The sequence below is a fragment of the Bradyrhizobium sp. 190 genome (assembly GCF_023073415.1).
In the GTDB taxonomy this organism is placed as follows: domain Bacteria; phylum Pseudomonadota; class Alphaproteobacteria; order Rhizobiales; family Xanthobacteraceae; genus Bradyrhizobium.
Genome location: NZ_JADPJL010000062.1, coordinates 114559 through 170995, shown reverse-complemented (window position 1 = coordinate 170995; position 56437 = coordinate 114559). Strand labels below are relative to the sequence as shown.

Annotated in this window: 54 protein-coding genes (1 of these 54 cut by a window edge); 34 read left to right on the top strand and 20 right to left on the bottom strand. The window is 62.9% G+C overall.

All coding sequences use genetic code 11. The annotated features are described in order from the left end of the window. Nucleotides 1-1426, bottom strand: partial view of a PAS domain S-box protein gene (locus tag IVB22_RS30040; RefSeq protein WP_247520772.1) — the 5' portion only. It extends 1358 nt beyond the left edge of the window; 1426 of the gene's 2784 nt are visible here — the first part of the coding sequence; its start codon is at nucleotides 1424-1426; its stop codon lies beyond the left edge, outside the window. Nucleotides 1427-1741: 315 nt separating this feature from the next. Between IVB22_RS30040 and IVB22_RS30035 the strand changes: the two genes are divergently transcribed. Continuing rightward, nucleotides 1742-2140 (top strand): response regulator, encoded by a 399-nt coding sequence (locus IVB22_RS30035; protein WP_247520771.1) that lies wholly within the window; start codon nucleotides 1742-1744, stop codon nucleotides 2138-2140. A gap of 40 nt (nucleotides 2141-2180) precedes the next feature. Here the strand turns inward: IVB22_RS30035 and IVB22_RS30030 are convergent, their stop codons facing one another. From IVB22_RS30030 to IVB22_RS30000, 7 genes are all read right to left on the bottom strand, one after another. Continuing rightward, nucleotides 2181-3677: an HWE histidine kinase domain-containing protein gene (locus tag IVB22_RS30030; protein ID WP_247520968.1), complete on the bottom strand. Its 1497-nt coding sequence runs from the start codon at nucleotides 3675-3677 to the stop codon at nucleotides 2181-2183. Between the two features lie 16 nt (nucleotides 3678-3693). Continuing rightward, complete coding sequence (locus tag IVB22_RS30025) at nucleotides 3694-9984, bottom strand: HAMP domain-containing protein (RefSeq protein WP_247520770.1); 6291 nt, start codon at nucleotides 9982-9984, stop codon at nucleotides 3694-3696. A 247-nt stretch (nucleotides 9985-10231) separates the two neighbouring features. Then, nucleotides 10232-11350, bottom strand: coding sequence for a branched-chain amino acid ABC transporter substrate-binding protein (locus IVB22_RS30020; protein WP_247520769.1), 1119 nt, complete (start codon nucleotides 11348-11350; stop codon nucleotides 10232-10234). A 313-nt stretch (nucleotides 11351-11663) separates the two neighbouring features. Continuing rightward, nucleotides 11664-12410, bottom strand: coding sequence for an ABC transporter ATP-binding protein (locus tag IVB22_RS30015; RefSeq protein WP_247520768.1), 747 nt, complete (start codon nucleotides 12408-12410; stop codon nucleotides 11664-11666). Beyond that, complete coding sequence (locus IVB22_RS30010; RefSeq protein ID WP_247520767.1) at nucleotides 12407-13240, bottom strand: ABC transporter ATP-binding protein; 834 nt, start codon at nucleotides 13238-13240, stop codon at nucleotides 12407-12409. The genes IVB22_RS30015 and IVB22_RS30010 overlap by 4 nt, the downstream gene beginning before the upstream one ends. Continuing rightward, complete coding sequence (gene livM, locus IVB22_RS30005) at nucleotides 13237-14556, bottom strand: high-affinity branched-chain amino acid ABC transporter permease LivM (protein WP_308200478.1); 1320 nt, start codon at nucleotides 14554-14556, stop codon at nucleotides 13237-13239. The genes IVB22_RS30010 and livM overlap by 4 nt, the downstream gene beginning before the upstream one ends. 11 nt (nucleotides 14557-14567) lie before the next feature. Continuing rightward, nucleotides 14568-15485 (bottom strand): branched-chain amino acid ABC transporter permease LivH, encoded by a 918-nt coding sequence (locus tag IVB22_RS30000; protein ID WP_247520766.1) that lies wholly within the window; start codon nucleotides 15483-15485, stop codon nucleotides 14568-14570. 276 nt (nucleotides 15486-15761) lie between these two features. Here IVB22_RS30000 and IVB22_RS29995 point away from each other — a divergent pair, with 276 nt between their 5' ends. Continuing rightward, nucleotides 15762-15929 (top strand): hypothetical protein, encoded by a 168-nt coding sequence (locus tag IVB22_RS29995; RefSeq protein ID WP_247520765.1) that lies wholly within the window; start codon nucleotides 15762-15764, stop codon nucleotides 15927-15929. Between the two features lie 236 nt (nucleotides 15930-16165). Here the strand turns inward: IVB22_RS29995 and IVB22_RS29990 are convergent, their stop codons facing one another. The 4 genes from IVB22_RS29990 to IVB22_RS29975 form a co-directional block, all read right to left on the bottom strand. Next, nucleotides 16166-17395: an MFS transporter gene (locus IVB22_RS29990; RefSeq protein ID WP_308200481.1), complete on the bottom strand. Its 1230-nt coding sequence runs from the start codon at nucleotides 17393-17395 to the stop codon at nucleotides 16166-16168. 56 nt (nucleotides 17396-17451) lie between these two features. After that, nucleotides 17452-17844 carry a carboxymuconolactone decarboxylase family protein gene (locus IVB22_RS29985; RefSeq protein WP_247520764.1) on the bottom strand — a complete coding sequence of 131 codons (393 nt, stop codon included), beginning with the start codon at nucleotides 17842-17844 and terminating at the stop codon, nucleotides 17452-17454. Between the two features lie 140 nt (nucleotides 17845-17984). Beyond that, complete coding sequence (gene pcaD, locus IVB22_RS29980) at nucleotides 17985-18767, bottom strand: 3-oxoadipate enol-lactonase (protein ID WP_247520763.1); 783 nt, start codon at nucleotides 18765-18767, stop codon at nucleotides 17985-17987. 18 nt (nucleotides 18768-18785) lie between these two features. Then, nucleotides 18786-20141, bottom strand: a complete 1356-nt coding sequence (locus IVB22_RS29975; RefSeq protein WP_247520762.1) for a 3-carboxy-cis,cis-muconate cycloisomerase — start codon at nucleotides 20139-20141, stop codon at nucleotides 18786-18788. A gap of 153 nt (nucleotides 20142-20294) precedes the next feature. Here IVB22_RS29975 and IVB22_RS29970 point away from each other — a divergent pair, with 153 nt between their 5' ends. From IVB22_RS29970 to IVB22_RS29915, 12 genes are all read left to right on the top strand, one after another. After that, nucleotides 20295-20741 carry a CoxG family protein gene (locus tag IVB22_RS29970; protein WP_247520761.1) on the top strand — a complete coding sequence of 149 codons (447 nt, stop codon included), beginning with the start codon at nucleotides 20295-20297 and terminating at the stop codon, nucleotides 20739-20741. Nucleotides 20742-20931: 190 nt separating this feature from the next. Continuing rightward, the gene (locus IVB22_RS29965; protein ID WP_247520760.1) at nucleotides 20932-21411 is read left to right on the top strand and encodes a (2Fe-2S)-binding protein; all 480 of its coding nucleotides are present in this window, start codon (nucleotides 20932-20934) and stop codon (nucleotides 21409-21411) included. Nucleotides 21412-21454: 43 nt separating this feature from the next. Next, the gene (locus tag IVB22_RS29960; RefSeq protein WP_247520759.1) at nucleotides 21455-22258 is read left to right on the top strand and encodes a xanthine dehydrogenase family protein subunit M; all 804 of its coding nucleotides are present in this window, start codon (nucleotides 21455-21457) and stop codon (nucleotides 22256-22258) included. 52 nt (nucleotides 22259-22310) lie between these two features. Further along, entirely contained in the window at nucleotides 22311-23219 is a 909-nt protein-coding gene (locus tag IVB22_RS29955) for a MoxR family ATPase (RefSeq protein WP_247520758.1), read from the top strand. A 37-nt stretch (nucleotides 23220-23256) separates the two neighbouring features. Beyond that, the gene (locus IVB22_RS29950; RefSeq protein WP_247520757.1) at nucleotides 23257-24462 is read left to right on the top strand and encodes a VWA domain-containing protein; all 1206 of its coding nucleotides are present in this window, start codon (nucleotides 23257-23259) and stop codon (nucleotides 24460-24462) included. 13 nt (nucleotides 24463-24475) lie between these two features. After that, nucleotides 24476-24805 (top strand): XdhC family protein, encoded by a 330-nt coding sequence (locus IVB22_RS29945; RefSeq protein WP_025589337.1) that lies wholly within the window; start codon nucleotides 24476-24478, stop codon nucleotides 24803-24805. Then, entirely contained in the window at nucleotides 24802-25518 is a 717-nt protein-coding gene (locus IVB22_RS29940) for an XdhC family protein (protein ID WP_247520756.1), read from the top strand. The genes IVB22_RS29945 and IVB22_RS29940 overlap by 4 nt, the downstream gene beginning before the upstream one ends. Beyond that, the gene (locus IVB22_RS29935; protein WP_247520755.1) at nucleotides 25515-27119 is read left to right on the top strand and encodes an NTP transferase domain-containing protein; all 1605 of its coding nucleotides are present in this window, start codon (nucleotides 25515-25517) and stop codon (nucleotides 27117-27119) included. The genes IVB22_RS29940 and IVB22_RS29935 overlap by 4 nt, the downstream gene beginning before the upstream one ends. A gap of 153 nt (nucleotides 27120-27272) precedes the next feature. After that, nucleotides 27273-27662: a DUF4189 domain-containing protein gene (locus IVB22_RS29930; protein WP_247520965.1), complete on the top strand. Its 390-nt coding sequence runs from the start codon at nucleotides 27273-27275 to the stop codon at nucleotides 27660-27662. Between the two features lie 92 nt (nucleotides 27663-27754). Beyond that, a complete protein-coding gene (locus IVB22_RS29925; protein WP_247520754.1) occupies nucleotides 27755-28165 on the top strand; it encodes a DUF2000 family protein in 411 nt (136 codons plus the stop codon). Nucleotides 28166-28430: 265 nt separating this feature from the next. Further along, nucleotides 28431-29096 carry a phytochelatin synthase family protein gene (locus tag IVB22_RS29920; RefSeq protein ID WP_247520753.1) on the top strand — a complete coding sequence of 222 codons (666 nt, stop codon included), beginning with the start codon at nucleotides 28431-28433 and terminating at the stop codon, nucleotides 29094-29096. Between the two features lie 329 nt (nucleotides 29097-29425). After that, nucleotides 29426-29944 (top strand): GNAT family N-acetyltransferase, encoded by a 519-nt coding sequence (locus IVB22_RS29915; protein WP_247520752.1) that lies wholly within the window; start codon nucleotides 29426-29428, stop codon nucleotides 29942-29944. A gap of 89 nt (nucleotides 29945-30033) precedes the next feature. Here the strand turns inward: IVB22_RS29915 and IVB22_RS29910 are convergent, their stop codons facing one another. Next, nucleotides 30034-30345, bottom strand: a complete 312-nt coding sequence (locus tag IVB22_RS29910; protein ID WP_247520751.1) for a hypothetical protein — start codon at nucleotides 30343-30345, stop codon at nucleotides 30034-30036. 297 nt (nucleotides 30346-30642) lie between these two features. On the opposite strand from IVB22_RS29910, the gene IVB22_RS29905 reads away from it, so the two are divergent. The 3 genes from IVB22_RS29905 (at nucleotide 30643) to IVB22_RS29895 (ending at nucleotide 32594) form a co-directional block, all read left to right on the top strand. Further along, on the top strand, nucleotides 30643-31944 hold the full coding sequence (locus tag IVB22_RS29905; RefSeq protein WP_247520750.1) for a sulfite oxidase: 1302 nt from the start codon (nucleotides 30643-30645) through the stop codon (nucleotides 31942-31944). After that, complete coding sequence (locus tag IVB22_RS29900) at nucleotides 31941-32291, top strand: hypothetical protein (protein ID WP_247520749.1); 351 nt, start codon at nucleotides 31941-31943, stop codon at nucleotides 32289-32291. Before IVB22_RS29905 ends, IVB22_RS29900 begins: the two co-directional genes overlap by 4 nt. A gap of 81 nt (nucleotides 32292-32372) precedes the next feature. Continuing rightward, on the top strand, nucleotides 32373-32594 hold the full coding sequence (locus tag IVB22_RS29895) for a hypothetical protein (RefSeq protein WP_247520748.1): 222 nt from the start codon (nucleotides 32373-32375) through the stop codon (nucleotides 32592-32594). Between the two features lie 50 nt (nucleotides 32595-32644). Here IVB22_RS29895 and IVB22_RS29890 read toward each other — a convergent pair whose 3' ends face one another. Together IVB22_RS29890 and IVB22_RS29885 are read right to left on the bottom strand one after the other, a co-directional pair. Then, nucleotides 32645-32854 (bottom strand): dodecin, encoded by a 210-nt coding sequence (locus IVB22_RS29890; protein WP_247520964.1) that lies wholly within the window; start codon nucleotides 32852-32854, stop codon nucleotides 32645-32647. A 279-nt stretch (nucleotides 32855-33133) separates the two neighbouring features. Further along, nucleotides 33134-34087 carry a cyclase family protein gene (locus tag IVB22_RS29885; protein WP_247520747.1) on the bottom strand — a complete coding sequence of 318 codons (954 nt, stop codon included), beginning with the start codon at nucleotides 34085-34087 and terminating at the stop codon, nucleotides 33134-33136. Between the two features lie 211 nt (nucleotides 34088-34298). Between IVB22_RS29885 and IVB22_RS29880 the strand changes: the two genes are divergently transcribed. Beyond that, complete coding sequence (locus IVB22_RS29880) at nucleotides 34299-35387, top strand: TRAP transporter substrate-binding protein (RefSeq protein WP_247520746.1); 1089 nt, start codon at nucleotides 34299-34301, stop codon at nucleotides 35385-35387. 88 nt (nucleotides 35388-35475) lie between these two features. Here the strand turns inward: IVB22_RS29880 and IVB22_RS29875 are convergent, their stop codons facing one another. After that, nucleotides 35476-35904: a hypothetical protein gene (locus tag IVB22_RS29875; protein ID WP_247520745.1), complete on the bottom strand. Its 429-nt coding sequence runs from the start codon at nucleotides 35902-35904 to the stop codon at nucleotides 35476-35478. A 107-nt stretch (nucleotides 35905-36011) separates the two neighbouring features. Next, complete coding sequence (locus IVB22_RS29870; protein ID WP_247520744.1) at nucleotides 36012-36383, bottom strand: nuclear transport factor 2 family protein; 372 nt, start codon at nucleotides 36381-36383, stop codon at nucleotides 36012-36014. Between the two features lie 1113 nt (nucleotides 36384-37496). On the opposite strand from IVB22_RS29870, the gene IVB22_RS29865 reads away from it, so the two are divergent. The 6 genes from IVB22_RS29865 (at nucleotide 37497) to IVB22_RS29840 (ending at nucleotide 43380) form a co-directional block, all read left to right on the top strand. Then, nucleotides 37497-38195, top strand: a complete 699-nt coding sequence (locus IVB22_RS29865; RefSeq protein ID WP_374207731.1) for a TetR/AcrR family transcriptional regulator — start codon at nucleotides 37497-37499, stop codon at nucleotides 38193-38195. Continuing rightward, complete coding sequence (locus IVB22_RS29860; RefSeq protein WP_247520743.1) at nucleotides 38192-38977, top strand: HlyD family secretion protein; 786 nt, start codon at nucleotides 38192-38194, stop codon at nucleotides 38975-38977. Before IVB22_RS29865 ends, IVB22_RS29860 begins: the two co-directional genes overlap by 4 nt. Beyond that, nucleotides 38974-39918 carry an ABC transporter ATP-binding protein gene (locus tag IVB22_RS29855; protein ID WP_247520742.1) on the top strand — a complete coding sequence of 315 codons (945 nt, stop codon included), beginning with the start codon at nucleotides 38974-38976 and terminating at the stop codon, nucleotides 39916-39918. Before IVB22_RS29860 ends, IVB22_RS29855 begins: the two co-directional genes overlap by 4 nt. Then, nucleotides 39915-41081 (top strand): ABC transporter permease, encoded by a 1167-nt coding sequence (locus IVB22_RS29850; RefSeq protein WP_247520741.1) that lies wholly within the window; start codon nucleotides 39915-39917, stop codon nucleotides 41079-41081. The genes IVB22_RS29855 and IVB22_RS29850 overlap by 4 nt, the downstream gene beginning before the upstream one ends. A 61-nt stretch (nucleotides 41082-41142) precedes the next feature. Beyond that, complete coding sequence (locus IVB22_RS29845) at nucleotides 41143-42453, top strand: adenylate/guanylate cyclase domain-containing protein (RefSeq protein WP_374207729.1); 1311 nt, start codon at nucleotides 41143-41145, stop codon at nucleotides 42451-42453. Between the two features lie 12 nt (nucleotides 42454-42465). After that, nucleotides 42466-43380: a PhzF family phenazine biosynthesis protein gene (locus tag IVB22_RS29840; RefSeq protein WP_247520739.1), complete on the top strand. Its 915-nt coding sequence runs from the start codon at nucleotides 42466-42468 to the stop codon at nucleotides 43378-43380. A 100-nt stretch (nucleotides 43381-43480) separates the two neighbouring features. Here IVB22_RS29840 and IVB22_RS29835 read toward each other — a convergent pair whose 3' ends face one another. After that, nucleotides 43481-43945 (bottom strand): DUF488 family protein, encoded by a 465-nt coding sequence (locus tag IVB22_RS29835; RefSeq protein ID WP_247520738.1) that lies wholly within the window; start codon nucleotides 43943-43945, stop codon nucleotides 43481-43483. Between the two features lie 114 nt (nucleotides 43946-44059). On the opposite strand from IVB22_RS29835, the gene IVB22_RS29830 reads away from it, so the two are divergent. Continuing rightward, nucleotides 44060-45052, top strand: coding sequence for a tripartite tricarboxylate transporter substrate binding protein (locus IVB22_RS29830; protein ID WP_247520737.1), 993 nt, complete (start codon nucleotides 44060-44062; stop codon nucleotides 45050-45052). Nucleotides 45053-45055: 3 nt separating this feature from the next. On the opposite strand, the gene IVB22_RS29825 is transcribed toward IVB22_RS29830, so the two are convergent. Continuing rightward, entirely contained in the window at nucleotides 45056-45880 is an 825-nt protein-coding gene (locus IVB22_RS29825) for a DUF72 domain-containing protein (protein ID WP_247520736.1), read from the bottom strand. A 303-nt stretch (nucleotides 45881-46183) separates the two neighbouring features. On the opposite strand from IVB22_RS29825, the gene IVB22_RS29820 reads away from it, so the two are divergent. From IVB22_RS29820 to IVB22_RS29785, 8 genes are all read left to right on the top strand, one after another. Continuing rightward, entirely contained in the window at nucleotides 46184-46987 is an 804-nt protein-coding gene (locus IVB22_RS29820; protein WP_247520735.1) for a Crp/Fnr family transcriptional regulator, read from the top strand. 533 nt (nucleotides 46988-47520) lie between these two features. Next, entirely contained in the window at nucleotides 47521-48957 is a 1437-nt protein-coding gene (locus tag IVB22_RS29815) for an ABC transporter substrate-binding protein (protein WP_247520734.1), read from the top strand. A gap of 17 nt (nucleotides 48958-48974) precedes the next feature. Next, nucleotides 48975-49982 (top strand): ABC transporter permease, encoded by a 1008-nt coding sequence (locus IVB22_RS29810; protein WP_247520733.1) that lies wholly within the window; start codon nucleotides 48975-48977, stop codon nucleotides 49980-49982. Between the two features lie 2 nt (nucleotides 49983-49984). Continuing rightward, nucleotides 49985-50857 (top strand): ABC transporter ATP-binding protein, encoded by an 873-nt coding sequence (locus tag IVB22_RS29805; protein ID WP_247520732.1) that lies wholly within the window; start codon nucleotides 49985-49987, stop codon nucleotides 50855-50857. Between the two features lie 125 nt (nucleotides 50858-50982). Beyond that, entirely contained in the window at nucleotides 50983-52350 is a 1368-nt protein-coding gene (locus tag IVB22_RS29800; protein ID WP_247520731.1) for an arylsulfatase, read from the top strand. A gap of 134 nt (nucleotides 52351-52484) precedes the next feature. After that, on the top strand, nucleotides 52485-53360 hold the full coding sequence (locus IVB22_RS29795; protein ID WP_247520730.1) for a formylglycine-generating enzyme family protein: 876 nt from the start codon (nucleotides 52485-52487) through the stop codon (nucleotides 53358-53360). Nucleotides 53361-53414: 54 nt separating this feature from the next. Further along, nucleotides 53415-54923, top strand: coding sequence for a SulP family inorganic anion transporter (locus tag IVB22_RS29790; protein WP_247520729.1), 1509 nt, complete (start codon nucleotides 53415-53417; stop codon nucleotides 54921-54923). Between the two features lie 31 nt (nucleotides 54924-54954). Further along, nucleotides 54955-55095: a hypothetical protein gene (locus tag IVB22_RS29785; protein ID WP_247520728.1), complete on the top strand. Its 141-nt coding sequence runs from the start codon at nucleotides 54955-54957 to the stop codon at nucleotides 55093-55095. A gap of 83 nt (nucleotides 55096-55178) precedes the next feature. On the opposite strand, the gene IVB22_RS42120 is transcribed toward IVB22_RS29785, so the two are convergent. Beyond that, nucleotides 55179-55487 carry a phasin family protein gene (locus IVB22_RS42120; RefSeq protein WP_374207745.1) on the bottom strand — a complete coding sequence of 103 codons (309 nt, stop codon included), beginning with the start codon at nucleotides 55485-55487 and terminating at the stop codon, nucleotides 55179-55181. 584 nt (nucleotides 55488-56071) lie between these two features. On the opposite strand from IVB22_RS42120, the gene IVB22_RS29775 reads away from it, so the two are divergent. Further along, nucleotides 56072-56269: a hypothetical protein gene (locus IVB22_RS29775; protein ID WP_247520726.1), complete on the top strand. Its 198-nt coding sequence runs from the start codon at nucleotides 56072-56074 to the stop codon at nucleotides 56267-56269. Nucleotides 56270-56437 lie beyond the last annotated feature (168 nt).

The window sequence follows — 56437 nt, the reverse complement described above, 5'->3', positions numbered from 1 at the left end:
GCCCGATCATGTCGGAGGGCTGATAGCCGAGGATCGCGGTGACGCTCGGGCTCACCTGGATGAAATTCCCCGCGGTGTCGGTCACCAGGATGAGGTCGTTCGAGGAATCGAATATACGCCGCCGCTCCTCGATTTCCTGGCTGAGCGCATGCTGCGTCCGCTTGCTTTCTGTGATGTCGCGCGCGGCTTTGGAGATGCCGACGATCTTGCCGGAGGCCAGGCGGATCGGGGAGATGCTCAGTGAAATGTCGACGGCGCTGCCATCCTTGCGCAGGCGTGAAGTTTCGTAATGTTCAATCGGCTCGCCTCGGCTGATCCGTTCGATGACATTGCGTATCTCGTCGCGCCGGTCCGGCGGGACGATGATGTTTATGTTCCTGCCGAGGGCTTCCGCTGCTGCGAAGCCGAACAGACGTTCGGCGGCTCCGTTCCAGCCGGTAATGGTGCCATCAAGCAATTTGGTGATGATGGCGTCGTTGGATGATTCCACGACCGCGCTGAATAGACTTTCGCGTTCGGTGCGGAGGTCCCTTTCCGAGGCGGCTTGCAGACGCAACGATCCGAGCAGGCGCGCCAGCTTCGCCTGCAGGCCGACATTTTCGACCAGGAGGATCCCCAGTACGAAACTGGCAGCGCAGAGCCCGTACAGACGGCCGGCGTAAAAGCCGAGATCGAACGTGGCCGCGTTGACAACTCCCGACAACGCGATGTCGAACAGCCAGGCGCACATCACGACCATGAGCCAGATGTCGAGCATCGAGTGTGGCCGCCGGAACCACAGGATCAGTAGCGCCATGAAGCTGAGAAACAGCTCGGTCGACAGGATTGTAATCAGAACGGAGTTGAAGTCCCCCTGTGCGCCGCTCAGAAGCGTGGGGAGGATGTCGTGCCCGGCGGTCACGATCCAGGTCGCGACCGACAGCGTAACACCGACGGCGATGACGCTGCCGAACAGTGCACGGCCGACTGACCCGCTGATTTTGGGGCCGCCATCCGTGTCCTTCAGCAATGCGTAGCCGATCGCCAGAAGCGGAAATCCAGTGTGCCAGATCTGGTAGAGCCAGACTGTTGTTTGCGGGCCCGAATTGAGAAGTCCGGTCGGAGAGAACACGCCCGGGAAGGACAGGGCGTGGACGATGGCTGCGGCCGCGGTGAACAGGTAACCGCTCGCAAGCAACAACAGAGCCCGCGACCGGAGCAGGGCAAATTGCGAAAACAACAGAACGGCCGTGATCAGATCGGCAATGGCGAGCGCGGATTGATAACTCGCAATGAACGCCGGAACGGGGGTAAGCGGCACCGTGGCAAACGGCACGGCGCATGCAAACAACACCGCCGAGATACCGACCACAACCAGCGCTGCGGCGCGATCGCGGCGGCTCGCCGGCATGGTCGAAAGAAAGATGATGTTGCGCTCGTCACCCATTGTCGTCTCCGGCAAACTGGCAGCGAACGCGCCATGGCAATAGCTTCAACGCGCGAAAACAATTCATCCGGCGCGGTCGGACATCCAGCCGATACTTGGCGCCACTGGACGCCGCTGGAATCGCAGCCCCGAGGCTACGCTAGCGTCGCCTCGGGGGGAATCAATTCAAGGCGACATATTACCGGACGATGCCGGAAGGAAAACTCGACAATAGGGTAACCGCCTCTTTACCGACCGGCTGAATAATCCCTGTGGAACCGCCGAAATCGACGAATTTCAACGTAAGCTGCTGCGCGACCGATCCGGGAGACTGCGATGCCTCGCGTGCTTGTTGTTGACGATCAAGCCGACGTTCGCACGATGATTTCCATCGTGCTGCGTATCCATCAGTTCGAAATCGTCGAGGCAGAAAGCGCCGCATCCGCATTGAAGCTGTTCGAGGAAGCAAGCTTCGATCTTGCGATCGTCGATATCTTTCTGGAGGGCACCAACGGCTCCGATCTGATTGCAGCGCTGCGCGGGCGCGTACCCGGTCTGCCTGTCATCGCGATTTCCGGAATGACCGCGTTGGACTTTCTGTCCGAAACGCCTGAGGTCTCCAATGTCGTCTGTCTGCAGAAGCCGTTTCGCCCGCCGGACTTGATGCGCGCGATCGAAGCGGCGCTGGGATCGCTCCGGCAATCGGCCGGTGCCGTCGTAACGGCGGCGCGATAGCTCGTCGGCTCTCATGGCTGGCCAACCGTCAAGCGCCCGGTTACCGCTCGGCGCGTCGCAAGCCGTTGCCGTCGACGGCGATCTCGCGAAGCGGGACCGGATCAGCGGCAAACTGCCGTTGCGGCAAGGGAACTGACAGGCAGCAAACGAGGCCTTCCGGGCGCCAATCGAATTCCGCCTGGCCGCCGAGCTGCGACTCGATGCTGGCGATCACGCTGCGCGTTCCGAATCCCCGCGACACCGGCTTCTCGACCGGCGGCCCGCCGGTCTCCACCCATATGATCTTGAGAACGCCTGCCTGGTCTTCTTCCCAGCCCACCGATAGCTGGCCCGACAGCGTCGAGAGGGCGCCGTACTTTGCCGAATTGGTGACGAGTTCGTGCAGCGCCAGCGCGACGGTCTGGGCCGTCGCCGGCTCGAGTTGGACCTCAGGACCGCGCAACGCGATCTGGTCGCCGGTGGAATAGGGCGCCAGCTCCTCCTCGATCAGCCTCCTTATTTCGGCGCCTTGCCAGCTCGACAGCGAAAGCACGGTGTGCACCCGCGCCAGCGCATTGATCCGTCCTTCGACCGAACGGACGTACATCTTCACGTTGTCGCCGCGCGTCAGGCGGACGATGGACTGCGCCAGCGCCAGCGCGTTCTTGGCGCGGTGATCGACCTCCCGCGCCAGCAGGCTTTGCCGTTCCTCGGCCTGCTTGCGCTCGGTGATATCGACGGTGACGCCGCTGACGCGGATGACACGGCCGCCCTTGTCGGTGCTTGCCGCCGCCGTTCCCGCGCACCAGCGCACCTCGCCGGTTGGCCGGATGATGCGGAATTCCGCTTCGTATGATTTCGTGCCTCGGGCGAAGCTCGCCCACGCCTCGTGCAATTCACGTACGTCGTCGGGGTGAAACAGCGCCTGGATATTGGCCGGCGTCAGTTCGAAGCTGCCGGGATCGATGCCGAGGATCTGATACTGGCCGTCGTCCCACATCCAGTCGCCATTGACCCAGTCCCAGTCCCACGATCCCATCTTCCCGGCGGCTATCGCGAGACTGCGGCGCTGCTCGCTTTCCAAAAGCCTCGCGTGCGATTCCTCCAGTTCGGCGGTGCGGGCGCGAACGCGATCTTCGAGCTCGACGTTGAGGCGCTCGAGCTGGCGCGTCTTGCGATAGAGCTCGGCGAACACCTTGATCTTGGCGCGCAATACCTCCGGCACGACGGGCACCGGAACATAGTCGACCGCCCCCATTTCGTAGCCGCGCAGCCGGTCGATGTCGCTGACTTGTATGGCGGATATGAATATCATCGCCGTCTTCTGGAAGCGGGGGTGTTCGCGGATCATGGCGGCCAGTTCGAAACCGTCCAGTTCCGGCATGCAGACGTCGACCAGGATGATGGCGACATCGTTCTTGAGCAGGAACTCGAGCGCTTCGCGCCCGGACGAAGCCTTGACCAGATTCTCGCCGAGTTCCTTCAGGATGACTTCATAGGCGAGCAGCTTCGCCGGCTGATCGTCAACCAGAAGAATATTTACCTTGTCTTGGTCCATCATCTACTTACGCCGGTCAACGGTGTAGCCACATTCGAATGGCGAGCAGCAACTGTTCGGTATTGACGGGTTTGGCGAGATAGTCCGAAGCGCCGGCTTCGAGGCATTTCTCGCGGTCGCCCTTCATCGCCTTGGCGGTCAGCGCGATGATCGGAAGGCGGCCGAACGACGGGTTCTGCCGGATAACGCCGATGGTCTGATATCCGTCCATCTGCGGCATCATGATATCCATCAGCACGATTGCGATATTCGGATTGGATTCGACAAGCGCGATGGCCTCATGGCCTGTCGTCGCGGTCAGCACCTTCATGCCGCGCCGTTCTAATACGCTCGACAGGGCAAAGATGTTCCGGGCGTCGTCGTCCACCAGAAGTGCGGTTTTGCCAACGAGATCCTCATCGGAGCTATTGAGCTTTTCGAGCATTCTCTGCTTTTCGACTGGCAATTCCGTGATCACACGGTGCAAAAACAGCGACGTTTCGTCGAGCAGGCGTTCCGGCGACTCGACGCCTTTCACCACGATGCTCCTCGCCATGGTGTGAAGTTCCGCATCTTCCTCTGCCGAAAGTTCCCGCCCGGTGAACACCACGACTGGCACGTTCGATAGCGTTTCGTCGCTGCGTAGCCGGTCGAGCACCTCAAAGCCACTCATATCAGGCAGCCGCAAATCCAATACGACGCAGTCGCACGGCTGGTTCCGCAGCGTCGACAACGCATCGGCGCCGGTATCGGCGGTGAGGATCTCGATGTCGTCGTGGCCGAGCAATTCGGTGATGCTCATCTGCTCGGCGGCATTGTCCTCCACGATCAGCAGGCGCTTGCGTCGGGGTTTTGCATATTCCTTGATCTGCGACAGCGCCGCGCTGACGCCTTCGGTCGTCGTCGGCTTGTTGACGAAGGAAAACGCGCCGCGCGCCAGCGCATGCTGACGGTCTTCGTCGAGCGTGATGATCTGCACCGGAATGTGCCGCGTCAGCGGGTTGTGCTTGAGCTGGCTCAGCACGGTCCAGCCCAGCATGTCCGGCAGGAATACGTCGAGCGAAACCGCGGCCGGCTGGAACTGCTTGGCGAGTTCGATCGCTTCGGCGCCACGGCTGGCGACCAGCACCTTGAAGCTCTTGTCGTGCGCCAGATCGATCAGCACCCGCGCATAATGCGGATCGTCCTCGACGATCAGGAGGATGGTATCTCCCGGCTCGAGGTTGAGGCGGTCGTCCGGCAACTGCTCGATGACCCGCTCCTGCGTCGCTGCGACCTGTAGCGCCGGCGTCGATGCGAAGGGCGACGGGGCAGGGGCCCGTGGCGCAACCGTCGGACCGGAATATTTCAGCGGCAGATAAAGCACGAAGGTAGAGCCCTTGCCGGGCGCGCTGCGCAGGTGAATTTCGCCGCCCAACAGGCCCGCGAGCTCGCGGCTGATGGCAAGGCCAAGGCCGGTGCCGCCGTATTTGCGGCTGGTGCCGGCATCCGCCTGCTGGAACGCCTCGAAGATCAGCTTCTGCTTTTCCAGGGGAATGCCGATGCCGGTGTCGGTCACCTCGAAGGCGACGACGGCCGCCGCATGGTTGAGGATCGGGTGCTCGGTGCTCCAGCCGCCGACGGCGGCCGATACGGTCAGCTCCACGCCGCCCTCGGCCGTGAACTTGAATGCGTTCGACAACAGATTTTTCAGGACCTGCTGCAGGCGCTTGGAGTCGGTCACCATGCTGCGGCTCAGATTCTCGTCGACCGAGATATTGAACGACAGACGGCGATTATCGGCCTCGTGCCTGAACGGCCGTCCGACGGTCTCCAAGAGGCTCGACGTCAGGATCTCCTCGGCATCGACCGTCACCGTGCCGGATTCGATCTTCGACAGGTCGAGGATGTCGCTGATCAGGTTGAGCAGGTCGGTGCCGGCGCCGTGGATGGTGCGGGCGAATTCGACCTGCTTCGCCGACAGATTGCCCTCCGGATTTTCGGTGAGCTGCTGGCCCAGGATCAGGATGCTGTTGAGCGGCGTGCGCAGCTCATGCGACATGTTGGCGAGGAATTCGGACTTGTACTTCGAGGTCAGCGAAAGCTCGGTCGCCTTTTCTTCGAGCGCGCGGCGGGCCTGTTCGATTTCCTGGTTCTTTCTTTCCACCTCGACGTTGCGTTCGGCAAGCTGCTGGGCCTTCTGTTCGAGCTGGTCGTTGGTCTGCTGCAATTCCTTTTGCTGCGTCTGCAATTCGCCGGCGAGCTGCTGGGATTGCTTCAACAGGCCCTCAGTCTGCATCGTGGCCTCAATGGAGTTGAGAACGATGCCGATGCTATCGGTCAATTGTTCGAGGAAGGTCATCTGCGAGGTCGTGAACGAACTGATCGAAGACAGTTCGATCACGGCCTTGACCTGGTTCTCGAACAGCACCGGAAGCACGACAATATTCTTCGGGATCACGCGCAACAGCCCCGAATTGATCGGCGCGGTATCGCTGGGGATATCCGCCACCAGCCGCTGACGCTTGTCCATGGCGCATTGGCCGATCAGCCCCTCGCCGAACTGCACGACTTGCGGATTCGGATTGGCGCCATCGCCGGCATAGGAAGAGAGCAGGCGCAACTGCGGGCTGTCGGCACTCTCGGTCTGATAGATCACGCCCATATGTGCATTGATCAGCGGCGCCAGTTCGGTCAGCAGCAGCCGGCCGACGGTGGAGAGGTCGCGTTGGCCCTGCAGCATGTTGGTGAATTTGGCGAGGTTGGTCTTCAGCCAGTCCTGTTCGGTATTCACCTGGGTCGTCAGGCGGAGGTTGCCGATCATCGTATTGATGTTGTCTTTGAGTTCGGCCACTTCGCCGCGGGCGTCGACCTGGATCGAGCGGGTCAGGTCGCCCTTGGTCACGGCGGTCGCGACCTCGGCGATCGAGCGCACCTGCGAGGTCAGGTTGGCGGCGAGCAGGTTCACGTTGCCGGTGAGGTCCTTCCAGGTGCCGGCGGCGCCGGGCACGTTGGCCTGGCCGCCGAGCCGTCCCTCGACGCCGACTTCGCGCGCCACGCTGGTCACCTGATCGGCGAAGGTGGCGAGCGTCTCCGTCATGTTGTTGATGGTGTCGGCAAGGGCTGCGACTTCGCCCTTCGACTTCACGGTCAGGTTCTGCTTCAGGTCGCCGTCGGCGACCGCCGTCACCACCTTGACGATGCCGCGCACCTGTTCGGTCAAATTGGCGGCCATGAAGTTGACGGTGTCGGTCAGGTCCTTCCAGGTGCCGGCGACGCCCGGCACCTGCGCCTGGCCGCCGAGCTTGCCCTCGGTGCCGACCTCGCGCGCCACGCGCGTCACTTCGCCGGCAAAGGCGTTGAGCTGGTCGACCATCGTGTTGATGGTGTTTTTCAACTCGAGGATTTCGCCCTTCACGTCGACCGTGATCTTGCGCGACAGGTCGCCGCGGGCCACGGCGGTTGTGACTTCGGCGATGTTGCGGACTTGCGTCGTCAGGTTGGCCGCCAAAAGGTTGACGTTGTCGGTCAGATCCTTCCACGTGCCGCCGACGCCGGGCACCACGGCCTGGCCACCCAATCGTCCCTCGGTGCCGACCTCGCGCGCCACGCGCGTCACTTCGCCGGCAAACGAGCGAAGCTGCTCGACCATCGTATTGAGGGTGTCTTTCAGCAGCAGGATTTCGCCGCGAACGTCGACCGTGATCTTCTTCGACAGGTCGCCTCCGGCAATTGCCGTGGCGACCTCGGCGATGTTGCGGACCTGCGCGGTCAGGTTCGAGGCCATGAAGTTGACGTTGTCGGTGAGATCCTTCCAGGTGCCGGCCACTTCAGGCACCTGGGCCTGGCCGCCGAGCTTGCCTTCGGTGCCGACTTCGCGCGCCACGCGCGTGACTTCCGAGGCGAAGGCGTTGAGCTGATCCACCATCGTGTTGACGGTGTTCTTCAGCTCGAGGATCTCGCCCTTGACGTCGACCGTGATCTTCTTCGACAGGTCGCCCTTCGCCACCGCCGTCGTGACTTCGGCGATGTTGCGGACCTGGCCGGTCAAATTGCCGGCCATCGAGTTGACGTTGTCGGTGAGGTCCTTCCAGGTGCCGGCGACACCAGGCACGTTGGCCTGGCCGCCGAGCCGTCCCTCGGTGCCGACCTCGCGCGCCACGCGAGTCACTTCGCCCGCAAAGCGGTTGAGCTGGTCGACCATCGTGTTGAGCGTTTCCTTGAGCTGCAGGATCTCGCCGCGCACGTCGACCGTGATCTTGCGCGACAGGTCGCCGCCGGCGATCGCGGTCGCCACCTCGGCGATGTTGCGGACCTGCGCCGTCAAATTGCCGGCCATCGAGTTCACGGAGTCCGTCAGATCCTTCCAAGTGCCGGCGACGCCGGTCACCTGGGCCTGGCCGCCGAGCTTGCCGTCGGTGCCGACCTCGCGCGCCACGCGCGTCACTTCGCCGGCGAACGCATTGAGCTGGTCGACCATCGTGTTGAGCGTTTCCTTCAGCTGAAGGATTTCGCCCGAGACGTTCACGGTGATTTTCTTCGACAGGTCGCCCTTGGCGACGGCGGTCGCGACTTCGGCGATGTTGCGGACCTGGCCGGTCAGGTTGCCGGCCATCGAGTTGACGTTGTCGGTGAGGTCCTTCCAGGTGCCGGCGACGCCGCGCACGTTGGCCTGGCCGCCGAGCTTGCCTTCGGTGCCGACTTCGCGCGCCACGCGTGTCACTTCGCCGGCGAACGCATTGAGCTGGTCAACCATCGTGTTGATGGTGTCCTTCAGCTCGAGAATTTCGCCGCGCACATCCACGGTGATCTTCTTCGACAGGTCGCCATTGGCGACCGCGGTCGTCACCTCGGCGATGTTGCGGACCTGCGCCGTCAGGTTGGAAGCCATCGAGTTGACGCTCTCGGTGAGGTCCTTCCAGGTGCCGGCGACGCCGAGCACATTGGCCTGGCCGCCGAGCCGCCCCTCGGTGCCGACTTCGCGCGCGACGCGGGTCACTTCGCCTGCGAAGGCGTTGAGCTGGTCGACCATCGTGTTGAGCGTTTCCTTCAACTGAAGGATTTCGCCCGACACGTTCACGGTGATCTTCTTGGAGAGGTCGCCGCCCGCAATCGCGGTCGCGACGTCGGCGATGTTGCGGACCTGCGCCGTCAGGTTGGAGGCCATGAAGTTGACGTTGTCGGTGAGGTCCTTCCAGGTGCCGGCGACTCCGGGAACCTGGGCCTGACCGCCGAGCTTGCCTTCGGTGCCGACCTCGCGGGCGACGCGCGTCACTTCGGAGGCGAACGAGTTGAGCTGGTCGACCATCGTGTTGATGGTGTCCTTTAGCTCCAGGATTTCGCCGCGGACGTCCACCGTGATCTTGCGCGAGAGGTCGCCGCGGGCGACCGCGGTGGTGACGTTGGCGATGTTGCGGACCTGGGCGGTGAGGTTGCCGCACATCGCGTTCACGGAATCGGTCAGATCCTTCCAGGTGCCGGCGACGCCCGGGACGATGGCCTGGCCGCCGAGCTTGCCGTCGGTGCCGACTTCGCGCGCCACACGCGTCACTTCGGAGGCGAAGGAGCGGAGCTGATCCACCATCGTGTTGATGGCTTCCTTGAGCTGCAGGATTTCGCCGCGGACGTCCACCGTGATCTTCTTCGACAGGTCGCCATTCGCCACCGCGATGGTGACCTCGGCGATGTTGCGGACCTGGCCGGTCAGGTTGTTGGCCATCGAGTTGACGCTCTCGGTCAGGTCTTTCCAGACGCCTGTCACTTCCGGCACCTGGGCCTGGCCGCCGAGCTTGCCCTCGGTGCCGACCTCGCGCGCCACGCGCGTCACTTCCGAGGTGAACACGGAAAGCTGCTTGATCATCGTGTTGACGATGTTGGCCGACTGCAAGAATTCGCCGCCAAGTGGGCGGCCCTCGACATCGAGCTGCACGGTTTGCAAGAGATCGCCTTGGGCCACGGCGGCGACCGCACGCGTGACTTCGCGGGTCGGCCACAGCAGGTCGTCGATCAGCGTGTTGACGGAGCCTTCCATGTCCGCCCACGAGCCGCTCGAGAGGTCGAACTTGACGCGATGCCTTGTCTTGCCTTCCCGGCCGACGACCTGGCCGACGCGCTCCAGTTGCTGCGCCATTCGCTGGTTGGCGGCGACGATTTCGTTGAAGGTGTCGGCGATTTTGCCCTCGATGCCGACGTGATCGCCGGTCATCCGTACCGAGAAGTCGCCCGCGCGCATCGCCTGCAAGGCGTGCAGCAGATCCTGCATCGGGTCGGACGTGCCGTTGGTGGGGGCGGGTTTGGATTGAGCGACCCGGCGAGCGGAGGGTGATGCTCCAGGGGAAAGGTCGCTCATGGTGTTTCCTCGGCCAGTTCGCGCAAAATCACTTCGGCTGAAATGTGATTTCACGGATAGAACCGCTGCCCCATCGGCATAGCAAGCCGGAATAACGGTTAAGGTCGAGAAATCAATGACATGGAACTCAGCCCAAATGCTCAATGCTTCGGGAACCCAAAGGTTCCCATGGCCCGGAAAATAAATGGAACCCGAAATAAAACGCCCCGGCAAGCCGGGGCGTTTGAAGCTCTGATCTATGAGGGGGTCAGGAACCCTTCGGATTGATCTCGGTGTAGTTGCCCTTGGCGTCCCACTTGTAGACGACGTAGTCGATCACCTTGATGTCGCCCTTGGCATCGAAGCCCAGCTTGCCGAGCACGGTGTCCCAATCGCCGGCCTTGATGGTCTCCATGACCTTCTTCGGATCGGTGGTCTTCGCCTTCGCCACCGCTTGCGTCCAGACCTGCATCGCGGCATAGGTGTAGAGGGTGTAGCCCTCGGGATCGATGTTCTTGGCCTTGAACTTCTCGACGATCGCCTTCGCGGTCGTCTTGTTGCGCGGGTCGGGACCGAAGGTGAACAGCGTGCCTTCGGCGGCCGGACCTGCGATCGAGGCGAACTCCTTGTCGTTCAAGGCGTCGCCCGCCATCAACACCGTCTTGAGGCCCTGGTCGCGCATCTGGCGCAGGATCAGCCCGGATTCCTGGTGGTAGCCGCCGACAAAGACCAGATCGATGTTGTCGCGCTTCAGGCGCGACACGATCGCGTTAAAATCCTTGTCGCCCTTGTTGTAGGACTCGAACATCTTCTCGGTGATGCCGGCCTTGTTGAGCGCCTTCTTGGTTTCGTCGGCAAGGCCTTTGCCATAGGTGGTCTTGTCGTTGAGGATGGCGACGTTCTTGCCTTTGTAGTTCTTGACGATGTAGTCGGCGGCAACCAGGCCCTGCTGATCGTCACGGCCGCAGACGCGCGCCACGTTCCAGAGCTTGCGCTCGGTGAACAGCGGGTTGGTCGAGGCCGGCGTAATCTGCAGCACGTTGCCGTCGGCATAGGCTTCCGACGCCGGGATCGACGACGACGAGCAGAAGTGACCGGCCACGAACGGGATCTTGGCGCTGGCGAACTTTTCCGCCACCGAGCGAGCCTGCTTGGGATCGCAGGCATCGTCGCCGATCTGGAGCGCCAGTTTCTTGCCGAGCACGCCGCCGGCGGCGTTGATGTCGGCCACCGCCTGTTCGGCGCCGTTCTTCATCTGCCGGCCGAACGCGGATTCGCCGCCCGTCATCGGGCCCGCCACTGCGATGGAGATGTCCTGCGCCAGCGCCGTTGTCGAAAGCGCCAACGATGCGCCCAATGCCAGGCCGATGAGTTTCAGTGATTTCATGAGGTATCCTCGTGGGTAGGTCGATTTCGGGAAACACCCGGCAGGCCGGGTACGAAAATCACACCCATTGTCGGCTGATTTTACCGCGAAGTCATCGGCAATTTTCGGGCAAATCCCCGGTCCGTTCGCCGCATCTTGCCGCAGCTTGCCGTGTCCCGGATGCGGTGCAGCGTTTTTCACGCTGCTCCGCAGAGCCGGGACCCACGCAGTCGGACAAGCGGACCCCGGATCAGCAGCGCACCACCATAGCGCGTCGAAGACGCGCGTAAACGCGCTTTTGGCGCTGCGCAGCATCCGGGGAACGTTTCCGGCGCTATTCCCGCCGGCCGCCCTCCAGATAGGCGGCGCGGATTTCCGGGCGCTGCAGCAATTCGCTGCCGGTTCCGGACAGGGTGATCAGGCCGTTGACCATGACATAGCCGCGATGGGCCAGTTTCAGCGCGTGGTTGGCGTTCTGTTCGACGATCAGGACGGTCAGGCCGTCCTGCCGGTTCAGGGTCCGGATCGCATCGAAAATCTGCCGCGCGATCAGGGGGGCCAACCCCAGCGAGGGCTCGTCCAGCATCAACAGGCGGGGGCGGCTCATCAGCGCCCGACCGATCGCCAGCATCTGCTGCTCGCCGCCGGACAGCGTGCCGCCGCGCTGGGTTATGCGTTCCTTGAGCCGCGGGAACAGCGCGAAGACGCGTTCCAGGCTGCTCGCCCGATCGGCCTCGCTGCTATCGGTCGCATCAGCCCCCATCTGCAGGTTTTCCGCCACGCTCATGCGCGGGAAAATGCGGCGGCCCTCGGGGGATTGAGCGATCCGCAGCCTGGCGATGTCATGCGTCGGCACGCCGGTGATGTCCTGGCCGTCGAATTCGATCGTCCCTGAGCGGGCGCGGGGCCGGCCGAAGATCGTCATCATCAGGGTCGACTTGCCGGCGCCGTTGGCCCCGATCAGGGCGACGATTTCGCCGGCGTTGATGTCGAGATCGACGCCCTTCAGCGCCTCGATCTTGCCGTAGGCCGCGCGCAGCGAGCGGATCGCGAGCAGGGGCGTTGCGGGTGACGCGCTCACGTGCCGCTCTCCATCACGGCGATGGCTTCCTCTTCGTCGGTGCCGAGATAGGCGGCGATCACCTTGGGATCGTCGCGGATCTGTTGCGGCGTGCCTTCGGCGATCTTGACCCCGTGATCCATCACCACGACATGGTCGGAGATTTCCATCACCACGCTCATGTCGTGCTCGATCAGGAGGATCGAGGTGCCGTGGTCGGTGCGGATCGAGAGCAGCAATTCGCTTAAGGCAGCGCTTTCGCGCGCGTTGAGGCCGGCCGCCGGCTCGTCGAGGCAGAGCAGCGCGGGCTTGGTGCACATCGCGCGCGCGATCTCCAGACGCCGCTGGTCGCCATAGGGCAAATTGCCGGCGGCTTCGTCGGCGCGATCCAGGAGGCCGATGCGGTCGAGCCAGGTCCGCGCCAGATCGATTGCGGCCTGCTCGGCATTGCGCCAGGAGGGTGCGCCGATCAGGCCCAGAAACGTCAGCCCGGAGGCGCGCATCAGCGCGTTGTGCTGCGCCACCATCAGATTCTCCAGCGCCGTCATGCCTGGAAACAGCCGGATGTTCTGGAAGGTCCGCGCGACCCGGGCAAGTTTGGAAATCCGGAAATCGTTCAGCCGCTCGAGCCGGATGGCGTGGCCGTCATCGTGCACGAGCCGCATCGCGCCCGAGGTCGGCTTGTAGAAGCCGGTGATGCAGTTGAACACGGTGGTCTTGCCGGCGCCGTTCGGCCCAATCAGCGCGGTGATCTTGCGTCGCTCGGCATTGAAGGAGAGATCGTTGACGGCGACGATGCCGCCGAAGCGCATCGACAGGCGATCGACCGACAGGATGTGGTCGCCGCTCATCCGTGTCCCTCCTTGACAAGGTCGGATGAGATCGCCTGATTGTGTTTCAGGAAAACGGTCGGCGCGCGGTGGCCGATCAGGCCGCGCGGCCGCCAGATCATCAGCAGCACCATCGCCATGCCGAACACCAGCATGCGATACTGGTCGAGGCCGCGGAACAGCTCGAAGCCACCGATCATGGCGAGCGCCGCGAGCGCTACGCCAAGCTGCGAGCCCATGCCGCCGAGCACGACGATCGCCAGCACCAGCGCCGATTCATGGAAGGTGAAGGATTCCGGGCTAATGAAGCCTTGTCTCGTGGCGAAGAAGGCGCCGGCGAAGCCGCCGAACATCGCGCCTGTCGCGAACGCGGTCAGCTTGGTCGTGGTGGTGTTGATGCCGAGCGCGCGGCAGGCGACCTCGTCCTCGCGCAGCGCTTCCCAGGCGCGGCCGATCGGCAGCCGCCGCAGCCGGATCGTGACCCAGTTGGTGAGCAGCGCAAGCGCCAGGATAATGTAGAACAGGAATACGATGCGGTGGGTCGGCGAATACTCGATGCCGAGTATGGCCGCAAGCCCGTCATCGCCGGCCGAGAGCGGAATGCCGAACAGAGTTGGCCGGGGAATGCCGGTGACGCCGTTCGGTCCGCCGGTCACGCTCTGCCAGTTGAGGAGAACGAGGCGGATGATCTCGCCGAAGGCCAGCGTGACGATGGCGAGATAGTCGCCGCGCAGCCGCAGTACGGGAAAGCCGAGCAGCACGCCCCAGAAGGCGGCGAGGATGCCGGCAAGCGGCAGGCAGATCCAGAACGACAGCCCGAAATTGGTCGCCAGCAGCGCGTAGGAATAGGCGCCGACCGCGTAGAACGCGACATAGCCGAGGTCGAGCAGGCCGGCGAGGCCGACCACCACGTTCAGTCCCCATCCGAGCATCACGTAAGTGAGAACGAGGATGCCGAGGTCGAGAATGTAGCGCTCATTGTAGAAGATGACCGGCACCAGAAACGTAAAGACCAGCAGCACCGGCGCGATCAGGCGTCCGGCCAGCGAAAGCGTGCTTTGCACCGCAGGCGGTACCACACGGATAGTGCCGACCGGTCCCCACCACTGTCGCAGCAACTCGAACACGATGCTGCCGCCGAACACGGTCGCAACCATCGCGGCGAGGTCGCCGAACCGCGTCCAGTAGATCAGTTGTCCCTGTGGTCCCGCTTCGGTGCGCACGCCGATCATCAGCGAGAACAGCACCAGCGCCACCAGCGCGCTGATCAGCGCTTTCTTGAAGATGAAAGCTGCGCCCGGAGCGCGCGAGGTTTGGGCGGCGGGGGGTGCGCTCACGCTGCCGTCCGTCAGACTTTTTCAACTTCGGGCCGGCCGAGCAGGCCGGTCGGAAGGAAGATCAGGACCACGATCAGGATCGAGAACGCGGCGACGTCCTTGTACTCGACCGAGAAGTAGGCCGACCACAGCGTCTCAATCAGGCCGATCAGAAGCCCGCCCAGCATCGCGCCGGGCAGCGAACCGATGCCGCCAAGGACGGCGGCGGTGAATGCCTTGATGCCCGCGACGAAGCCCATGAAGAAATCGACCAGCCCGTAATAGAGCAGGTACATCATGCCGGCGACGGCGGCCAGCGCTGCGCCGATCACGAAGGTCATGGAGATGGTGCGATCGACATCGACGCCGAGCAGCGAGGCCATGGTCTGGTCCTGTTCGCAGGCGCGCATGTCGCGCCCCAACCGCGTGCTCGATACCAGCCAGGTAAACAGCGCCAGCAGCACCACGGTGGTGATGACGACGATGATCTGGACGTTGGAAAGCTGCACTACGAAGCCTTCGGCGCCCTCGTGCAGGGTATAGCCGCCGGTAATGATCGGCGGTACCGGTTTTACGCGCGCACCCTGCGCGACCTGGGAAAAATTGGTCAGCACGAATGACATACCGATCGCGGAGAGCATCGGCGCCAGGCGGAACGAGTGCCGCAGCGGCCGGTAGGCGATGCGTTCCACTGTCCAGCCATAGAGTGCCGTAATCGCCATCGACACCAGCAGCACGATCAGGAGAATAAGGGGGACCGCGGTCAGGCCGAATGAGACCAGGATCAGGAAGGTGATCAGGGCGATGAAGCCACCGATCATGAAGATATCGCCATGGGCGAAATTGATCATGCCGACGATGCCGTAGACCATCGTGTAGCCGATCGCGATCAGGCCGTAGATCGAGCCGAGCACGAGGCCGTTGATCAGTTGTTGCGCGAAATAATCCATGTGCTGCCGTGTCTAGAGCGGGCGGCGCGGCGAGAGCTCCGGCAGCCCGATGCGACGCGTCGTGTCGTTTTCTAACAGGTGGGAACCGGGGGCGGCAACAGCGCCGGGTGCGGCTTAATTGGCTTGTACAGAGCTAGTTTTTGCGCAGCGGTTCCCGCTCCACAGTCCTGCCACGCCTTTGCCGCGCAATGATCGCAGCGGAACCGGCGTTCCCTTGCAACGAATGCCATGCCCCTCCGTTTACTCCAGCTATGGTCAAAACAACGGAGATCCCCGATGACCAATCAGAACAATCCGGGCCAGCAGAACCAGAACCCGGGTCAGAAGCCCGGCCAGCAGCAGCAGGGCGGCGGCCAGAAGCCGGGTCAGCAGCAGCAGGATCCGGGCCGCGAGAAGCCGAACCCCAACCGTCAGGGGAAGCAGATGCCCGATCAGGACCGCTAGGCCGGATTGGTAAGTGAGTAAGAGAAGGCCCTGCCGAAAGGCGGGGCTTTTCTTTTGTGGCGTTCGACCCCGCCACCGTCGTGGTCGAACTCGTGTCCCGGACGCGTCGCGTCACCACAGCGTGTCGAAGACGCGCGTAAACGCGCTGATGGTGCGGGCGCCGCGTCCGGGACACGAGTCCTCGGCCATCCATCTCCTTGCGAAGAGGGATGGACCCCGGCGCGGCGCCCGCCGGGCTAACTCTTCGGCAAGCCTGGTTTTGCAGCGCGGCGATACAGGACGCACAGAAAGGCCAATAGCACGGCGGCCGACAGGCCGAGCGACCAATGAATGCCGATCGCGGCACCGGCGAGGCCCACGGTGATGCCGCTGAAGGCCCGCATCCCGAGCCCGGCCATGTTGAACAGGCCGACAACGCGGCCGCGGATATCGGCGGGGGCATTTATCTGGACCAGCGCCTGCGCCATCGTGTTGAACGACAGCTCGAAGAAGCCTGCGGCAAACAGCAACGCGATCGCCAGCGTGTAAATCCCAACGGAGGCGAACGCGAGCAGCGACAGGCTCCACAGAATGGCGAGCACGATGGCCGTCCGGGGATCAGGCTTGAGTCGTCCCCACGCTTCGAGCGCAATGCCCGCAAGCAGCGCGCCGGCGGCGTCGGCGGCCAGCAGCACGCTGTAGGACACGCCGGGGTCGCCGTGCCCGAGATCGCCGGCAAACCCCGGCATCTGGGCATGGTAGGCGTTGCCGATCATGAAGGAGGTCAGCCCGGCGAGCAGCGTCATCGAGGTCAGCACCCGCTGCGTGCCGATGTCGCGGATGGTCTGCATGATGTCGGCAAGGCCGCGGACGGGGATGCGCCGGGGCGCGGCGTCCTTGGCTCTGGTGGGCGCCCAGAACAGCCAGAGCAGCATCGGCAGATAGAACAGCGTGTTGAAAATGATGCCGTGGGATGGGCCGAGCGCCAGCATGATGACGCCGCCCACGGCCGGACCGACCAGGATGCCGAGATAGCGCGCCGTCGCGTTCAGCCGCACCGCGCTCGGCAGATTGGCCGGGCCTACGATGTCGTAGAGCAGCAATTGGTTCGGCGTCTGCCACAGCACGCCGGCGCAGCCATGGATGACGAGCAGCAGCATCGCGTGCCACATCTCAAGTGTGTCGGTGATGAAGAAGTATCCCCATCCGCTGGAGGCCACGATGAAGAGCAGCATCCCGCACTGGATGATGCGGCGCGGATCGAACCGGTCGGCCAGCGAGCCTACGGCGACCGAAAACAGCAGGAACGGAAGCCAGTGCGACAGCACCGCAAAGCCCGCCAGCGCGGGGGAATGGAATTTCTGGAAGACCACCCAATAGCTGATCACGTGCTCGATATTGTCGGCCATCATGGCCAGCACATAGGCTGCGAACTGGGTGCGATAGGGCGCGGACCTCATGGCCGCGAACGAGCCGGATGCCGCCACGGGGGTCGTCGAAGGTTCGGCGCTCAACAGATCACCTGGGTAAAGCTTGATGCGAGCTAGCTCTTCAGCAAACCCATTTCGGCGATGATCGCGTTCGCTTCCTTGACCGCGTGGTTGGCCGCTGGCACGCCGCAATAGATCGCCTGCTGCAGCAGGATTTCCTTGATGTCGTCGGGCGTGAAGCCGCCCTCGGCAAGGGCCGCACGCACATGCAGGCGGAATTCATCCCACTGTCCCAGCGCGACCATGGTGCCGATCACAAGCACGCGGCGGGTGCGATGGTCGAAATGCGGCCGGGTCCAGATATCGCCCCAGGCATAGCGGGTGATCAGGTCCTGGAAGTCGGTGTTGAACGCGTTGCGGTTCTTGATCGACTTGTCGACCCATTCATTGCCGAGCACTTTTCGGCGCTGGGCCATGCCGTCGTCGCGGCGTTGGTTATCGTCCATTGGTGTCTCCTCCCGTCATTGCGAGCCAACGGGTCGCGCGAATGCGCGCCCGATGATAAACTCCGCGAGCAATCCATTTCACGGCTTGCTGAGACATGGATTGCTTCGTCGCTTCGCTCCTCGCAATGACGTCGTTCGAGTTAGCGTTGCGTCAAAAAGCCCACCAGCGCGTCGGTGAAGGCGTGTGGCTGCTCGACATTCGAAATATGCGCCGCATCGAGGATGGTCATGCTGGCGCCGGGAATCCGGCTGCGCATGAATTCGGCGTCCGCGACCGTCGTCGACATGTCGTGGCGGCCGGCGATGACCAGCGTCGGGCTCTTGATTTTCGGCAGCAGCTCGCGCTGGTCGAGGGTCGACAGCGCCTCGCAGCAGGCGATGTAGCCCTCGACCGGCGTGGTCAGCATCATCGCCTTCATGTTGGCCGCGATCTGCGGCTCGCGTTCGCGAAAATCCGCCGTCAGCCAGCCCGCCATCACGGCGTCGGCCACCGCGGCGATGCCGCCTTGCTTCACCGCCTTGATGCGGTCGTTCCAGCGCGTCGGGTCTGGGTAATGGCAGGTGGTGTTGGCCAGCACGATCTTGCCGAATCTGTCTGATGCGTTGGCGCCCAGCCATTGCCCGACCATGCCGCCCATCGACAGGCCGCACCAATGGGCTTTGGCGATGTTGAGGTCGTCGAGGATCGCCAGCACGTCGCGCCCGAAACGCTCCAATGAATAGGGCCCGGGCGGTACGCTCGACTTGCCGTGGCCGCGCCGGTCGTAGCGGATGACGCGGAACACCTGCGTCAGCGCCTTCATCTGCGGCTCCCACATCTGCATGGTCGAGCCCAGCGAATTCGACAGCATCAGCGTCGGTCCGCCGTCGCGGCCTTCCACGGATACGTTGAGCAGGCACCCATCGGCGTCGATCATCGGCATCTGGAGTTCTCCGGTCTCTTACTTGTCGTCCAGCGAAGCGAGCAGGCGGTCGATCAGGGCTTGCGAGGCGCCCTGATAGGCCATCGGCTCGAACAGTTCAGCGATTCTGCCGGCATCGAGCTGTGCGGTGACCTTGGCATCCGCCGTCAGGACATCGCGCAAATGTTTCTTTTCCTTGACCGCCTTCTTGCTCGCGGCTTCGATCAGATGGTGCGCGTCGCTCTTGCCGATCTTTTCGGCCAGCGCCATCGTCACGGCTTCCGCCATGATCAGTCCGTCCGTCGCGTCGAGATTGACGCGCATGCGCGCAGCATCGACTTCCAGCCCCTCGGCGATGTCGACAATGGCCGCCAGCGCGCCCGAGGTGACCAGCAGCAGCGTCGGTAGCGTCGGCCATTCCGCGTGCCAGGGGCCGGCGCTGCGCTCATGATCCTGCACCTGCGCCGCAAAGATCGTCGCCGCGAGATTGGGGGCCATGGTGGCCGCCGCCAGCGCACTGGCCGCCGCGACGGGATTGCGCTTGTGCGGCATGGTGGAGGAGCCGCCGCGGCCTTCGCCCGAGGGCTCGAACGCTTCGCCGACATCGGTCTGCATCATCAGCGAAACATCGCGCGCGATCTTGCCGCAGGTGCCGGCGATGATGGCGAGAACCGAGGCCGCCTCCGCAATGCGGTCGCGGTGGGTGTGCCAGGGAGCGTCGGGTAGCGGCAACTTGAGCTCTGCTGCCAGTCGTTCTGAGACCTGCATTCCCTTGTCGCCGAGGGCGGCGAGCGTGCCGGCGGCGCCGCCGAATTGCAGCGCCAGCGTCTCGCTGCGCAAGCGCTGCAGCCGCAGCTTCGAGCGGTGCAGCGCCGCGGCATATTCGGCGAGCTTCAGTCCGAACGGCATCGGCAGCGCATGCTGCAGCCAGGTGCGGGCGACTACCGGGGTGTGGCGGTGCTGACGTGCCAGTGCGGCAAAGCCCGCGATCGCGCGATTGGTGTCGGCGAGCAGCGCGTCGATGCCGGCGCGAAGCCCGAGCATGGCGCCGGTATCGATGACGTCCTGGCTGGTCGCGCCCCAATGGACATAGCGCGCCGCCGCGGCATCCGATTTGGCGACATTGGCCGTCAGCGCCTTGACGAGCGGGATGGCGAGGTTGCCAGACCTAGTCGCGGCGTCGGCCAGTGCGGCGAGGTCGAATGATTCGGCCCTGCACGCATTCGTGATCGGTCCCGCAGCGCTTGCCGGAATGACCCCCAGCGCGGCCTCGGTGCGCGCCAGCGCAGCCTCGAAATCCAGCATGTTTTGCAAGGTTGCAGCATCGTCGCAGATCGCGCGCATGGCGGCGCTCGACAGCATCGGGGCAAGCAATGGGGAGAGTGAGGTGCTCATCTGCGCGCGACCTAACCATTCCGGCCTGTCCATGCCAATGCCCTTGTCGGAGCACACGTGTTGCACTTGCGAATATGCATCGCTTATCGCCCTTCCTTTTGGCCCGGCCGTGCTTTACTTGGGGATATCAGACGCGATCCAGGAGGCACCCCCATGGCCATGACGATGAACGGCGAAGTCCAGCTTGCGGCGTCGCGCGAGGCCGTGTGGGCCAAGCTGAACGATCCGGAAGTGCTGAAGGCCTGCATCCCCGGCTGCGAGGAGCTGGAAAAGACCGAGGACAACGGCTTCCGCGCCACCGCCAAAATGAAGGTCGGGCCGGTCTCCGCCCGCTTCAAGGGCAAGGTCAATTTGAGCGATCTCGATCCGCCCAACGGCTACAAGATCTCGGGCGAAGGCGAGGGCGGCGTCGCCGGCTTTGCCAAGGGTGGCGCCACCGTTGCGCTCGCCGAAAAGGATGGCGGTACCCTGCTGAGCTATAATGTCGAGGCCCAGATCGGCGGCAAGCTCGCCCAGCTCGGCCAGCGCCTGATCAACGGCGCGGCCAAGAAACTGGCCGACGAGTTCTTCGCCAATTTCGCCAAGGCCGTGCAGGGCTGATTCCCCTGCAAGGCTGATTCTGACGCAGGCCTCAAGCCCCGTCCCGCAGTCCCGCCAAGTCCATTAGGCATGCCCCAGACGAGGGGCTCCTGAGGTTGCTCATTACCGGGATGGCCCATATTATGGCTTTTGGAATGACTTTAAACGCCTGCGCGGCCGATATGCGGCGGTGCAGCTCAAGAGAGTGCTGATGGCCAAGATTTCCCTGATCGTGAACGGTAACCCCGTAAACGCCAATGTCGATTCCCGTACCCTGCTGGTCCAGTTTCTGCGGGAAAATCTCCGGCTGACAGGCACCCATGTCGGCTGCGACACCTCGCAGTGCGGCGCCTGCGTCGTCCATCTCGACGGCAAGGCGGTGAAGTCCTGCACCACGCTCGCGGTCATGGCCGACGGCCATGAGGTCAAGACCATCGAGGGGCTGGCCGCCGACGGCGCGCCGCTGCATCCGATGCAGGAAGCTTTTCGCGAGCATCATGGCCTGCAGTGCGGCTTCTGCACTCCCGGCATGATCATGACCGCGGTCGATCTGGTCAATCGCAAGGGCCACGATCTTTCGGACCACGTCATCCGCGAAGAGCTTGAAGGCAATCTGTGCCGCTGCACCGGCTATCAGAACATCGTCCAGTCGATCGCCGCCGGCGCCAAGGCGATGGCCAAATCTGCTTAATCGACCAATCGATTTCATCGCGACCGCGATCAGGAAGTTCTCAATGTACGAATTCAAATATCATCGTCCGGGGACCGTGCGGCAGGCCGCCAACCTCCTGTTGAAGAACGAAGACGCCAAGGTGATCGCCGGCGGTCATACGCTGGTGCCGGTCATGAAGCAGCGGCTCGCCAGCCCGCCGCATCTGGTCGACCTCTCCCATATCGAAGGGCTCGACGCCATCGAGATGAAGGGCCGTTCGCTGGTGATCGGCGCGACCGCCAAACATGCGGCCGTCGCGACGTCGCCGATCGTCGGCGAAGCCATTCCGGCGCTGGCCGAGCTTGCCGGCGGAATCGGCGATCCCGCGGTGCGTCACAAGGGTACCATCGGCGGCTCGCTCGCCAACAACGATCCGACCGCGGATTATCCTGCCGCGGTGCTCGCGCTCGGCGGCACCATCGTCACCAACAAGCGCCGCCTCAAGGCGGAAGAGTTTTTTCAGGGCCTGTTCACCACTGCGCTGGAGAGCGACGAGATCATCACCAAGGTGATGTTCCCGCTGGCGAAGAAGGCGGCCTACATCAAGTTCCGCAACCAGGCCTCGCGTTACGCGCTGGTCGGCGTGTTCGTCGCCAAGCGTCCGTCGGATGTGCGCGTCGCCGTCACCGGCGCCGGCTCGGACGGCGTGTTCCGCGCTACCGCGTTCGAGGAAGCGCTGAAGAAGCGTTTTTCGCACAAGGTGCTCGACGGCATCTCGGCGCCGGCCGATGGGCTGAACAGCGATCTGCACGGCAGCGCCGAATATCGCGCGCATCTGATCGGCGTCTTGACGCGCCGCGCCGTCGAAGCCGCGACGGCGAAGTAAGCTTGCCGATTACCGGCGTATCGAGATTGGCTTTCCCAGAACAGGTTTGCCCATGAGTGCATCGGCGCTGCCCAAATCCGTCGATGGCATGCTCGAGTTGTTGACCTCGCGCGGCTATCTGGCCGAGCGGTCACTGGCGACGGTGACCTATCTGTCGCTGCGCATGGGCCGGCCGCTGTTTCTCGAAGGTGAGGCCGGCGTCGGCAAGACGGAAATCGCAAAAGTTCTGTCGGCGGCGCTCGGGCGCAAGCTGATCCGCCTGCAATGCTACGAGGGGCTCGACGTCGCTTCCGCCGTCTACGAGTGGAGCAGTGCGGCGCAGATGATCGCGATTCGCCTGGCGGAGGCCGCCGGCGATACCGACCGCGAGCAATTGTCGTCGGATATTTTCGCCGAGCGTTTTCTGATCAAGCGCCCGCTGCTGCAGGCGCTGGAGCCTGACGTCGCCGGCGCGCCGGTGCTCCTGATCGACGAACTCGACCGCGCCGATGAGGCGTTCGAGGCGTATCTTCTGGAGATCCTCAGCGACTTCCAGGTGACGATCCCCGAGTTCGGCACCATCAAGGCGCCGCAACCGCCGATCGTCATCATCACTTCCAACCGTACCCGCGAGATTCACGACGCGCTGAAGCGCCGCTGTCTCTATCACTGGGTCGACTACCCGGAGGCCGAGCGCGAGCTCGCGATCGTCAAGTCGCGCGTGCCGGGCATCTCGGCAAAACTGTCGCAGCAGGTCGTCCGCTTCGTGCAGGTGCTGCGCGATCAGGATTTCTACAAGTCGCCGGGCGTTGCCGAGACCATCGACTGGGCGACCGCCTTAACGGAGCTCGACGCCCGCTCGCTGACGCCGCAAATGGTCGGCGACACGCTGGGCGCGCTGCTGAAATACCAGGACGACATCGCGCGGATGCAGGGCGATACGCTGCAGAAGGTTCTGAAGGAAGCGACGAGCGAGAATTAACTCGCGCATCGCGCGCCCCGGAGTGACGGGTTGCACCATGACTGATATCGATCACCTCAATCCGCCGACCGGGCATATGGCCGACAACGTCGTCGGCTTCGCCCGCGCGCTGCGTGCGGCCGGGATTCCCGTCGGCCCCGGCGCGGTCATCGACGCGCTCAACGCGCTGCAGGCGATCGAGATCGGCAACCGCGCTGATGTCTACGCCACGCTGGAGGCGATCTTCGTCAAGCGTCACGAGCATATGCTGATCTTCGCACAGGCCTTCGACCTGTTCTTCCGCGCCGCCGAAGACTGGAAGCACATGCTGGATTCGGTGCCGCTGCCGGATCACGCCAGGAAGAAGCCGCCGCCGGCCTCGCGCCGCGTGCAGGAGGCGCTGGCGCAGCCGTCGATGCGCGACGAGGCCGAGCAGATCCAGGAACAGGAGCTGCGGCTGTCGGTCTCCGACAAGGAGATCCTGCAGAAAAAGGATTTTGCGCAGATGAGCGCGGCCGAGATCGCCGAGGTCACGCGCGCCATCGCCAATATGAAGCTGCCGCAGGCCGAACTGCGCACCCGCCGCTATCAGCCGGACTCAAAAGGCCTACGGCTCGACATGCGGCGCACGCTGCGCAGCTCCTTGCGCACCGGTGGCGAGATCATCGACATCAGAAAGCTCGGCCGGATCGAGAAGCCGGCGCCGATCGTGGCGCTCCTGGATATCTCGGGGTCGATGAGCGAATATACCCGCCTGTTCCTGCATTTCCTTCATGCCATCACCGACGCCCGCAAGCGCGTGTCCGTGTTCCTGTTCGGCACGCGGCTCACCAATGTGACGCGGGCGCTGCGGGCGCGCGATCCGGATGAAGCGCTGGCGAGCTGTTCGTCGTCGGTGGAGGACTGGGCCGGCGGCACCCGCATCGCCACCTCGCTGCACAGCTTCAACAAATTGTGGGGCCGTCGGGTGCTCGGGCAGGGCGCCATCGTGCTCTTGATATCAGACGGGCTGGAGCGGGAGGCTGACGCCAAGCTGGCCTTCGAGATGGACCGGCTGCATAGGTCTTGCCGGCGCCTGATCTGGCTCAATCCGCTGCTGCGCTACAGCGCCTTCGAGGCCAAGGCGCAGGGTATCAAAATGATGCTGCCGCACGTTGACGAATTCCGCCCGGTGCATAACTTGACATCGATGGAAGGGCTGATCGAGGCGCTTTCGGCGCCGCCCCCGCCGCACCATCGCAGCCTGATCCGATCGGCAGCCTGAAGGAGGTTCTCCCATGCTCAACCGCGACGAAGACATTCTGCAGGCCGCCGAGAACTGGCAAAAAGCCGGCCACGGCGTGGCGCTGGCGACCGTGGTCGAGACCTGGGGCTCGGCGCCCCGGCCGGCCGGATCGAGCCTCGTCATCAACGATGACGGCACGTTCTTAGGGTCGGTCTCCGGCGGCTGCGTCGAGGGCGCCGTCGTCACCGAGGCGCTGGACGTGATCGCCAGCGGCAAGCCAAAAATGCTGGAGTTCGGCGTCGCCGACGAGACCGCCTGGAATGTCGGCCTGTCCTGCGGCGGCACCATCCGCGTCTTCGTCGAGAAGGTGGGCCAGTCGTGAAACTGGAAACACTCACACAGGTAAATACTGAGCGCGCCGCGCGCCGCCCGGTCATCGTGATCACCGATACCGCCAATGGCGAGCAGCGGCTGGTGAAGGCCAAGGATATCGCAACCGATCCGTTGAGCGCCGAACTCTCAAAGCAGCTCCGCATGGGCAAGAGCGGCATGATCGAGAGCGGCGGCAAAAAACTGTTCCTCAACGTCTACGCGCCGACTGCGCGGCTTGTCATTGTCGGCGCGGTCCATATCAGCCAGGCGCTGGCGCCGCTGGCGCGTTCGCTCGATTACGACGTGACGGTGGTCGATCCGCGCACGGCGTTCGCGAGCCCCGAGCGCTTCCCCGACGTGCCGCTGATCGCCGAATGGCCGGACGTGGCGCTGCCGCCGCTGAACGTCGATCACTACACGGCGTTCGTCGCCGTCACGCATGATCCCAAGATCGACGACCCGGCGCTGCTGCATGCTTTCGAGCGCGACTGCTTCTATATCGGCGCGCTCGGCTCGCGAAAGACTCATGCCAAGCGCGCCGAGCGGTTGAAGGCGCAGGGCGCTGATGATGCCGACATCGCGCGCATCCATGCGCCGATCGGGCTTTCCATCGGTGCGGTGTCGCCGTCGGAGATCGCGGTCTCGATCATGGCCGAGATCACCGCCGAGCTGCGGCTGCCCAAGGAAGGCGCAAAGCAAACCGCGAAGGTGCAGGCGGCATGAAGTTCGGTCCCGCCAGTCCGGCCGACGCGATTGGCGGCGTCACCGTGCATACGCTGCGGCAGGGGGCGCTGGTGCTCAAGAAAGGCACCACGATTGGGCCTGCCGAGGTCGAAGCGCTCAACAAGGCGGGCGTCAAAGAGATCGTCGTGGTGCGGCTGGAGGAGGGCGACGTCTCCGAGGACGTTGCGGCCGCCAGCATCGCGCAGGCGGTTGCCGGCGAGGGCGTCAATGTCGAGCGCGCCTTTACCGGCCGATCCAACCTGTTCGCGGCGCAGGCCGGCGTGCTGGTGGTGGATCGATCAGCGGTCGACCGCATCAACGGCGTCGACGAAGCCATAACTTTCGCGACGCTCGCTGCCTTCAAGCCTGTCGTCGAAGGCGAGATGATCGCGACGGTCAAACTCATTCCGTTCGGCGTCGAAGCGAAGCTGCGCGATGCCGCCGTCGATGTCGCGGGCAAGGGCGCGCTGCGGATTGCGCCTTACACCATCAAGAAGGTCGGCGTGGTCTCGACCCTGCTGCCCGGGCTTTCGCCAAAGGTGATCGACAAGACCTTGCGGGTGACCGCGGAACGGCTGGCGCCCGCTGGCGCCACCATCGTTGCCGAGCGTCGCGTGCCGCATGATGAAGCTGATCTGGCTTCGTCCATCAAGGAATTGCTCGGTCTCGGCGCTGAGCTGGTGATCGTGTTCGGCGCGTCCGCGATCGCCGACCGCCGCGACGTGATCCCGGCCGCGATCACCGAGATCGGCGGCGCGATCGAGCATTTCGGCATGCCGGTCGATCCCGGCAATTTGCTGCTGATCGGCAGTGCCGGCGGCGTGCCGGTGCTGGGCGCACCGGGCTGCGCGCGTTCGCCCGTCGAAAACGGTTTTGACTGGGTGCTGATGCGGCTTCTCGCCGGGTTGAAGGTCACGCGCGCTGAGCTGACCGGCATGGGCGTCGGCGGCCTCCTGATGGAAATCGTCACCCGGCCGCAGCCGCGCACCGTTGCCGACCTCGAAGCCAACCGCAACGTCACCGCCGTCGTGCTTGCCGCCGGGCGCTCGACCCGGATGGGCGGCCCCAACAAGCTGCTCGCCGAAATCGACGGCAAGAAGCTGGTGCGAATCGTCGCCGAGCAGGCGCTGGCATCGAAAGCGAATGACGTGATCGTCGTCACCGGCCATCAGGCCGATCTCGTCGAGCAGGCGCTGGCGGGGCTCAACGTGAAATTCGTCCGCAACCCGGATTTCGCCGGGGGCCTCGCGTCCTCGGTCAAGGCCGGCATATCAGCGGTGCCCGAAAATGCCGACGGTGCCGTCGTCTGCCTCGGCGACATGCCGTTGATCTCTGCCGAACTGATCGATCAGCTCATCGAGACCTTCGCGCCGGACCGCGGCCATCTTATCGCCGTACCCGTCAGCGACGGCCGCCGCGGCAATCCCGTGCTGTGGTCGCGGCGCTTCTTCAAGGAATTGATGACGCTCGACGGCGATGTCGGTGCCCGCCATTTGATCGCCAAGCACACGGAGGCCGTCGCGGAAGTCCCGGTCGACGGCCAGAGCGCGTTTCTCGATATCGACACCCCGCAGGCGCTCGAGGCGGCACGGGGATCGTAGGGTGGGCAAAGCGCAGCGTGCCCGCCATCCTTTCACAATCGCAGAGAAATGGTGGGCACGCTGCGCTTTGCCCACCCTACGAAGCTCCTATTCACCAAGTTGAAACTCCCTCCCGGTTAGATTCTGCAGGTTACCTCGGGGGAGGGGCTTTTGATCGTTTCGACCGTCGCGGCCAAGCGCCGCGCGCTCTTTATCGTTGCGCTGACGCTGACACTGGGCGTCTCGGGCTACATCACCAGGGCGTGGGCGGCCGGCGCCTTCGCCGTCGGCAAATGCGGCGCCTATGGCCAGGCCTATGACTATCCGGCCGAGGCCGCCGCGCGTGCCGCGGCGCTGAAACAGTGCAAGGGCAACTGCACCGCGCTCACCATGAATCGGGCCTGCGCCGCGCTCGCGGTCGATATGACCAATCCGTGCGGTCCCCACGGCTATGCCGTAAAGCCGAAAATTTCCAGCTCGCTCAACGCCGCGACAAGGAAGTGCTACGAATTCGGCGGCAAGGAGTGTGTGATCCGCGCCTGGGCCTGCGACGCCAAGGGGTGAGCTTCCTCACCCGACGTGGTCTTCCGCTTCGGACATATTGACGCTACGCTTGGCGCGAACCGTTCCAATCCCGTCATCGGCGCAAATCAATCATGCAATTCGACACCAAGATCGCGGTCGTGATCCGGACCGACCTCGAACCGTGGCAGAAGCTCAACGTCGCTTCATTCCTCGCCGGCGGCATTGCCGCGGCCTTTCCCGAATGCATCGGCGAGCCCTATGGCGATGCATCCGGCACGAAATATCTGTCGTTGATTGGCCAGCCGATCCTGATCTACGGCGCCGACCGGTCGGGGCTCTCCCGCGCACTTGAACGGGCGCTCGCCCGCAACGTCACCCCCGCGGTCTATACCGAGGACATGTTCAAGACCACGCATGACGCCGCCAACCGCGAAGTGGTGCGCGCCGTGATCCGCGCCGAGCTCAATCTGGTCGGGCTCGCGATGCGCGCCGAGCGCAAGGTGATCGACAAGATCGTCGACGGGCTGAAGTTTCACAGCTAGGGGCGAGAACTGATAAATTCTGAGCCGCCGACTGATGTCGGACGGTTGCTGGAACGTTGATATCGTAATGCGCGACGGCTGCTCCATCGCTTCGGTGCCGAAGGTCCGGCGAGCATGCTTGCGAATGTGAAACCGTTCATAGAGCCAACGCGTAAGCCAAAATAGCCTTGCTCGGCTGGCAATAGAAGTTCTCCAGTCCGTCCAAGGCAACGCGGTTTTCGGCCCAACAATCGGTACGTGATTGCCCTAGCGAGAACTCAAACTTATGAGCCGAGCGGCAAGGATTGCGTTGTTTGCTGGCGTGTTGGCGCTGATCACTTTGGTTGGCGGTGCCAGCCTTATCGTCAGCCAGACCAGTGTACGCCCTGATGCCATTCGTTCGTCCGTTACGCGGTCTGAAGCCGGGGTTGAGAAAGCATGGGCGTTGCCTGCGGCATCAACCTTCAAGAGGGAACTGACGTGGCAGTCGAACCCGTCGTTGTGCGGCCCCGCCAGTATAGCGAACGCGCTGAGATCCCTCGGCGAAACGGCAACCTCCGAGGCTGCGGTTCTGGCGGGGACGGGTCGTTGCAGGACCGGCGTTTGTTTTATGGGATTGACACTTGACGAGCTTGGGGAAGTCACGCGCTCGAAGACAAATCGCACCGTTAGCGTGTTGCGAGATCTCTCACCCGAACAATTCCAGCGGCACCTGCGGCGTGCCAACGAGCCTGGCCGCCGCTACATCATCAATTTCAGCCGCAAGGAAATTTTCGGAGGCGGGGCAGGCCATCACTCTCCGATCGGAGGGTATCTGGAGGCGGAGGATCTGGTCTTCGTCCTGGACGTGAATCGCGATTATCAACCATGGCTTATCGAACGCGACCGTTTGTTTGCAGCGATGGACACCTGGGACGGGAAAAGGAAACGCGGTCTGTTGTTGATCGAATGAGCCCCATCGGCCGGCGAAGAAGTTTGTACCGTTACATGCGTCGGCGAGGTTCAGGTCCGCAAAGTACGCAGGGTATGTTGAGTCATATTTCCGCCCGGCGAATATCTGGCGTAGCCTTAGCTGCGATTGCGGAGGTAACCAGTCATGCGAAACTGTGTTCGTACACTGTCCACGATTGGCGCTGCTGCACTGATCGGTATTCTCGGGCTTGGCCATTCTGCCAAAGCTCAGTCCCCATCGGTCACCCAGTCGCCATGCTTGGAACCGGCACGCCGGGTCCCGACCCGGACCGCCCGCTTTGAAGGCCTCGTGCAGGGATGTGAGCAGGCATGATCAGGAAGGCCGAAGAACGAGACGCGTCCAGCCTGGCCGCGGTGAGCATAGAGGTCTGGCTGAATACGTATCTCCGGAATGGCGTCAGTCCGGTGTTTGCGGACTATGTTCTTGCGGAATTCACGGCGCGGAAGTTTCGTAACGCGATCGGCGATCCCGATCTGACGATCTGGGTATCGGAGAACCGGACGGGAATTGATGGCTTCGTGAAGGTCTGTTCGACGGCTGCGCCGCCACTGGCAGATTGCTCGCCGCTGGAAATCACGACCCTGTATGTTCAACCGAGGCACCAGTCGGGCGGAAGGGGCGGCGCGCTGTTGCGTCATGCCCTGGACCACTGCAGGCGCATGGGTGGCGAAAGCGCCTGGCTGACGGTCGAAGCCGAAAACCGCCGGGCAATCGACTTCTATCTCCGGCATGGCTTTACCAGGATCGGTTCGACGGATTTTGTGATCGCCGATCAGGCCTACGAAAACTACGTGATGAGGACGGACCTTCGGCATCCGCTTGGCTGATCAAAGCGCCAGTATCCGACATTGCGGCACGAACCCATCGTGCCCACGCGGCAGCGGTAGCCGCCTGGCAACTGGTTTGCGCCCGAACCCTACAGTCCGACAAATCCGCGCAGCTTTTTGACTGTTTCGGCGGCGTCCTTGGCTTCCTCGGTTGTCAGGACGATGATCTCGCCGGTACGCTCATGCAGGACGCTGTGATGGATTGCCGCGCCTGAAAGGCCGTCCACGTTCGACTTCACCGCGATGTCGTCGATATTGGAGAGCGGGAATTCGACGGGCTTTTTGTTCCACAGCAGCATTTTTTGCTGCAGCGTTGCCTTGCCGGAATCCTTGTCGAGCGTAAGCGTCGTTGAGCCTGATTTCAAAACAAGCTTGCGCGGAGCTTCTTCGATACTAGCCATGGCAGGTCTCCTGCTGGTTCCCTTTCACATGCCAGGTATCGGGCAATTCTAATCCAGAACGCGGCGACCGAACAGGCCACGTTGGACGGTGCGGGAGGATGCCGCAGCGGTTGCGGCTTTTGGTTTGCCGGCGATTCGCTGCGCCGTCGCAGTCTCGCGTCTGTCGGCGCGGTCGCGGTTGCGGCCTCTGGCGGTCTTGCGGCACGGCCGCAAAACGCAAATACTCCTTCCAGTTGGGCTTCCGATGGGAAGCCCGGCCAAGAAAAGCCCGGGAGCGGGCAACAAGGGAGAGACGTCATGGTGCGGGAAACCGGGGGCAATGCGGCTGACGGCAACAAGTTCGATACCAGCCGGCGCAGATTTCTGGGCAGTTCAGGTCTGGCGGCGATAGGCGCCGTCATCGGCGGCGCGTTGCCGCTCTCGCGCAACGGCGCGGGCATTACCCAGGCCCACGCCCAGGCGGCCCCGGCCGCCGCGCCCGCGCCGGCCAAGGGACCGCAACATCTGAAATTCCCCGGCAAGAACGAAGGGCTGGTCGTGCTCGGCGAAAAGCCGCTGGTCGCCGAGACGCCGGAAAGCCTGCTCGACGACGACACCACGCCGATCGAGAAATTCTACATCCGCAACAACGGGCAGATCCCCGAGGAGGCGAAGGATCCCGACGCCTGGAAAATCACCATCGATGGCGAGGTCAACAACAAGATCGAGATCACGCTTGGCGAGTTGAAATCGAAGTACAAGGCCGTGACGCGGCGCATGGTGCTGGAATGCGGCGGCAATGGCCGCGCGGCGTTCTCGCCGCCGGCGCGCGGCAACCAGTGGACCAATGGCGGCGCCGGCTGCGCGGAATGGACCGGCGTGCCGCTCGCCGATCTGCTCAAGAAGGCCGGGCTGAAGCCATCAGCGAAATACACCGCGCATTATGCGGCCGATCTGCATCTCTCGGGCGACGCCGGCAAGCCGACCATCTCGCGCGGCGTGCGCATCGAAAAGGCAATGGACCCGAACACGATGATCGTGTGGGCCATGAACGGCAAGCCGCTGCCGAACATCCATGGCGGGCCGGTGCGGCTGGTCGTGCCGGGCTGGGCGGGCTCGGCGTCGCAGAAATGGCTGACGCGCATCACCATCCGCGACAAGGAGCATGACGGCCCGGGCATGACGGAGTTTTCCTATCGCACGGCGATCAAGCCGATGGTGCCCGGCGGCAAGGGCGATCCGGCGAATTTCCGCATTCTGGAGTCGATGCCGGTGCGCTCCATCATCACCAATCCTGCGAACGGCGCCAAGTTCGCCGCCGGCACCAAGGAGCTGAAATTGCGCGGCGCATCCTGGGCCGGGGATCTCACCGTCAGGCAGGTGGATGTCTCGACCGATTTCGGCGCGAGCTGGCAGCGGGCCAAACTGGAAAAGCCGAAGAACAAATATGACTGGCAGCGCTGGACCGCGACCATCAAACTGCCGACCGACGGCTATTTCGAAATCTGGGCGCGTGCCACCGATTCCAGGGGCGCGATGCAGCCGCATCAGGCCGGCTTCTGGAATCCGCAGGGCTATGGCGGCAACGCCATGCACCGCATCGCCGTGCTGGTCGGATGATGCAGCGTTTTGCGTGGCTCGCCTTGGCCGGGACGCTCTGGGTTTCGCCGGCAACGGCGCAAACAAGCTTCACCCCGCGCGAGGAAAGCCCGGAGGAGTTTGCCGCGGGCGCCGGCCGCAATGAGGCCTTCTACGCCTGCACCGCCTGCCACGGCTTCCGCCTGGTGGCGCAGCAGGGCATGACGCGCGCACAGTGGGAGGATTCGATCAATCTGATGGTCCGGCGCCACAACATGCCGCCGCTCGACGACAAGGACCGCGAGGTGGTCCTGAGCTATCTCGAGACGGCCTATCCACCGCGCGCGCCGGCGGGCAGGGGAGGCTGGGTGAACCCGTTTGCAAAGTAAGCGCCTGGATTCGAGCTGCGCTCTTGACGCAGCCGCGCTCCAAGCCAGAATGCCCGGCGGCTCGCGCCGGGAGGCGATCATATGAGGTTTTTGATTACTGCGCAGGATACGGCGGGCAATGTGACCCTCAACCGGGGGTCAGTTCCGGCTGCGTTGAAGAAAGCCGGGGAATTGATATCGGACGGCTGCTGGAACGTCGAGATAGTAACGCCCGATGGGGCCACCTATCAGCCCGGTGAGTTCGATCAGTTGAGAGAGCGAGCTGGCCCGGCGGGTCCCGATCTATCGCTGACCGCGCAATAACGGACGTCCGCGCTTAGCCCTCAGTGTCGGCTGCTGCGCCTCACCAGGAGTTACCCCTCCAGGGTAAATCCAACGCGCAGAGCGACCTGGTAATGGCGAACGGATCCATCCTCTATGTGGCCGCGCGTTTGCACCACCTCGAACCATTTCATGCCGCGAATAGTCTTTGATGCGCGAGTGATCGCATTCTGAATGGCATCCTCGATGCTTTCTTCGGAGGAGCCGACGAGTTCCAGGATCTTGTAAACATGGTCTTTCATTTCGGCAGGATCTGGCACGGCGAACCTCCGTTGTCATGTGCGTGGGGAATCCAGCTTTATCCACCTACGGCGGAATCTTGATCCGACGTGAGCCAACGCCATGCTCGCATCCGAGTTCCGGCGAACAGTCATGATTGACGGGGGCAGGCGGCTGGACCGTCTGATAGGCGCGCTTCGCGACGTCCGCTCTACTTCCAGAGCGGACGCCACTTGTGCTCGGGCGTGACCGTGGTTTGCGATGTCAGCAGCACCGCGCTTGCTGAACTCGAAGAACCGCCGCTACCGCACCGCGATCGGCGACACCGTCGAGCCCGAGCCGCCCTGAATTTTGAGCGGCTGCATCACGAAGGCGAATTCGCCGACGCCCTTTTGCGCGAGCTCATCGAGCTTGAGATTTTCAAGCAGATGGATGCCGTTCACCACCAGCGCGATCTGGTGCACCGGAAGCGATAATTGCTTGTCGGGGTTGGGCGCGACCTCGACCGGCCAGTTGTCGGCGCCGAGCAGCATCGGGTCCTTTGCGGCAAGCCAGAGCGCGGCCGGCACGCCGATGCCCGGGCAGGATTTCACGTAGCGGGGATTGTCCTTGCCGTAGAGCTTGCCCCAGCCGGTATGGATGACCACGGCGTCGCCGGGCTGCAGCGTCAAGTTTTGCTTCTTCAGGGCGCCCTCGAGATCGTCCACCGTGATTTCGTAATTGTCGCCCAGCATCTCGACGCCCTTGAAGCCCGCGACGTCGATCAGGACGCCGCGCGTGAACAGCGTGCCGACATTGTGGATACCGAACTTCTTGAAGCCGGTGCGATCGACGTTCTCGTCGACCTTCTGGCAATTGTACCAGCTGTTGAGATGGGTCTGGTGCGCAAAGCCGTCAAACTGGGTGCCGACCTGCCCGAGCTCGGTGATGATGATCTCTTCGTTCGAGCCGCGCATGTTGGAGAACTGGTTCATGAACGTGCGCTTGCTGTGCATGTCGAAGCGCCGCGTTCCGAAGAACGCCATGCTGGGGCCGAGCACGTGCGCGAGTTCGATCACCTCGCCGGTCTTGATCAGCTTCGCCGCGTTCATCACGGCCGCGGGCTTCTGGTGATTGGCCGAACCGCGCTCGTCGGCCGCGCCCCATTTCGACGGACAGCGCTGGCTTTCCGCCGGAACGGTCCAGCTTGGTGTCTGCGCGTAGGCGGCGGCGGAAAACGCAAACGTGATCGCCGCACCCAATGTGAATGCTTTCATCTGTACCTCCCAAGTGAGGGTGCTCTGGAGACGGCACCCCTGGGACAAATAATGCTGATACGATTGAGGCGGTTCAAGCGGCAATCCGCCTTGTCACGGTCACGTTGTGCTTCCACGCACGCCTCGAAGTCCGCTATGATGAGGTCAAATGGACGCGGAAGGCTCGTTGCCCCCACGCCAATCAATATTCATGTCAGGGAGTAAGCACATCATGAAACGCCGTACATTCCTCAAAGGCGGCGCCCTGGCCGGCGCGACGACGCTGGTTGCGGCACCTGCGATCGCGCAAGGCTCGCCCGAGATCAAGTGGCGCCTGACCTCGAGCTTTCCAAAGTCGCTCGATACCATCTTCGGCACGGCGCAGACCTTTTCGAAATACGTGGCTGACGCCACCGACAACAAGTTTCAGATCCAGACCTTTGCGGCGGGCGAGATCGTGCCCGGCCTGCAGGCACTCGACGCCGTGAGCTCGGCGACCGTCGAGATGGCGCAGACGCCGCTCTATTTCTACATCGGCAAGGAGCCGGCGTTGACTTACGCGACCGGCGCGCCGTTCGGCATGAACCATCGCCATCAGCATTCCTGGTGGACATTCGGCGGCGGCGCCGAGCTCTGCAACGAGGCGCTGAAACCCTTCAAGACGCATGCGATTCTATGTGGCAACTCCGGCACGCAAATGGGCGGCTGGTTTCGCAAGGAGATCAAGACATCCGATGATCTCAAAGGCCTCAAATTCCGCATCGCCGGCATGGGCGGCCATGTGCTGGCAAAACTTGGCATCGTGCCGCAGCAGATCGCGGGCGGCGAGGTCTATTCAGCGCTCGAGAAGGGCTCCATCGATGCCGCGGAGTTCGTCGGCCCCTATGACGATGAGAAGCTCGGTTTCTACAAGGTCGCGAAGTACTACTACTTCCCCGGCTGGTGGGAAGGCGGGGCGATGCTGCACATGATCGTCAATGAAGAGAAGTGGAATGCGCTTCCCAAGCAATACCAGGCGATCCTCAACCAGGCCGGTTCGGCGGCGGGCGCTTGGATGATCGAAAAATATGACAGCGTAAATCCTGCCGCCCTGAAGCGGCTTGTCGCCGGTGGAGCGGAGCTGCGCGCGTTCCCGCAACCGGTCATGGAGGCCTGCTACAAGGCGACGCAGGACCATCTGAATGAGATTGCCGAGAAGAGCCCGCTGTTCAAGAAGACAAAAGAGAGCCACGACGCGTACATGAAGGAAGTGCTCTCCTACACGCAGATCGCGGAAAACTATTACGACAACTACCTGCTCAGCAAAATGCGCAAGGGCTGAGTGCGATGAGGTTCGTCCTCAATCGCGAACCTGATCAAGCATGCGTAGCCCGGATGAGCGAGCAGCGACATCCGGGTCTAGACCCTGATCAGGTCGCCGTGGCGCTGACATAAGGAATGCTGCCCACGACGGCGAAAAGCAGGATCGCGTTGGTCAGCATGCCGCCCCAATGCAGCCGGCGGAGCCGACGCACCGCATCGGCATCGCCGGCATCCCTGGCGCTGAGCTGGGCATCCCATTGTCGCAGAAACCAGCGGCGCCCCCAGACCGCGAAAGCCGCGAGCAGGCCAATGCCAATGGCGAAAACCGGCCGGCCAGTCACGGCAAAGACCACCGTCCCGATGACACCGGCAACGCTCGTCATGAGAAAATGGACATTGAACATGCCGCGCAACAGCTGGGTGACGGGCGGGATGTCGAGCTTCACCAGCAGAAAGGCGGGCGCCGCCAGAAAAAAATAACCCATCGGAAAAAGCAGGATGACAATGGCGGCCAAGGCAACGGCGTCCGACGTCATGCGATCACCCCTTCTTTTCCCATCGGGCGAGGGCCTTTCAGCGGCAGCTTATAATAATACCTTGATGTCTTCGACACTATTGGGCTTTGGTCGGACCGCGATGGGGTTCACTCGACGAGTTTCCAATATGCGTCTTTTCGAACCACTTTGCCGTCGTGGAAGGTGTAGAAGTCGCAACCCCGGACTTCCAGCTTCTTGCCATCCCGACCAGTGCCAGTGAGGCACCATTTCGAAATGCCGGTTTGAGATTCCGAATCCACAAAATGCTCGGCGTTCCCGTAATGGACGTCGGGCAGTCCTTCAAAACGCCCAGCCAGCCCTTGCCGCACATTCTGCTTGCCCTCAAAGCGGGTGCCGTACGGCTTATTCCCCCTTGGCATCTCCAAAACGCAATCATCGGCAAAGAAACTCATGATCCGATCCAGATCGTGCGCGTTAAACGCATCGCATATCTCTGTTAGCTTGCCTCGAATATCCATCTGCGCCTCGCTCGGCTTCAACACACGGTCATTTCGCAGGCCAACGCTTCATAACCCAGTCAATCATGTCGTTCGGGCGTGGACAACGCTTTCGGGCGAGGCCTCGGGCGAACGTATTCGCTGGGAGTACGCTCAGCGCGGGCAATCGCGCTTGAAAAGCACTGCGCGAAAAATCTAATTTGCTGAGCAGATTCAATCTGATTTGGGTCGTCCAGCCAGCTCCACAAATATAAATCGCTTCCCTCTTCCCCCAAATCAGTGGCTATTTCCGCGCGTCCCGCCTCGACAAGAGGGGCGTATCGCGGTCGTCACGAACGCGAGGCGGGATGTGGTGGACGCAGCAGCGTCGGCGCGAAGAGTGGATGCAGGGCAGGTCTATCCTGTGAGCGTTCGCGTCGCGCAGGACGTACGGCGCTGAAGCGTACGGCAAAACCGTGTGGTCCCGACACCCGTGGCTGGTGCCAAGCTGCCGGTGGCGAATTCGATCCGACCGGATCGATTGAGCCATCAAGCCGGCAGCGATGGAGGCAAGACGAATTCGTCTCCAGGGAGAGCGCGGCATAAGCCGTCAAACCATTGCGCAGGGAATGCCGGAGTGCTCCGGCTGTACCTGTATGCTCGTGTGCGCCCCTATCTCCACATTGCACACGAGACCGCGGGTGCAGCAAGCACCCGGCATTCCCTGCTCCCTCCGATTTCGAAGGAGGGGACAAGTTCATGCAAACCTCGGGCGGATCACGCCGCGAGAACGCGAACGCATATCTCAATGACGGCCGAGCGAGGGATTTCGTAGCCCGGATGGAGCCAACGGGTCGCGCGAATGCGCGCCCGATGACAGGCTCCGCGAAATCCGGGGCCGTGACGATGCGGTGAGGAATCCCGGATTGCGCTCCGCTCCATCCGGGCTACGGGGCTGTGAGAATGACGCGAATGGGCCGCGGCGCAGCCGATACCCCGCATGTGTGGGATATCGCGCTGTTGGGGCCGCACGTAATCCTCCGCGGGAGGCGATCGGGATTACGCAAACGCCGGTCACGCCCATGTGAAAGTGCGTTTCCAGGTTCGAATTGACAATGACTGACTAGTCAGTCATATTGTGGCATGGCAAATGAAATGACCAAAAAGACCCGGAAATCCGCCCCGAAACCGGCCAATCGCCGGACCGGGGAGATGGCGCCGGCCGCTCCGGTGTCGCCCAAGCCCGCCTCCAACCGCGCCGAACGCGCGGCCGAGCGGCGCGGGGCCATTATCGAAGCGGCGATGGACGAGTTCATTGCGCGCGGATTTGCGGCGACGCGGCTCGACGATGTCGCCAGGCGCGCCGGCGTCGCCAAGGGCACGATCTATCTGCACTTCAAGGACAAGGAATCGATGTTCGAGGAATTGATCCGCACTGCCATCGTGCCGATGATCAACCGTCTCTGGGGTACGCCACCGCAGCCCGGCGCATCGGTGCGCGACATGGTGGAGGGGTTTGCCAAGACCTTCATCGAGGAGGTGGCGACGACGCGGCGCGGCGATCTCGTGCGCCTGATCGTCGCTGAGGGGCCGCGATTTCCTGAAGTAGCTGACTTCTATTACCGCGAAGTGGTGTCGCGAGGCCTTGCCGGCATGCGCGCGCTGATCGAACTCGGGATTGCGCGCGGCGAGATCAAACAGAAAAACCTGGCGCGGTTTCCGCAAATCATGGTGGCGCCCGCGCTGATCGCCGTGATCTGGCAGAGCCTTTTCAGCAGACATGCGCCACTGGACGCGCTCGAAATGTTTCGGGTGCATCTCGATCTGATTTTTGGCGAACGGAGGACGACATGACCTCGTCGCGAACGATAACGATCCTGGCTGCGCTGGCGCTCGCTGCCGTGCTCACGGGTTGCAAGGAGCGCAAGGATCCCGGTTTTCAGGGCTGGGTCGAGGCCGACATGATCTTCGTCAGTCCCGATGAGACCGGCCGCGTCACCAAGCTCACCGTGCGCGAGGGCGACGAGGTGAAGCCCGGCATGCAGCTCTATTCGGTCGACGACGACCTGCAGCAGGCCGACCTCAATCAGAACAAGGCCACGCTCGCCAATGCACAGCAGACCTTCGATCGCGCGTCGTCGTTGAGCAAGACCGGTTCCGGCACCCAAGCCAACCTCGATTCCGCGACCTCGGCGTTGCGTGTGGCAGAAGCCCGCGTCAACACCTCGCAGACCCGGCTGGCGCGGCGTAGCGGCTTTGCGCCGGTCGGCGGCACCATCCAGCAGATCTACTTCCGCGAAGGCGAAATGGTGCCGGCGCAGCGGCCGGTGTTGTCGATCATGCCACCCGGCAACATGAAGCTGCGCTTCTTCGTGCCGGAGACGGAACTGCCGAAGCTTGCGATCGGTGACGAGGTGAGGGTGACCTGCGACAATTGCGCGGCCGACCTCACCGCAAAGATCTACTTTATTGCGACCACGGCCGAATACACCCCGCCGGTGATCTACAGCCTCGATGAGCGCAACAAGCTGGTCTATCTGATCCAGGCGCGGCCGAGCCGGCCTGATGTCCTGCGCGTCGGCCAGCCGATCAGCGTGTTTCTCAATCCTCGAACGCCAATGGCGGACAAGCGATGAGTCCGGCTCCTGCATCAGGCCCCGATATCGCCATCAACGTCGAGGGCCTGTCAAAATCGTTCGGCGGCCGCGAGGTCGTGCATGACCTTTCGATGCAGGTGAAGCGCGGCTCGATCTACGGTTTCCTTGGACCCAACGGCTCCGGCAAGACCACCACCATCCGCATGCTGTGCGGGTTGCTGACGCCTGACGCCGGCGAGGGGACCTGTCTCGGCTACGACATCCGCCGCGACGCCGACAAGATCAAGCGCCTGGTCGGCTACATGACGCAGCGATTCAGCCTGTATCAGGATCTCTCGGTGCGCGAGAACCTCGAATTCGTCGCACGGCTTTACGGCCTGCGCGATGCGCGGGGCGCGGCACGCGAGATGATCCAGCGTATCGGCTTGAACGGCCGCGAGGAGCAGCTCGCCGGTGAGCTTTCGGGCGGCTGGAAGCAGCGGCTGGCGCTCGGCGCCTGCACGCTGCCCAATCCGCAATTGCTGCTGCTGGACGAGCCGACCGCCGGCGTCGACCCCAAGGCGCGGCGCGATTTCTGGAACGAGATCCACGCGCTCGCCGCCGAAGGGCTGACGGTGCTGGTCTCGACCCACTACATGGACGAGGCCGAGCGCTGTCACGAGATCGCCTATATCGCCTATGGCCATTTGCTGGCGCACGGCACGGTGGACGAGGTGATCGCGAAATCGGCGCTGTCGACCTGGACGGTCTCCGGCGACGACCTCAACGGGCTCGCGGCCGAACTCGCAGGCAAGCCCGGTATCGACATGGTGGCGCCATTCGGCACCAGCCTGCACGTCTCGGGGCGCGACAAGCCCGCGCTTGAAGCGACCATCGCTCCCTATCGCAATACGAGGGGATGGCAGTGGCAGGATAGCGAGCCCTCGCTGGAAGACGTGTTCATCGATCTCATGACCCGCTCAAAGGACAACTTCCAATGAGTGCAATAGAGACGACCAATCAAGATCGCGGCGGCAGCGAGCCGGCCTTTGGCTTTTGGCGGCGCAGCTATGCGATGCTGGTCAAGGAATTCATTCAGCTCCGGCGCGACCGCGTCTCGTTCGCGATGATCGTGATGATCCCGGTGATGCAGCTATTGCTGTTCGGCTACGCCATCAACACCACGCCGCGCCATCTGCCGACGGCGGTATTGATCCAGGAGGACAGCGATCTGGCGCGCTCGGTGCTGAAGGCGCTGGAGAATACCAGCTACTTCCGATTCACCCGCGAAGTGCACAGCGTCGCCGAGTTCGACGACCTCCTGCAGTCCGGCAAGGTGCTATTCGGGGTCGAGATCCCGCGCGGCTTCGAACGCGCGGTGCGGCGCGGCGACAAGCCGGCGCTGCTGGTCGCGGCTGACGCCACCGATCCGGTCGCGGCCGGCTCGGCACTCGGATCGCTCGGCATGGTGGTGCAGACCGCGCTCGCGCACGACCTTCACATCGGCGATCCGCCGGAGCTCCCGTTCGAGATCAGGGCGCATGCCCGCTACAACCCGGCCGCGGAATCGCGGCTCAATATCGTGCCGGGCCTGGTCGGCACCATCCTGACCATGACCATGCTGATCTTCACGGCACTATCCGTGACGCGCGAGATCGAACGCGGCACCATGGAGAGCCTGCTGTCGATGCCGATCAGGCCAGTGGAGGTGATGTTCGGCAAGATCATTCCCTACGTGATCGTCGGCTTCATCCAGGCGACGCTGATCGTCGGCATCGGGGTCCTGCTGTTCGGGGTGCCGATCCTCGGCAGCGTGGCGCTGCTGGCTGTTCTGACGACGCTGTTCATCACCACCAACCTATCGATCGGCTACACCTTCTCCACCATCGTGCAGAACCAGTTGCAGGCGATGCAGATGTCGATGATGTTCTTCCTGCCCAGCATTCTCCTGTCCGGATTCATGTTTCCGTTCGCAGGCATGCCGGTCTGGGCGCAGTATCTCGGCGAGGGGCTGCCGCTGACGCACTACATCCGCATCGTCCGCGCCATCATGCTGAAGGGCGCTGCGCCTTCCAACCTACAATACGACACGATTGCACTCATTGCCCTGATGTTGCTGGCAATGACGATTGCGGTTACACGTTTCCGCCGTACGCTGGACTGAGGTGAACGCGCGCCTGATGCAATCGGCGGTTTTGTTCGGTGCAATTTGGGTTTAGACGGAGATGGTAATTTTCGTGCCATGGGGAGGCAAGAAGCCGGCGGTGATACCCACCGACTTCGAGCACGCGCTCACGCAGGAAGTGCTGCGCACCGAATTGATCCGCATCAAGGCGCTGATCGGGACAGTGGTGCTGCTGTCACTCATCTCCGGGAGCATCTTTTTCTTTGCGCCCGATGCGGTAATCCGGCTCTGGCACGGCAACCTCAATCCGCTTTACCTCTACGCCGTCGTCGTGCCGTTCATCCTGTTCGAGCTCTGGGTCCACGCTGTCATCAGCAGGCACCTCGAGGTCCACCACGATATACCGAAGTTTCGCCGCTATCTCAGCGCCTGTATCGAGACGTCGATGCCGACCGCTGCGCTCGCGCTGCAGATCAACAGCATGGGTTCGGAAGCAGCGCTCGGCTTCGTTGGACCGTTCATCTATTTCATCTTCATCATCCTCTCGACGCTGCGGCTGGATTTCTGGCTGTCGACCTTCACCGGCTTCGTTGCGGCGGCGCAGCTGCTCTGGATGGCAATGTTCTACCATCCGGCGGGCCATAGTGCGCCGGAAGCGAGTTTCCACTATCACGGCGCGCGCAGCCTGATCCTTTTGATCTGCGGCATGTTGGCCGGTGCGGTCGGCATGCAGCTACGTCGGCAGTTCGAGGCGAGTATCAAGGCGGCGACCGCGCGTGACCGCATCACCAACCTGTTCGGCCAGCACGTTTCGCCGCAGGTAGTCGAGCGGCTGATGGCCGAGGGCACCAAGACCGACAGCGACATTCGCCACGTCGCCGTCATGTTCGTCGATTTCCGCAGCTTCACCGCCGGCGCGCGGTCGCGCTCGCCGCAGGAAGTGGTGGACCGGCTAGACGGCGCCTTTGCCATTTTGGTCGAGATTCTCGATCGCCATGGCGGAATCGTGAACAAGTTTCTGGGCGATGGATTCCTGGCGTTGTTCGGCGCGCCGCTGGAGGCCGCGGACCCCGCGCACCGGGCTGTCGCTGCGGCGCGTGAAATGCTGGAAGCCAATGAACGGGTCAACGAAACGACGAGCTGGCCGCTGCGGATCGGCATCGGCATTCACATCGGCGAGGTGGTCGCCGGCAGCATCGGCTCGCCCCGGCGCAAGGAATACACTGTGATCGGCGACACCGTGAATTTCGCCTCGCGGTTAGAGGCGCTCAACAAGGACTTCAATTCGCAGTTCCTGATCTCGGAGGCGGTTCGCGATGCGCTCGGCGAAGCCTGCGGCGATGCCATCTCGCTCGGCGAGGTCGAGGTCAGGGGCTATGAGCGGCCGATGGCCGTGTGGCGGTTAGGATAGGGGAGTATCGAAATGCAGCGGCGTTATATCACTGTGGACGTTTTTACCGACCGCGCCTTCGGCGGCAATCCGCTTGCCGTGGTGCTCGATGCCGGCGGGCTGTCGACCGAACAGATGCAGGCGGTCGCCACCGAGTTCAATTATTCGGAGACGACCTTCGTGCTGCCGCCGGCCGATCCCGCCCACGACGCGCAGGTGCGCATCTTCACGGTGAACCGGGAGCTTCCGTTTGCAGGCCACCCAAACGTCGGCACCGCCTTCGTGCTGGCGACGCTGGCGGCAAAAACCCGGGCGCGGCTGCTATTCGAGGAGGGCGCGGGCCTCGTGCCGGTCGAGATCGTGACGGAGCAAGGCAAGGTCATCAGCACCGAATTCACCGCGCCGCAGCCGCTGAAGCGGATGTCGAATCTTCCCGTCGAACAAGCCGCGGCCTGCCTCTCGCTTTCGGCGAGCGACGTCAACACCGACCGGCATCCACCGCAGATCATCTCGGTCGGGCTGTCGTTCCTGGCCGTCGAGGTCGCCTCCCGCGAGGCGCTACGACGGGCTCGGCCCGATGCTGCGGCGTTCGCGAAAACCTTCCCGTGTGACGGCAGCGACGCCGTCTACTTCTATACCCGCGACGTACCGGAAGGCGAAAAGCCATGCGAGCTGCAGGCGCGGATGTTTCACCCCGGTGCCAGCGGACTGTCCGAAGATCCGGCGACCGGCAGCGCGACGGCAGCTGCCGCGGCGCTGCTTGCCGATCTCGACGACATCAAGGACGGCGAACTGCGATTGAAGATCGGGCAGGGCGTCGACATGGGCCGGCCGAGCCTGTTGCTGACGCGCGTCCGCAAGAAAGATGGTGCGATTGTCTCCACTCATGTCGGCGGAAGCTGCGTGCAGATAATGGAAGGAACGTTCCGGCTTGATGGAAAGGGGTAGTCGCTTCGTAGCCCGGATGGAGCGCAGCGTAATCCGGGGCAGGTCGATCCGCCTGCGGCACCGTTCCCGGATTGCGCTGCGCTCCATCCGGGCTACGGTTCTACACCTGCGGCGCCACCAGATTCTCCACCTTCACGCCGTCGCGCTCCTCGATGATCTCGGCGATCCATTGCCGGTGGCACTGGGTGTGGTCGCGCTCATAACAGAGAATGCACACCGGACCGGATTTGTTCACCAGCGCCGACAGCTCATCGAGTTCCTCCTTGGCCTGCACCGTCTTCAGATGTGCCGAATAGATTTTGTGCAGCAGGCCGAACTTCCCGCTGCGCGCCGCTTCGCGACCACTCTTCGGCGTCCCGAGGCCCTTCAGGTGCAGATAGGAAATACCGCGCTCGTCGAAGCCGGCCGCAAGTTGATTCTTGGAGAACCCCGGCCGCCGCGAGGACGCGACCGCGCGCACGTCCACCAGCAGCTTGACGCCTGCGGCTTCGAGTTCATCGAGCACCGCCTTCGCCGGCGTGTGCTCATAGCCGATGGTGAAGAGGCGTTTGGTCTTGCGGGCCATGTCGATCCAGACATTATGTCGCTGGCGCAAGGCTACGGTAATGGTCGATCGATTGCTACATCCGCGTTGCGGCCGGAAGCGGCGTGTCGCATAGTCCTGCCAAAGAGCCAGTCGATGGCCATTCTCGCTGGGGGACAGATGAACCGAATTAGCCGCTCGCTGACAACACTCGCGCTCGTGCTTTGCGGCGTTGCCGCAGCGCACGCCCAGACCAGCTATCCCGACCGCCCGGTGAAAATCATCGTCCCGATCGGCCCCGGCGGCAGTTACGATCTGGTCGGGCGGCAGCTTGCGGACGCGCTGTCGAAGCGGATGGGGCAGGCCTTCGTGGTCGAGAACAAGCCGGGCGCCGGCACCGTGGTCGGCACGCAGGCGGCCAGCCAGAGCGAGCCGGATGGCTACACGCTGGTGGTCGGCGGGCTCTCCAACATGGCGTTCAATTCGGCGCTGTATTCGAAGCTCGCCTACGATCCGCGCAAGGATTTCGTGCCGGTCGCACTGATCTACAAGTTCGGTTACGTGATGGTCGGCCGCAAGGATTTGCCGCATGGCAAGCTGGCGGACATCGTCGCCGCCGCAAAGGCCAACCCGGGCTCGATCTCCGTCGCGACAGCCGGCGTCGGCACCGGCCAGCATCTGGTGGCCGCCGCCTTCATGAAAGCCGCGGGCGTGAAATTCCTGGAAGTGCCCTACAAGGGTTCACCGCCGGCCTTCACCGATCTGCTCGCCGGCCGCATCGACCTGTTTTTCGATTCGAACGCCGCCGGGCTCCCTTACGTGCAGTCCGGGCAGGCGAAGGGCATTGCGCTGCTGTCATCGAAGCGCAGCCCGCTGGCGCCCGACGTGCCGACGATGTCGGAAGCCGGCGTATCCGGCCTCGACGTCGATTCCTGGCTCGGGATATTCGCACCCGCAAAGACGCCGCCGGACGTCATCGCAAAGCTGCGCCGCGACATCCGCGCCTCGCTGCCCGACCTGAAGGAGCGTTTTGAGAAGAGCGGCGGGGAGGTGTGGGATCTGCCTGACGACAAGCTCGACGCCTTCATCGCCTCCGAATACGAAAGCTGGACCAAGCTGATCCGCGAGGCCGGCATCAAGCTGGATTAGGAGTTACTTCACGCGCTCGATCAGCTCCATTGCGCCCGCCGGCGCGCGCACCTTGCCCTCGTGGATGACATAGGCGAACACGTCGCGCGGCGTCTTCGCGGGCTTCGTGGCATCGACGCGCGGCAGATCGTCGGGCTCACCGCCGCCGGCCCAGGCCTGAAAGCGCTTGGCCCAGGCGTCGAGCTGCTTCGGCGGATAGCAGGTCTTGAGCTCGTCATTGCCCTTCTGCAGCCGCGCATAGACGAAGTCGCTGACCACGTCGGCGATCGCCGGATATTTGCCGTGCTCGGCGAACACGACCGGCGTCTCGAATTGGCGCAGCAATGCGATGAAGTCAGGCACGCAGAAACTGTCGTGCCGCACCTCGACCACGTGCCGTAGCGCGCGTCCCTCGAGTTTGCGCGGCAGCAGTTCGAGGAACTTGCCGAAATCGGCCTCGTCGAATTTTTTGGTCGGCGCGAACTGCCACAGCACCGGACCGAGCCGGTCGCCGAGCTCCAGCACGCCGGAATCGTAGAAGCGTTTCACGGAATCGCCGGCTTCCGCCAGCACTCGACGATTGGTCGCGAAGCGCGGGCCCTTCAACGAGAACACGAAGCCGTCCGGCACCTCGCGCGCCCATTTGCGAAAACTCTCCGGCTTTTGCGAGCCGTAATAGGTGCCATTGATTTCGATCGAGGTCAGTTTCGACGCGGCGTAGGACAGCTCCTTCGCCTGCGTGAGCTTTTCAGGATAAAACACTCCGCGCCACGGCTCGAAGGTCCAGCCGCCGATGCCGATAAAGATGTTGCCGCTATTTCTTGCGGTCGATTTCGAAGGCTTGCTCACGGGAGGACTCGTCGGAACGGAGGGAGGAGGATCTGGTGGATGTTAACCAAATCGGCCCTGATTGGCCAGTTTGTCGCAGTGGGCGACAACCTTCCGGAAACGCGGGATAGCGGCGAAGTGTGACAGCCCGGGATATGGACACGGAAGTTCCTTCGACGGACAATGAACATGGCACTTGGCGCGCCAATTGCAAAGCATGCGGCATCGCAGGCCGATGCCGGCCAGAGGGTCTGGCAGTCGAGCCTGATGCTCTCCGTCTGTATCGACGCAGGTTAGGGATTTAGTTTGGCTTCGAGCGGACCCATGATCGGCAAGCATCATCCACCGCAACCGGCCTCGGCTCCGGGCAAGGCCGGCGCGCCGGCGCAGTTCGGCGCGTTGCTGATGACCGATGGCGGGACCCAGCGCAACGGGCCGCCGTACTTGTTCAGCGGACTGACGGAAACTGAAATCGCGCATGTGCTGGGCTCCGGCAAGCGCCGGGTGCTCTACCGCGGCGCGCAGCTGTTCAGCCAGGGCAGTCCGCAAGACGGCATCTTCCTGATCGAAAGCGGACGCATCAAGGTGTTCTACACCGCGCCGTCGGGCCGAGAGATCACGCTAGCCTATTGGCACTCCGGCAATTTCGTCGGCGGCCCGGAAGTCTTCAAGCAGGGCCTGCACGTCTGGTCGGGCATCGCAGCGGTCAACAGCACGGTGCTGCATTTGCCGGGCGATGTACTGCGGCGGATGGTGATGACGATCCCAGCGCTCGCTATCGGTATCATCGAGGGCCTCAGCTTCAAGGGGCAATGCTATTCCGCGCTGGCGCAAATGCTCGGGACGCGCTCGCCCACCGAGCGGCTCGCGCAGCTCCTGCTGCATCTGATGAATTTGTACGGCGTCGACGAGCATCATGGCATCTTGATCGCCGCGTCATTCACGCACGCCGATCTCGCGCATATGACGGGCGTGACGCGCCAGTCTGTTACCGTCAGCCTCAAGCGGTTTACTGAGCTTGGAATCCTGAGCGCACACGGCTCCAATCTCGTCATCAAGAACGCCGACATACTGAGCGAAATCCGCGATGGAAAGCTCGCCAAGGCCGCGGCTTCCGACGAAGCATGATGATCGGCGGCGGCCGGCAAGACCGTATCGCACAAGCGCCGTAAACCGCTCGATCTCAGGCCGATACCATGCTGTGGCGCGGGTCTTCGGACGGGATTGGGTGATTAAATTGTAATCAGGAAGCTCATCCGACAGGCCAACCGAGACAGCATTTCTGTCCATTTATTGAGCATCCGGATATTTCTTCGCAATACGTTGCTGGTTCGAAGCGTTCGTCGTTTCGGATTCAAAGGCAGCCGTTCAGAGTTCGCTTACCGGACGTTTCGACGTCCAGGATGGAAGCAAGCGAGTTCACGGCAAATGACGTCAACTTCCTTCTTTAGCCACGTTGTTCGCGGACCGGGCCATCGCGAACCGAACCCGCCGCAGGTCGTCGGCACGGGTCCCGTGGCATATCGCTTGCACCATTACCCTCGTCAAGCCAGTCAGCCTGCTCACCGCCGAGCAACCCCGTCACAGTCCGTTGCGGCCGGGGCTCTCCACGTGGGCATTGCACAAAATCCAGCACAGTTCAGTTCGAAAGGATTTGTCTAATGCGCGTCGGCCCTGCGTCTAAACTCTCTGGCTTCCTTCCCTTGCTCGTCGCCGCAACCGTCGGGTTTGCGCCTGCGACCGCAGGCGCAGAGACCCTCGAAATTGGAATCGGCACGCAAAACACCACCACCAACACGGTGACCGGCGGTGTCGTTCTGAAGGAGCTCGGGCTTCTCGAGAAGCACCTGCCGAAGACCGGCAAGTACAAGGACTTTCAGTACAAGCTGAGCTGGCAGAACGCGACATCGGGCCCGCCGATCACCAACGGGATGATGGCCAACAACATCCAGATCGGCATGATGGGCGACTATCCGCTGATGGTGAACGGCGCCACAGGGCAGGCCACCAAGAACGAAACGCAGCTCGTCGCCATCATCGCCTACAATGCGGTGGGTGGCGGCAACGGCATCGTCGTCCACAAGGACTCGCCGTTCTACGAACTGGGCGACCTCAAGGGCAAGAACGTATCGGTGCCGTTCGGCTCGGCCGCGCATGGCATGATGCTGACGTCGCTGCAGAAGCGCGGACTGCCGCCCGATTTCTGGAACCTGGTGTCGCAGTCGCCGGAAGTCGGCACCACCAATCTGCAGGAAAAGCGCATCGACGCGCACGGTGACTTCGTGCCGTTTGCGGAGCTGCTGCCGTTCAAGGGCTTCGCCCGCAAGATTTATGACGGCGCCGAAACCAAGACTCCGACATTCCATGGCGTGGTCGTGCGCAAGGATTTTGGCGAGAAATACCCGGAGATCGTGGTGGCCTACATCAACGCATTGATGGAGGCGAACGACTGGATGCGGAAGAATCCCAAGTTCGCAGCCGAGAAGATCGAGGAGTGGACCAAGATCAATAAGGAAGTGATCTACATCTTCCTGGGCCCCGGCGGCGTGCACACGCTCGATGCGACCATCAAGCCGCAGTGGGTCGAGTCTGTTGGAAACAATTACGCGATCCTGCAGAAGCTGAACATGATCAAGGAGCTCAATATCGGCGCCTGGGTCAACGACAAATATGTTCGGCAGGCCTTCAAAGAGAAGGGGCTCGACTACGACAAGCAGCTTGCCTCGTTCGATACCTACAATGTCACTGGTACCGATCCGATCTGTAACGCGCCGGTCAACGATCCCAAGAAGACCGGCGAGATCTGGATCCAGGGCGGCGACATCGTGCCGTTCAGCTCGCCGGTCTGCACGCTGCTTGGCGTGAAGAAGCTCGGCAGTGAGGGCAAGAAGTTCAACGCTGTCTATCTCGTCGATCACCAGCTCGGCATCAAGGTCTTCGCCGACGCCGCGTTCTATTCCGTCGGTGGCCAGGACCCGAAGAAGCCGGACGTCGTGCCGTTCCTCCTCAAGAAGGATGCGGAAGCCTATGCCGCCAAGAACGGCGCCAAGCTGGCGACTTATGCCGAGGTGCTCAGCGCCATCAATGTCGGGCAATAGGTGGACTGATGGGAAGCATGGCAAGTGCGAAAATCGTAGCGCTCCCGATGATCGAGAAGCACTCCGATCCCGAGCCGGCGGCTGTCGCCGCGAAATCTTCCGCAGCGGAAATTTCCGCTGTGGAAACTGTGGCCAACGCGTCTGCGCCGGTCACTAGTTCGGAGCTTCCTGTACCGGCGTCGGAGCCCGTTCCGACGGTTTCGCTGACCAAGGTGTTACGGAGCCTGTTGGCGCAGATCACCCGCGAACGGCTCATCACCGCTGCGCTTGCCTGCATCTCGATCGGGGCCCTGTTTCTGTTCTGGTACCTCGGAACCAAGTACCGGTTCGAGTTCTACATTCGCTTCAAGAACGTTCCGACGCCCTATGAAGTGTATCAGCAGCTGACCCAGGTCGGGCTTTCGAACAAGTATCTCTTCAATATTGCCATCAGCGTCCGGCGCATTCTGCTTGGCTTCTTCATCGCCATGGCCATCGGCGTTCCGCTTGGGCTTGCGATCGGAAAATATCAGCGCGTGCGCGACCTGTTTATGCCCGTGATCGAGATCTTGCGGCCGATCCCTGCGATCGCCTGGGTTCCGATGTCGATCATGCTGTGGCCGAACAACGAGGCCAGCATTGTCTACATCACCTTCATCGGTGCCTTTTTTCCCATCCTGCTCAACACCATTCACGGCGTTCATTCGCTGGACGGCGTATTGGTCCGGGCGGCGCGCTGCCTTGGCGCAAGCGAGTTTCGCCTGTTCCTCAACGTGATCCTGCCCGGCTCGCTGCCGCACATCTTCACCGGCCTTGCCGTCGGCATGGGCGTGGCATGGGTGTCGCTGATCGCTGCCGAGATGATCTCGGGACAGTTCGGCGTCGGTTACTTCACCTGGGAGGCGTACTCGCTGGTGGATTATCCCGCGATCGTGCTCGGCATGATCACCATCGGTTTCCTCGGACTGGCTTGTAGCGGCATCATCAGGATGGTCGGCGTTCTCCTGATGCCATGGCTGGCATTCGCACCCGGAGGCAGGCGATGACGATGGCAATGACAGATACCGAAACCAACAAGGGCTTCATCGACGTGCGTGACATGGGCGTCACGTTTGGCGCCAACGACAACAAGGTCGTCGCAGTCGAGAATGTGTCGCTCAACGTGCAGCCCGGCGAATTCGTCTCGCTGATCGGACCCTCCGGCTGCGGCAAGTCGACTTTGCTCAGCATCGTCGCCGGCTTCGTCAAGCCGACGCTTGGCGAGGCGCTGCTCGATGGCAAGGCGATCACCAAGCCCGGTTCGGACCGCGGGGTGGTGTTCCAGCAATACTCGCTGTTCCCGTGGCTGTCGGTTCGCAAGAACGTCGAGTTCGGCCTGAAGATGGCGGGCGTCGAACAGAGCAAGCGCAACACCACCGCGCGGGCGCTGCTCGATCTCGCAGGCCTGCTTTCGTTCGAGAACCATTATCCGGACCAGCTCTCCGGTGGCATGAAGCAGCGCATCGGCATCGTCCGCGCGCTGGCGACCAGCCCGCAGGTTCTCTTGATGGACGAGCCGTTCGGCGCGCTCGACACGCAGACGCGCGTCGTCATGCAGGAAATCCTCACCAACATCTGGCAGCAGTTCCGGATCTCGGTGCTGTTCATCACCCACGATATCGAAGAATCGATTTTTCTCTCCGACCGCATCTACGTGATGACCGCGCGGCCGGGCCGCATCAAGGCGGAAATCAAGGTGCCGTTGCCGCGTCCACGCAGGGCCGAGATGACCGACACGCCGGAATTCATGAACCTGGTGCAGGAGCTCAAGGGGCTGATCCGCGAAGAGTCGCTGGCTGCCATGGCTCCCGAGATCAAGGATCGAGGCCTTTCAGGCTTCGGAATGAAAGTGGGACCGAAAGGAGTAGGCGAAATCTTCTAGAACACGCTTGAACGTCGCGGCCGTACAGGCGCGAAAACACCAATCAAAGACATCAACCAAGGAGAGACGCGAAGAGCGCGCGCGTCAACGACGACCTGCGCCTGCGTCACAGATCGGAGAATTCAATGGCAACGAAACCAAATATACTTTTTTTCCACGTCGATAATCTCGGCATGGGCGAACTCGGCTGTTACGGCGGCGGCATTCTGCGCGGCGCCGATACCAAGCGCATGGACGCTTTCTCCAAGCAAGGCGTCAAGCTGACGCATTATGTCGTCGAGCCGCAGTGCACGCCGACCCGCTCGGCGCTGATGACCGGTCGTTTCCCGATCCGCTCGGGCAACCACACCATCGCGCTCGGCGGCAATGGCGGCGGCATCGTCAAGTGGGAGCGCACCATCGGCTCGATCCTGTCGGAAGCCGGCTACGCGACCTCGATCTACGGCAAGTGGCACATCGGCGCCGAGGACGGACGCTTTCCGACCGATCACGGTTTCGACGAATGGTACGGCCCGTTGCGCACCTATGACGAGTGCATGTGGCTGACCGATCCGCACTACGTGGCGGAGCGCGACGGCTTCTCGCACATGCATGAAGGCGTCAAGGGCAAGGGTGCATGGCCGCTCAAGGATGAGCAGCTCACCATGGAGACCAAGAAGACCTGCGACCTCGAGTACCAGAAGCGCGCCATCAAGTTCATGGAAAAATCCGTCAAGGCGGACAAGCCGTTCTACTGCTACTTCAACCACTCGCTGATGCACTTCCCGATGAGCCCGCGCGACGAATTCGTCGGCAAGAGCACCAACGGCGATTGGGGCGACTGCCTATTGATGCTCGACCATGACTTCGGCGTGCTGCTCGACAAGCTCGACGAACTCGGCGTTGCCGACAACACCATCGTCGTGATGTGCGGCGACAACGGCGCCGAGGACCATCTCGCCGGCCGTGGCACCGGCGGTTTCTTCGACGGCTCCTACTTCAGCTCGGCGGAAGGCGGCATCCGCACGCCACTCCTGATCCGCTGGCCGAATCGCATTCCCGCAGGCATCGAAAGCAACGAGATGGTTCATGTCACCGACATGTTCACGACGCTGCTGTCGATGACCGGCTGCAAGGCGCCCGCCGACCGGCTGATCGACGGTGTCGACCAGAGCCCGTTCTTCCTCGGCAAGCAGGAAACCTCCAACCGCGAGTCCTGTATCGTCTGGCTCAAGGACGAACTGCACGCCGTGAAGTGGAAGGACTTCAAGATCAACTTCAAGCGGCAGCAGCATTTCCACGATCCGGAACTGGCGCTCGGCTTCGCCCGCATCACGCATCTGAAGGAAGACCCGAAGGAGCGCGATGCCGTCAACCAGCGTTACGTGCGCTGGTGGGTGATGCAGCACGCCCAACGCATTATCAGGGATTTCGAGGAGAGCGCCAAGAAGGAGGAGCTGATTCCGCCCGGCGCCGCGCTCGATTTCGTGCCCAAGCAACACGCCAAGGCCTGAATGTGATGACTGCACCGACGGGAGCGGAAACGATCGCGCATGGTGCAGCCGACAATCGCCAGGGAGAGGGCTGCTGCCCTCTCCCTGGCCAAACCAAGGCGGGCCTGGTGCCCGACGGGGTCAACCGTGACTCCATGAGCTGGATTCCGGGCGGCAGCTTCCTGATGGGCTCCAACAGCTTCTATCGGGAAGAACGCCCGGTCCGTCCTGCCTTCGTCGAGGGTTTCTGGATCGACATCTATCCCGTCACCAATGCCGAGTTTCGCAAGTTCGTCGACGCGACCGGGTACGTCACCTATTCCGAACGCCCGCCTAATCCGGCGATGTATCCCGACGCCGACCCTGCGCTACTGGTGCCGGGTTCGCTGGTGTTCGTTAAGCCCGATCGCCCAGTCAGCCTGCGCAACAATCTCGCCTGGTGGGAATATCGGCCCGGCGCGGACTGGCGGCATCCAGAAGGGCCGGGGAGTTCGCTCGCCGGCCGCGACGATCACCCGGTCGTGCACGTGGCCCATGAGGACGCACTCGCCTATGCGGCATGGTGCGGCAAGGAGTTGCCGACCGAAGCGGAATGGGAGTTCGCCGCGCGCGGCGGTCTTGAAGGCAAGGCCTATCCCTGGGGCGATGCCGCCAATCCCGAAGGACGGTTTCTCGCCAACACCTGGCAGGGCCTTTTTCCCCACGAGAACCTGAACGACGACGGATACGAGGGCACCTCGCCGGTCGACGCGTTTCCGGCCAATGGCTACGGCCTGTTCGACATGGTCGGCAACGTCTGGGAATGGACGTCGAGCCCTTACGATGCCGTGCCGGATCAGCCGCCGCAATCCTGCTGTCATCCGAGCGCCGGCGATGACCGATCGACGCGCCGCGTGGTGAAGGGCGGCTCGCATCTCTGCGCTCCCAATTACTGCCTGCGTTACCGGCCGTCGGCCCGTCAGGGCGAAACGGTCGATTCTTCCACCTGTCACATCGGCTTCCGCTGCGTCGTGCGTAAACCGCCGGGCTGACGAGAATCAGCCGCCGGACTCGAACAAGCCGTCAACATCTTTTGGATAGATCTCATGCAAGTCGCGAACCCCACCGTTAGCCAATCAGAATTCGAAGACTCGCCGTCGATATCAGCGGTGCTTCGCGCCCCGAACCTTTTTGTTCGTGAATCGCTGGCCGGTGTGATCACGGCGCTGGCGCTGATCCCCGAGGTGATTTCGTTTTCGTTCGTCTCGGGCGTCGATCCCAAGGTGGCGCTGGTCGCCTCGATCGTGCTTTGCCTCGTGATGTCCGTTCTCGGCGGCCGGCCGGCCATGGTCACCGCGGCTGCCGGTTCGATCGCGCTGGTGATCGGACCGATGGTGAAGCTGCATGGGGTCGGCTACATCCTGCCGACCATCGTCCTCGCCGGTATTATTCAGATCGTGTTCGGCCTTGCCGGGCTGGCGCGGTTGACGCGCTTCATCCCGCGTTCGGTAATGATCGGCTTCGTCAATGCGCTCGGGATCCTCATCTTCGCCGCGCAGGTGCCGCACATTTTCAACGTTCCCTGGCTCGTCTATCCCTTGTTCGCATTGACGATTGCCATCGTCCTCGTCATGCCGCGCATCACTACCGCCGTGCCGGCGCCGCTCGTCGCCATCATCGTGGTGACGTCGATCGTGATCCTGGGGCACCTCACGGTTCCTAATGTCGGCGGCGAGGGCACGATGGCGCCTGGCCTGCCGGGCATCACTGCGTTTGCCGTTCCCCTCGATCTCAACACGCTGCGCATCATCTGGCCGACCGCGATCAGCGTCGCCTTTGTCGGTCTGCTGGAAACTCTGCTGACGGCCAAGCTGGTCGACGACCTGACCGACACGCGGTCGCACAAGGGCAAGGAATCCTGGTCGCTCGGGGTGGCCAACATCGCCGCCGGGTTTTATGGCGGCATCGGCGGATGCGCGATGATCGCCCAGACCGTCGTCAACGTGAAGATCGGGCAGGGCCGCACCCGCATATCGACCGCAGTTGCAGCCATCGTGCTGCTGGTGCTGGTGACGGCGCTCAGCAACCTCATGGCGCAGATACCGATGGTCGCGCTGGCCGCCGTCATGATGATCGCTGCGCTCAAGACGATCGACTGGCACAGCGTCAGGCTGGCGACGCTCAAGCGCATGCCGATCCCGGAAACGCTAGTCATGGTGACGACTGTGGCGGTAACGGTCGTCACCGGCAATCTCGCGATCGGTATCGCCGTCGGCGTGGTGCTCGCGATGATCCTGTTCGCACGGCGGGTCGCGCATGTCATTCGCGCTGAGCGGACCGTGAGCCAGGACGGCCAGTCAGTCCGATACAGTGTTCACGGGCCGCTGTTCTTCGGTTCCAGCAACGATCTCGTCGAGCGCTTCTCTTACGGCGAAGATCCCAAGCGCGTCCTGATCGATCTCACCCATTCCCAGATCTGGGATGCGTCGAGCGTCGCGGCGCTGGATTCGATCGAAACCAAATACCGCGACCACGGCGCCGCCGTCACCTTCACCGGGCTCGACCAGCGCAGTTCCTCGTTTCACGAGCGGCTGACCGGACAGCTAGGCGCGTGAATTTCGTATTGCAGGACGAAAGGACTATTCGATGGCCATCACCCAATGGATATCGACCCTCACCAGCAAGATCGTGCGCGCCTGGGCCGGCCGCTACCGGCCGGAGCGGCACTACATGCGCGGGGCCGGACCGGCCTCGAAACGCAGCCATCGCCAGGGCGCCGGCTCATAGGCGTGATCCTCAACAAAAAAGGCTCCGGAAAACCGAAGCCTCTTGATTCGACCAATCGGCGCCAAACCGGCTTCGCGTTCACTTCAGGACTTTCCGTGCGTCGCTGGCGTCTTGCCCGTCAACCCCTTGAACGGGTCGAGGGTTTGCCTGGCAAGACGGTTGTGGAGTTCGCAGATCTTCTGCGACTCGGCGACCGAGGTCTCGTAAGCCCGCTTCACGAATTCGCTCTGAACCGTCATCGCCTTGTCGAGCGAGCGAACGCCGCTGAGCTGTTCGACAAACGATCCGAACTCCTCGATCGATTTCCTTGTGTAGTCGCGATAGGCATTGGCGATGGTCTGCAGGCTTACCGGCGCAGTCTCCGCTGCGGACTCGACTGGCGCGTGCTGGATCGACGCGGCCTCGGCGGGCGCGGCCTCTACTGCTGCGGGCTGGATCGATGCGGCCTCGGCGGGCGCAGCCTCGACTGGTGCGGGCTCGGCCGGCGAGGGCGCCGCGGTGGGCTGCAGCTCGGGCGACGCGGCAACGGCATCGACGGGTTCGTCGATGGCCGGCTGATCGACCTTCGGGCTCTCCGCGTGAACCGGTTCCGGTCGCGGTGGTTGATCCTGATCCGGGCTTTGCAATTCAACCGGCGCCGGGCTCACGGTAGGGCTCTTGGTCGGGCTCTCTTGAGGAGCGGCTTTCTTGCCCCGCTCGCCCTTGCCCTTGCGCCGTCCGGATTTCCCGGCCGGTTTGCCCTGTTCTGTATGCGACATCTTCTTCCCCTAATCCCTGTCAACCCGAAGGTCGAGACTCTGCCTTGTTTGCGATGTAATCGCGGTTCTTGCTTGTCCGTTACGCGGCGCTCGCGTGGTGAGATTTTGGAGGGCGGCGTCGGCGACCCGATTTGTCGATGGGGCTGACGCCGGGACTATTCCTCCATAAGCTTTTTCCGTGATATCAGTTCCCGGTCAGGCGTAGGGGATCGTTGAGTATGAATTCGCAGTCAGTCGCCGGTCTTTTGGGAGCCATCGTCGCATCGATCGTGATGGTGGTTGCAATCGCCTATGGGCCGATCGGCCAGTTCGGAAAGCCCGCCAAGCCGGCGAGCATCCAGCAACCCGCGCCGCTTCAGCCGGTTCCGGCGGCGCCAGCCCCGCGCGGGCCGGTGATTCGGGAAGTGCCGAACTAGGGGCGCGGGACCGCCCCTTGCGGAATGCCCCGGGCATTCCTATCTGGTATTCAACGGCGACGTTGACGCTTCAAAGCTCCGGCGCTGGGACGACCATGAATAGTTTGGCTGCGCCGGATGTACGCGCGCCCTCTGTTCGTGGTCGTTGGCATTTTCAGAGCATTTTCA

Bases quoted from the DNA above. Each gene is read 5' to 3' on its own strand.
- IVB22_RS29775 (WP_247520726.1), top strand. From the start codon at position 56,072: ATGAATTCGCAGTCAGTCGCCGGTCTTTTGGGAGCCATCGTCGCATCG.
- IVB22_RS29830 (WP_247520737.1), top strand. From the start codon at position 44,060: ATGGCCATTCTCGCTGGGGGACAGATGAACCGAATTAGCCGCTCGCTG.
- IVB22_RS29975 (WP_247520762.1), bottom strand. From the start codon at position 20,141: ATGAGCACCTCACTCTCCCCATTGCTTGCCCCGATGCTGTCGAGCGCC.
- IVB22_RS29870 (WP_247520744.1), bottom strand. From the start codon at position 36,383: ATGGATATTCGAGGCAAGCTAACAGAGATATGCGATGCGTTTAACGCG.
- IVB22_RS29900 (WP_247520749.1), top strand. From the start codon at position 31,941: ATGATGCAGCGTTTTGCGTGGCTCGCCTTGGCCGGGACGCTCTGGGTT.
- IVB22_RS29965 (WP_247520760.1), top strand. From the start codon at position 20,932: ATGGCCAAGATTTCCCTGATCGTGAACGGTAACCCCGTAAACGCCAAT.
- IVB22_RS29865 (WP_374207731.1), top strand. From the start codon at position 37,497: ATGACCAAAAAGACCCGGAAATCCGCCCCGAAACCGGCCAATCGCCGG.
- IVB22_RS29845 (WP_374207729.1), top strand. From the start codon at position 41,143: ATGGTAATTTTCGTGCCATGGGGAGGCAAGAAGCCGGCGGTGATACCC.
- IVB22_RS30000 (WP_247520766.1), bottom strand. From the start codon at position 15,485: ATGGATTATTTCGCGCAACAACTGATCAACGGCCTCGTGCTCGGCTCG.
- IVB22_RS30025 (WP_247520770.1), bottom strand. From the start codon at position 9,984: ATGAGCGACCTTTCCCCTGGAGCATCACCCTCCGCTCGCCGGGTCGCT.
- IVB22_RS29985 (WP_247520764.1), bottom strand. From the start codon at position 17,844: ATGGACGATAACCAACGCCGCGACGACGGCATGGCCCAGCGCCGAAAA.
- IVB22_RS29885 (WP_247520747.1), bottom strand. From the start codon at position 34,087: ATGAAAGCATTCACATTGGGTGCGGCGATCACGTTTGCGTTTTCCGCC.
- IVB22_RS29970 (WP_247520761.1), top strand. From the start codon at position 20,295: ATGGCCATGACGATGAACGGCGAAGTCCAGCTTGCGGCGTCGCGCGAG.
- IVB22_RS29820 (WP_247520735.1), top strand. From the start codon at position 46,184: ATGATCGGCAAGCATCATCCACCGCAACCGGCCTCGGCTCCGGGCAAG.
- IVB22_RS29910 (WP_247520751.1), bottom strand. From the start codon at position 30,345: ATGGCTAGTATCGAAGAAGCTCCGCGCAAGCTTGTTTTGAAATCAGGC.
- IVB22_RS30010 (WP_247520767.1), bottom strand. From the start codon at position 13,240: ATGAGCGGCGACCACATCCTGTCGGTCGATCGCCTGTCGATGCGCTTC.
- IVB22_RS29945 (WP_025589337.1), top strand. From the start codon at position 24,476: ATGCTCAACCGCGACGAAGACATTCTGCAGGCCGCCGAGAACTGGCAA.
- IVB22_RS29805 (WP_247520732.1), top strand. From the start codon at position 49,985: ATGGCAATGACAGATACCGAAACCAACAAGGGCTTCATCGACGTGCGT.
- IVB22_RS29790 (WP_247520729.1), top strand. From the start codon at position 53,415: ATGCAAGTCGCGAACCCCACCGTTAGCCAATCAGAATTCGAAGACTCG.
- IVB22_RS29960 (WP_247520759.1), top strand. From the start codon at position 21,455: ATGTACGAATTCAAATATCATCGTCCGGGGACCGTGCGGCAGGCCGCC.
- IVB22_RS29815 (WP_247520734.1), top strand. From the start codon at position 47,521: ATGCGCGTCGGCCCTGCGTCTAAACTCTCTGGCTTCCTTCCCTTGCTC.
- IVB22_RS29795 (WP_247520730.1), top strand. From the start codon at position 52,485: ATGAGCTGGATTCCGGGCGGCAGCTTCCTGATGGGCTCCAACAGCTTC.
- IVB22_RS29880 (WP_247520746.1), top strand. From the start codon at position 34,299: ATGAAACGCCGTACATTCCTCAAAGGCGGCGCCCTGGCCGGCGCGACG.
- IVB22_RS30020 (WP_247520769.1), bottom strand. From the start codon at position 11,350: ATGAAATCACTGAAACTCATCGGCCTGGCATTGGGCGCATCGTTGGCG.
- IVB22_RS29915 (WP_247520752.1), top strand. From the start codon at position 29,426: ATGATCAGGAAGGCCGAAGAACGAGACGCGTCCAGCCTGGCCGCGGTG.
- IVB22_RS29935 (WP_247520755.1), top strand. From the start codon at position 25,515: ATGAAGTTCGGTCCCGCCAGTCCGGCCGACGCGATTGGCGGCGTCACC.
- IVB22_RS29950 (WP_247520757.1), top strand. From the start codon at position 23,257: ATGACTGATATCGATCACCTCAATCCGCCGACCGGGCATATGGCCGAC.
- pcaD (WP_247520763.1), bottom strand. From the start codon at position 18,767: ATGCCGATGATCGACGCCGATGGGTGCCTGCTCAACGTATCCGTGGAA.
- IVB22_RS29955 (WP_247520758.1), top strand. From the start codon at position 22,311: ATGAGTGCATCGGCGCTGCCCAAATCCGTCGATGGCATGCTCGAGTTG.
- IVB22_RS29835 (WP_247520738.1), bottom strand. From the start codon at position 43,945: ATGGCCCGCAAGACCAAACGCCTCTTCACCATCGGCTATGAGCACACG.
- IVB22_RS29785 (WP_247520728.1), top strand. From the start codon at position 54,955: ATGGCCATCACCCAATGGATATCGACCCTCACCAGCAAGATCGTGCGC.
- IVB22_RS29860 (WP_247520743.1), top strand. From the start codon at position 38,192: ATGACCTCGTCGCGAACGATAACGATCCTGGCTGCGCTGGCGCTCGCT.
- IVB22_RS29850 (WP_247520741.1), top strand. From the start codon at position 39,915: ATGAGTGCAATAGAGACGACCAATCAAGATCGCGGCGGCAGCGAGCCG.
- IVB22_RS29995 (WP_247520765.1), top strand. From the start codon at position 15,762: ATGACCAATCAGAACAATCCGGGCCAGCAGAACCAGAACCCGGGTCAG.
- IVB22_RS29905 (WP_247520750.1), top strand. From the start codon at position 30,643: ATGGTGCGGGAAACCGGGGGCAATGCGGCTGACGGCAACAAGTTCGAT.
- IVB22_RS29810 (WP_247520733.1), top strand. From the start codon at position 48,975: ATGGCAAGTGCGAAAATCGTAGCGCTCCCGATGATCGAGAAGCACTCC.
- IVB22_RS29855 (WP_247520742.1), top strand. From the start codon at position 38,974: ATGAGTCCGGCTCCTGCATCAGGCCCCGATATCGCCATCAACGTCGAG.
- IVB22_RS29925 (WP_247520754.1), top strand. From the start codon at position 27,755: ATGCAATTCGACACCAAGATCGCGGTCGTGATCCGGACCGACCTCGAA.
- IVB22_RS29840 (WP_247520739.1), top strand. From the start codon at position 42,466: ATGCAGCGGCGTTATATCACTGTGGACGTTTTTACCGACCGCGCCTTC.
- IVB22_RS29800 (WP_247520731.1), top strand. From the start codon at position 50,983: ATGGCAACGAAACCAAATATACTTTTTTTCCACGTCGATAATCTCGGC.
- IVB22_RS30035 (WP_247520771.1), top strand. From the start codon at position 1,742: ATGCCTCGCGTGCTTGTTGTTGACGATCAAGCCGACGTTCGCACGATG.
- IVB22_RS29895 (WP_247520748.1), top strand. From the start codon at position 32,373: ATGAGGTTTTTGATTACTGCGCAGGATACGGCGGGCAATGTGACCCTC.
- IVB22_RS29890 (WP_247520964.1), bottom strand. From the start codon at position 32,854: ATGAAAGACCATGTTTACAAGATCCTGGAACTCGTCGGCTCCTCCGAA.
- IVB22_RS30030 (WP_247520968.1), bottom strand. From the start codon at position 3,677: ATGGACCAAGACAAGGTAAATATTCTTCTGGTTGACGATCAGCCGGCG.
- IVB22_RS29875 (WP_247520745.1), bottom strand. From the start codon at position 35,904: ATGACGTCGGACGCCGTTGCCTTGGCCGCCATTGTCATCCTGCTTTTT.
- IVB22_RS29920 (WP_247520753.1), top strand. From the start codon at position 28,431: ATGAGCCGAGCGGCAAGGATTGCGTTGTTTGCTGGCGTGTTGGCGCTG.